This is a genomic window from Pseudomonas sp. CFBP 8758 (genome assembly GCF_014841725.1).
GTDB lineage: Bacteria > Pseudomonadota > Gammaproteobacteria > Pseudomonadales > Pseudomonadaceae > Aquipseudomonas > Aquipseudomonas baltica.
Window position 1 is genome coordinate 1 of sequence record NZ_JACYUK010000011.1, and the last position, 56,663, is coordinate 56,663.

51 protein-coding genes, 1 tRNA gene and 2 pseudogenes (1 of these 54 running past the window's edge) are annotated in these 56,663 nt (G+C 62.6%); 28 read left to right on the forward strand and 26 right to left on the reverse strand.

What is annotated here, in order from left to right; genetic code table 11:
* Nucleotides 1-183: 183 nt before the first annotated feature.
* Nucleotides 184-1,383: a tyrosine--tRNA ligase gene (gene tyrS / locus IFT75_RS19965; RefSeq protein WP_192056420.1), complete on the reverse strand. Its 1,200-nt coding sequence runs from the start codon at nucleotides 1,381-1,383 to the stop codon at nucleotides 184-186.
* 209 nt (nucleotides 1,384-1,592) lie between these two features.
* Here tyrS and IFT75_RS19970 point away from each other — a divergent pair, with 209 nt between their 5' ends.
* Nucleotides 1,593-3,056: a peptidoglycan DD-metalloendopeptidase family protein gene (locus IFT75_RS19970; protein ID WP_192056422.1), complete on the forward strand. Its 1,464-nt coding sequence runs from the start codon at nucleotides 1,593-1,595 to the stop codon at nucleotides 3,054-3,056.
* A gap of 3 nt (nucleotides 3,057-3,059) precedes the next feature.
* Nucleotides 3,060-4,151: an anhydro-N-acetylmuramic acid kinase gene (locus IFT75_RS19975; RefSeq protein ID WP_192056424.1), complete on the forward strand. Its 1,092-nt coding sequence runs from the start codon at nucleotides 3,060-3,062 to the stop codon at nucleotides 4,149-4,151.
* 59 nt (nucleotides 4,152-4,210) lie between these two features.
* Here the strand turns inward: IFT75_RS19975 and erpA are convergent, their stop codons facing one another.
* Nucleotides 4,211-4,561 carry an iron-sulfur cluster insertion protein ErpA gene (gene erpA, locus IFT75_RS19980; protein ID WP_122477191.1) on the reverse strand — a complete coding sequence of 117 codons (351 nt, stop codon included), beginning with the start codon at nucleotides 4,559-4,561 and terminating at the stop codon, nucleotides 4,211-4,213.
* A 140-nt stretch (nucleotides 4,562-4,701) separates the two neighbouring features.
* A complete protein-coding gene (gene argC / locus IFT75_RS19985; RefSeq protein WP_192056426.1) occupies nucleotides 4,702-5,736 on the reverse strand; it encodes an N-acetyl-gamma-glutamyl-phosphate reductase in 1,035 nt (344 codons plus the stop codon).
* A 135-nt stretch (nucleotides 5,737-5,871) separates the two neighbouring features.
* Between argC and hemJ the strand changes: the two genes are divergently transcribed.
* From hemJ to coq7, 4 genes are all read left to right on the forward strand, one after another.
* Nucleotides 5,872-6,297 carry a protoporphyrinogen oxidase HemJ gene (gene hemJ / locus IFT75_RS19990; RefSeq protein ID WP_122477187.1) on the forward strand — a complete coding sequence of 142 codons (426 nt, stop codon included), beginning with the start codon at nucleotides 5,872-5,874 and terminating at the stop codon, nucleotides 6,295-6,297.
* Nucleotides 6,298-6,392: 95 nt separating this feature from the next.
* Complete coding sequence (locus tag IFT75_RS19995) at nucleotides 6,393-7,166, forward strand: SDR family NAD(P)-dependent oxidoreductase (RefSeq protein ID WP_192056428.1); 774 nt, start codon at nucleotides 6,393-6,395, stop codon at nucleotides 7,164-7,166.
* A 69-nt stretch (nucleotides 7,167-7,235) separates the two neighbouring features.
* Nucleotides 7,236-7,574 (forward strand): histidine triad nucleotide-binding protein, encoded by a 339-nt coding sequence (locus IFT75_RS20000; protein ID WP_043192498.1) that lies wholly within the window; start codon nucleotides 7,236-7,238, stop codon nucleotides 7,572-7,574.
* Nucleotides 7,575-7,652: 78 nt separating this feature from the next.
* A complete protein-coding gene (coq7, locus tag IFT75_RS20005; protein WP_122714957.1) occupies nucleotides 7,653-8,300 on the forward strand; it encodes a 2-polyprenyl-3-methyl-6-methoxy-1,4-benzoquinone monooxygenase in 648 nt (215 codons plus the stop codon).
* 49 nt (nucleotides 8,301-8,349) lie between these two features.
* Here coq7 and IFT75_RS20010 read toward each other — a convergent pair whose 3' ends face one another.
* On the reverse strand, nucleotides 8,350-8,772 hold the full coding sequence (locus tag IFT75_RS20010; RefSeq protein WP_122477181.1) for an OsmC family protein: 423 nt from the start codon (nucleotides 8,770-8,772) through the stop codon (nucleotides 8,350-8,352).
* Nucleotides 8,773-8,972: 200 nt separating this feature from the next.
* Between IFT75_RS20010 and crp the strand changes: the two genes are divergently transcribed.
* Nucleotides 8,973-9,611 carry a cAMP-activated global transcriptional regulator CRP gene (crp, locus tag IFT75_RS20015; RefSeq protein ID WP_122714955.1) on the forward strand — a complete coding sequence of 213 codons (639 nt, stop codon included), beginning with the start codon at nucleotides 8,973-8,975 and terminating at the stop codon, nucleotides 9,609-9,611.
* 31 nt (nucleotides 9,612-9,642) lie between these two features.
* Here crp and IFT75_RS20020 read toward each other — a convergent pair whose 3' ends face one another.
* The 13 genes from IFT75_RS20020 to IFT75_RS20080 form a co-directional block, all read right to left on the reverse strand.
* Nucleotides 9,643-10,332, reverse strand: coding sequence for a lipoate--protein ligase family protein (locus IFT75_RS20020; protein ID WP_192056430.1), 690 nt, complete (start codon nucleotides 10,330-10,332; stop codon nucleotides 9,643-9,645).
* Between the two features lie 41 nt (nucleotides 10,333-10,373).
* The gene (gene trpC / locus IFT75_RS20025; RefSeq protein ID WP_192056432.1) at nucleotides 10,374-11,174 is read right to left on the reverse strand and encodes an indole-3-glycerol phosphate synthase TrpC; all 801 of its coding nucleotides are present in this window, start codon (nucleotides 11,172-11,174) and stop codon (nucleotides 10,374-10,376) included.
* Entirely contained in the window at nucleotides 11,171-12,220 is a 1,050-nt protein-coding gene (trpD, locus tag IFT75_RS20030; RefSeq protein WP_192056434.1) for an anthranilate phosphoribosyltransferase, read from the reverse strand. Before trpD ends, trpC begins: the two co-directional genes overlap by 4 nt.
* A gap of 9 nt (nucleotides 12,221-12,229) precedes the next feature.
* Nucleotides 12,230-12,829: an aminodeoxychorismate/anthranilate synthase component II gene (locus tag IFT75_RS20035; RefSeq protein ID WP_122477174.1), complete on the reverse strand. Its 600-nt coding sequence runs from the start codon at nucleotides 12,827-12,829 to the stop codon at nucleotides 12,230-12,232.
* Between the two features lie 77 nt (nucleotides 12,830-12,906).
* Nucleotides 12,907-14,385: an anthranilate synthase component I gene (trpE, locus tag IFT75_RS20040; RefSeq protein ID WP_122477173.1), complete on the reverse strand. Its 1,479-nt coding sequence runs from the start codon at nucleotides 14,383-14,385 to the stop codon at nucleotides 12,907-12,909.
* 59 nt (nucleotides 14,386-14,444) lie between these two features.
* On the reverse strand, nucleotides 14,445-15,263 hold the full coding sequence (locus tag IFT75_RS20045) for a phosphoglycolate phosphatase (protein WP_185795321.1): 819 nt from the start codon (nucleotides 15,261-15,263) through the stop codon (nucleotides 14,445-14,447).
* Nucleotides 15,260-15,934: a ribulose-phosphate 3-epimerase gene (gene rpe, locus IFT75_RS20050; protein WP_122477170.1), complete on the reverse strand. Its 675-nt coding sequence runs from the start codon at nucleotides 15,932-15,934 to the stop codon at nucleotides 15,260-15,262. Before rpe ends, IFT75_RS20045 begins: the two co-directional genes overlap by 4 nt.
* A 312-nt stretch (nucleotides 15,935-16,246) precedes the next feature.
* The gene (locus IFT75_RS20055; RefSeq protein ID WP_122795540.1) at nucleotides 16,247-17,074 is read right to left on the reverse strand and encodes an ABC transporter permease; all 828 of its coding nucleotides are present in this window, start codon (nucleotides 17,072-17,074) and stop codon (nucleotides 16,247-16,249) included.
* 11 nt (nucleotides 17,075-17,085) lie between these two features.
* The gene (locus IFT75_RS20060; protein ID WP_192056436.1) at nucleotides 17,086-18,333 is read right to left on the reverse strand and encodes an ABC transporter permease; all 1,248 of its coding nucleotides are present in this window, start codon (nucleotides 18,331-18,333) and stop codon (nucleotides 17,086-17,088) included.
* Between the two features lie 78 nt (nucleotides 18,334-18,411).
* On the reverse strand, nucleotides 18,412-19,446 hold the full coding sequence (locus IFT75_RS20065; RefSeq protein WP_192056438.1) for an ABC transporter substrate-binding protein: 1,035 nt from the start codon (nucleotides 19,444-19,446) through the stop codon (nucleotides 18,412-18,414).
* A 96-nt stretch (nucleotides 19,447-19,542) separates the two neighbouring features.
* Nucleotides 19,543-20,658, reverse strand: coding sequence for an ABC transporter ATP-binding protein (locus IFT75_RS20070; RefSeq protein ID WP_192056440.1), 1,116 nt, complete (start codon nucleotides 20,656-20,658; stop codon nucleotides 19,543-19,545).
* A 201-nt stretch (nucleotides 20,659-20,859) separates the two neighbouring features.
* Nucleotides 20,860-21,489, reverse strand: coding sequence for a response regulator (locus IFT75_RS20075; RefSeq protein WP_185795322.1), 630 nt, complete (start codon nucleotides 21,487-21,489; stop codon nucleotides 20,860-20,862).
* Between the two features lie 35 nt (nucleotides 21,490-21,524).
* Nucleotides 21,525-23,522: a sensor histidine kinase gene (locus IFT75_RS20080; protein ID WP_192056442.1), complete on the reverse strand. Its 1,998-nt coding sequence runs from the start codon at nucleotides 23,520-23,522 to the stop codon at nucleotides 21,525-21,527.
* A gap of 169 nt (nucleotides 23,523-23,691) precedes the next feature.
* Here IFT75_RS20080 and IFT75_RS20085 point away from each other — a divergent pair, with 169 nt between their 5' ends.
* Nucleotides 23,692-24,636 (forward strand): alpha/beta hydrolase family protein, encoded by a 945-nt coding sequence (locus IFT75_RS20085; protein WP_192056444.1) that lies wholly within the window; start codon nucleotides 23,692-23,694, stop codon nucleotides 24,634-24,636.
* A 31-nt stretch (nucleotides 24,637-24,667) separates the two neighbouring features.
* Here IFT75_RS20085 and IFT75_RS20090 read toward each other — a convergent pair whose 3' ends face one another.
* From IFT75_RS20090 to IFT75_RS20100, 3 genes are read right to left on the reverse strand one after another with little or no spacing between them, the layout of a single operon-like run.
* Nucleotides 24,668-25,435: a DnaJ domain-containing protein gene (locus IFT75_RS20090; protein WP_192056446.1), complete on the reverse strand. Its 768-nt coding sequence runs from the start codon at nucleotides 25,433-25,435 to the stop codon at nucleotides 24,668-24,670.
* 1 nt (nucleotide 25,436) lies between these two features.
* Nucleotides 25,437-26,096, reverse strand: coding sequence for an N-acetylmuramate alpha-1-phosphate uridylyltransferase MurU (gene murU, locus IFT75_RS20095; protein ID WP_185795325.1), 660 nt, complete (start codon nucleotides 26,094-26,096; stop codon nucleotides 25,437-25,439).
* On the reverse strand, nucleotides 26,093-27,106 hold the full coding sequence (locus IFT75_RS20100; protein WP_192056449.1) for an aminoglycoside phosphotransferase family protein: 1,014 nt from the start codon (nucleotides 27,104-27,106) through the stop codon (nucleotides 26,093-26,095). The genes murU and IFT75_RS20100 overlap by 4 nt, the downstream gene beginning before the upstream one ends.
* 130 nt (nucleotides 27,107-27,236) lie before the next feature.
* Here IFT75_RS20100 and IFT75_RS20105 point away from each other — a divergent pair, with 130 nt between their 5' ends.
* From IFT75_RS20105 to IFT75_RS20155, 11 genes are all read left to right on the forward strand, one after another.
* Entirely contained in the window at nucleotides 27,237-29,999 is a 2,763-nt protein-coding gene (locus IFT75_RS20105; protein WP_192056451.1) for an LPS-assembly protein LptD, read from the forward strand.
* A complete protein-coding gene (surA, locus tag IFT75_RS20110; protein ID WP_277305014.1) occupies nucleotides 29,974-31,296 on the forward strand; it encodes a peptidylprolyl isomerase SurA in 1,323 nt (440 codons plus the stop codon). Before IFT75_RS20105 ends, surA begins: the two co-directional genes overlap by 26 nt.
* A complete protein-coding gene (gene pdxA / locus IFT75_RS20115) occupies nucleotides 31,293-32,279 on the forward strand; it encodes a 4-hydroxythreonine-4-phosphate dehydrogenase PdxA (protein WP_192056453.1) in 987 nt (328 codons plus the stop codon). Before surA ends, pdxA begins: the two co-directional genes overlap by 4 nt.
* Nucleotides 32,279-33,085: a 16S rRNA (adenine(1518)-N(6)/adenine(1519)-N(6))-dimethyltransferase RsmA gene (rsmA, locus tag IFT75_RS20120; protein WP_192056455.1), complete on the forward strand. Its 807-nt coding sequence runs from the start codon at nucleotides 32,279-32,281 to the stop codon at nucleotides 33,083-33,085. Before pdxA ends, rsmA begins: the two co-directional genes overlap by 1 nt.
* 108 nt (nucleotides 33,086-33,193) lie before the next feature.
* Nucleotides 33,194-33,574: a Co2+/Mg2+ efflux protein ApaG gene (apaG, locus tag IFT75_RS20125; RefSeq protein WP_122477148.1), complete on the forward strand. Its 381-nt coding sequence runs from the start codon at nucleotides 33,194-33,196 to the stop codon at nucleotides 33,572-33,574.
* Complete coding sequence (locus IFT75_RS20130; RefSeq protein WP_185795330.1) at nucleotides 33,574-34,455, forward strand: symmetrical bis(5'-nucleosyl)-tetraphosphatase; 882 nt, start codon at nucleotides 33,574-33,576, stop codon at nucleotides 34,453-34,455. The genes apaG and IFT75_RS20130 overlap by 1 nt, the downstream gene beginning before the upstream one ends.
* Nucleotides 34,456-34,483: 28 nt before the next feature.
* The gene (gene glpE / locus IFT75_RS20135) at nucleotides 34,484-34,807 is read left to right on the forward strand and encodes a thiosulfate sulfurtransferase GlpE (RefSeq protein WP_122477145.1); all 324 of its coding nucleotides are present in this window, start codon (nucleotides 34,484-34,486) and stop codon (nucleotides 34,805-34,807) included.
* A gap of 307 nt (nucleotides 34,808-35,114) precedes the next feature.
* Nucleotides 35,115-37,037, forward strand: coding sequence for a PrkA family serine protein kinase (locus tag IFT75_RS20140; RefSeq protein ID WP_122477144.1), 1,923 nt, complete (start codon nucleotides 35,115-35,117; stop codon nucleotides 37,035-37,037).
* A 104-nt stretch (nucleotides 37,038-37,141) separates the two neighbouring features.
* A complete protein-coding gene (locus IFT75_RS20145; RefSeq protein ID WP_122477142.1) occupies nucleotides 37,142-38,413 on the forward strand; it encodes a YeaH/YhbH family protein in 1,272 nt (423 codons plus the stop codon).
* Complete coding sequence (locus IFT75_RS20150; RefSeq protein ID WP_122477140.1) at nucleotides 38,410-39,972, forward strand: SpoVR family protein; 1,563 nt, start codon at nucleotides 38,410-38,412, stop codon at nucleotides 39,970-39,972. Before IFT75_RS20145 ends, IFT75_RS20150 begins: the two co-directional genes overlap by 4 nt.
* 66 nt (nucleotides 39,973-40,038) lie before the next feature.
* Nucleotides 40,039-41,262, forward strand: a complete 1,224-nt coding sequence (locus tag IFT75_RS20155; RefSeq protein ID WP_185795332.1) for a multifunctional CCA addition/repair protein — start codon at nucleotides 40,039-40,041, stop codon at nucleotides 41,260-41,262.
* 82 nt (nucleotides 41,263-41,344) lie between these two features.
* On the opposite strand, the gene folK is transcribed toward IFT75_RS20155, so the two are convergent.
* Nucleotides 41,345-41,860 (reverse strand): 2-amino-4-hydroxy-6-hydroxymethyldihydropteridine diphosphokinase, encoded by a 516-nt coding sequence (folK, locus tag IFT75_RS20160; RefSeq protein WP_122477137.1) that lies wholly within the window; start codon nucleotides 41,858-41,860, stop codon nucleotides 41,345-41,347.
* A complete protein-coding gene (folB, locus tag IFT75_RS20165; protein WP_122477136.1) occupies nucleotides 41,851-42,204 on the reverse strand; it encodes a dihydroneopterin aldolase in 354 nt (117 codons plus the stop codon). Before folB ends, folK begins: the two co-directional genes overlap by 10 nt.
* A 76-nt stretch (nucleotides 42,205-42,280) precedes the next feature.
* Between folB and plsY the strand changes: the two genes are divergently transcribed.
* On the forward strand, nucleotides 42,281-42,850 hold the full coding sequence (plsY, locus tag IFT75_RS20170; RefSeq protein WP_122477134.1) for a glycerol-3-phosphate 1-O-acyltransferase PlsY: 570 nt from the start codon (nucleotides 42,281-42,283) through the stop codon (nucleotides 42,848-42,850).
* An 18-nt stretch (nucleotides 42,851-42,868) separates the two neighbouring features.
* Here the strand turns inward: plsY and tsaD are convergent, their stop codons facing one another.
* Nucleotides 42,869-43,894, reverse strand: a complete 1,026-nt coding sequence (tsaD, locus tag IFT75_RS20175; protein ID WP_192056457.1) for a tRNA (adenosine(37)-N6)-threonylcarbamoyltransferase complex transferase subunit TsaD — start codon at nucleotides 43,892-43,894, stop codon at nucleotides 42,869-42,871.
* 195 nt (nucleotides 43,895-44,089) lie between these two features.
* Here tsaD and rpsU point away from each other — a divergent pair, with 195 nt between their 5' ends.
* The 7 genes and pseudogenes from rpsU (at nucleotide 44,090) to IFT75_RS20210 (ending at nucleotide 52,992) form a co-directional block, all read left to right on the forward strand.
* Complete coding sequence (rpsU, locus tag IFT75_RS20180; protein ID WP_002551877.1) at nucleotides 44,090-44,305, forward strand: 30S ribosomal protein S21; 216 nt, start codon at nucleotides 44,090-44,092, stop codon at nucleotides 44,303-44,305.
* Between the two features lie 308 nt (nucleotides 44,306-44,613).
* Nucleotides 44,614-46,572, forward strand: a complete 1,959-nt coding sequence (gene dnaG, locus IFT75_RS20185; RefSeq protein WP_185795334.1) for a DNA primase — start codon at nucleotides 44,614-44,616, stop codon at nucleotides 46,570-46,572.
* 67 nt (nucleotides 46,573-46,639) lie between these two features.
* Nucleotides 46,640-48,484, forward strand: coding sequence for an RNA polymerase sigma factor RpoD (rpoD, locus tag IFT75_RS20190; protein WP_185795335.1), 1,845 nt, complete (start codon nucleotides 46,640-46,642; stop codon nucleotides 48,482-48,484).
* A gap of 374 nt (nucleotides 48,485-48,858) precedes the next feature.
* A pseudogene (locus tag IFT75_RS20195) lies at nucleotides 48,859-51,807 on the forward strand (sensor domain-containing protein); the annotation flags it as partial.
* A 14-nt stretch (nucleotides 51,808-51,821) separates the two neighbouring features.
* Nucleotides 51,822-51,898: transfer RNA gene (locus IFT75_RS20200), tRNA-Ile, on the forward strand.
* Between the two features lie 45 nt (nucleotides 51,899-51,943).
* A pseudogene (locus IFT75_RS20205) lies at nucleotides 51,944-52,180 on the forward strand (formate/nitrite transporter family protein); the annotation flags it as partial.
* A 41-nt stretch (nucleotides 52,181-52,221) separates the two neighbouring features.
* Nucleotides 52,222-52,992: a nuclease-related domain-containing protein gene (locus IFT75_RS20210; RefSeq protein ID WP_192056459.1), complete on the forward strand. Its 771-nt coding sequence runs from the start codon at nucleotides 52,222-52,224 to the stop codon at nucleotides 52,990-52,992.
* Nucleotides 52,993-53,029: 37 nt separating this feature from the next.
* Here the strand turns inward: IFT75_RS20210 and IFT75_RS20215 are convergent, their stop codons facing one another.
* The 3 genes from IFT75_RS20215 to IFT75_RS20225 all read right to left on the reverse strand — a co-directional run bounded on the left by IFT75_RS20215 (nucleotide 53,030) and on the right by IFT75_RS20225 (nucleotide 56,023).
* Nucleotides 53,030-54,226: a type II toxin-antitoxin system HipA family toxin gene (locus tag IFT75_RS20215; RefSeq protein WP_192056461.1), complete on the reverse strand. Its 1,197-nt coding sequence runs from the start codon at nucleotides 54,224-54,226 to the stop codon at nucleotides 53,030-53,032.
* Nucleotides 54,226-54,477 (reverse strand): helix-turn-helix transcriptional regulator, encoded by a 252-nt coding sequence (locus IFT75_RS20220; protein WP_122477203.1) that lies wholly within the window; start codon nucleotides 54,475-54,477, stop codon nucleotides 54,226-54,228. The genes IFT75_RS20215 and IFT75_RS20220 overlap by 1 nt, the downstream gene beginning before the upstream one ends.
* A gap of 109 nt (nucleotides 54,478-54,586) precedes the next feature.
* Nucleotides 54,587-56,023, reverse strand: coding sequence for a DUF2723 domain-containing protein (locus IFT75_RS20225; protein WP_192056463.1), 1,437 nt, complete (start codon nucleotides 56,021-56,023; stop codon nucleotides 54,587-54,589).
* 346 nt (nucleotides 56,024-56,369) lie between these two features.
* Between IFT75_RS20225 and IFT75_RS20230 the strand changes: the two genes are divergently transcribed.
* A protein-coding gene (locus IFT75_RS20230; RefSeq protein WP_192056465.1) for an Lrp/AsnC family transcriptional regulator crosses the window boundary here: on the forward strand, nucleotides 56,370-56,663 show its 5' portion. It continues 174 nt past the right edge of the window; 294 of the gene's 468 nt are visible here — the first part of the coding sequence; it begins with the start codon at nucleotides 56,370-56,372; its stop codon lies off the right edge, out of view.

A 56,663-nucleotide genomic window follows, 5' to 3' on the forward strand; every position in this document is an offset into this window, starting at 1 on the left:
CTACAGCGTTTCAAACCGCTGTCAACTGCCTTTTTCACCGCTTCCGACCTTGACGATCGAAACCCTTCCGAACCCTCTGAAACGGCCAACTCATTGATTAACAAGGAGTTTATCGTTTCCGCTGCGCCGGAAGTGGGGCGAATTATAGACACTTGAAGTTCGCCGTCAAGCCCTTGTTTCGGATTATTCGTTTTTTAGCGTAATGCGGGCAAAAGCCTTCTTCCCGGCCTGCACTATATGGGTCGCACCCAGTGTGAAGACGAATGCCCGATCTACCACGACGCCATCGACACGAACACTTCCGGCATTAAGTAGATCGCGAGCGCCCGCGGCGTTCTTGACCATCCCTGCTTTATTAAGGATAGCGGCAATGGGCATATCTTCAGCGCCTGCGATATCCATTTCCGGCAGATCCTCCGGCAACTCGCCCTCCTTCATGCGATTGCCCGCAGCCTTGTGCGCGCTTTGGGCGGCTTCCTCGCCATGGAATCGCGCGACGATTTCTTCGGCGAGCTTGATCTTGATGTCACGAGGATTGGCGCCGGCCTCCACGTCAGCCTTGAACGCTTCGATCTCGTCCATGCTGCGAAAGCTGAGCAGTTCGAAGTAACGCCACATCAACGCATCCGGGATGGAGACCAGCTTGCTGTACATGATGCCGGGCGCTTCCTGGATGCCGACGTAGTTACCCAGCGACTTGGACATCTTCTTCACGCCGTCCAAGCCTTCCAGCAACGGCAGGGTGACGATGCACTGAGCTTCCTGACCATAGGCGCGCTGCAACTCGCGCCCCATCAACAAGTTGAATTTCTGGTCGGTACCGCCCAGCTCGACGTCTGCGCGCAGGGCGACGGAGTCATAACCCTGAACCAGTGGATAGAGGAACTCGTGGATGGCGATCGGCTGGTTGCTGGTGTAGCGCTTGCTGAAGTCGTCACGCTCGAGCATGCGCGCCACGGTGTACTGCGAAGCCAGGCGAATGAAATCGGCCGGGCTGAGGACGTCCATCCAGGTGGAGTTGAACGCCACCTCGGTTTTGGCCGGGTCAAGGATCTTGAACACCTGGGCCTTGTAGGTTTCGGCATTCTCGAGCACCTGCTCACGGGTCAAGGGCGGGCGCGTGGCGCTCTTGCCACTGGGATCACCGATGGAGCCTGTGAAGTCACCTATAAGGAAGATGACCTGGTGACCCAGCTCCTGGAACTGCCGAAGCTTGTTGATCAGCACCGTGTGACCCAGGTGCAGATCCGGAGCGGTGGGGTCGAAGCCTGCCTTGATACGCAGCGGCTGACCGCGCTTGAGCTTCTCGACCAGTTCGGATTCGACCAGCACCTCTTCCGTGCCGCGCTTGATCAGCGCCAGCTGCTCTTCAACAGACTTCATATAGGTCCTACAACGCTCGGATTCAAAGGGCTCAACGATACAAGATCACGGGTCAAATACAAGGCGCGAGCGCAGATGTGACTCATTGGCGCCAAGCAAACGTCTGCGAGCTTGCTTTAGAGGGCTTTTGGTTATATTTTATACAGTTATTTCATCTTCATCATGTCATTCATCTCATCTTTCCATCTTCAAAAGTCAAAAAATCACCTATGACCAAGCAACCGCCTAAAGCGCCGCCGCTTTATCCGAAGAGCCACCTCGTGGCTGCCAGCGGCATAGCCGCCCTCCTCAGCCTTGCCTTGCTGGTGTTCCCCTCCAGCGACGTAGAAGCAAAACGCACCACCATGAGCCTGGAAATGCCGGCTCCCGCAGACCAACTCAGGGACGCCGAACAAGACACTCCGGTGGCTCCGATCGCAGAGCAAGCTGCTCCCGCCCCATTCGCCCAGATCGAGACCAGCGATTCGACAGACACCGAGCAGGCCGCACAGCCAGCCGCGCCGGTTACTCCTCAGGTAGCTGCGACCAAGGAAGCGACTGTCGCCAAGGATGTCGCGGCGGTCAAGAAAGAGCCTTCGCACCGTCAAGTCGTTGTGGCCAAGGGCGACACGCTCTCCACGCTGTTCGAAAAAGTTGGCCTGCCAGCCTCGACTGCCGCCCAAGTGGTAGGCAGTGACAAGAAGGCCAAGCAGTTCACCCAGCTCAAGCGTGGGCAACTGCTGGAGTTCGAGCTGTCGCCGGAAGGCGACCTGCTGGGCCTGCACAGCAAAGTCAGCGAGCTGGACACCATCCGCCTGACCAAGGCCGGCAACGGTTTCGCGTTCGAGCGTGAAACCAGCAAGCCGGTGACGCGCGAAGCCTATGCGCATGGGGTCATCAAGAACTCCCTGTCGCAGTCTGCGGCGCGCGCGGGCCTGTCCCACAGCCAGACCATGGACATGGCCAGCATCTTCGGCTACGACGTGGACTTCGCCCAGGATATTCGCCAGGGCGATGAGTTCGATATCGTCTACGAGCAGCGTGTGCTCAACGGCAAGGTGATCGGCACTGGCGGCATCCTGGCCGCGCGCTTTACCAACCGCGGCAAGACCTATACCGCAGTCCGGTACACCAACAAGCAAGGCAACAGCAATTACTACACTGCCGATGGCAACAGCATGCGCAAGGCGTTCATCCGTACACCGGTGGACTTTGCCCGCATCAGCTCGCGCTTCTCGATGGGCCGCAAGCATCCGATCCTGAACAAGATCCGCGCGCACAAGGGCGTGGACTACGCAGCGCCGCGGGGCACGCCAATCAAGGCTGCCGGCGACGGCAAGGTGACACTGGCCGGTCGTCGCGGTGGCTACGGCAATACCGTCATAATCCAGCACGGCAACAGCTACACCACGCTGTACGGGCACATGCAGGGCTTTGCCAAGGGCATCAAGACCGGCGGCAGCGTCAAGCAGGGCCAGGTGATTGGCTACATCGGCACCACCGGTTTGTCCACGGGCCCGCACCTGCACTACGAGTTCCAGGTCAATGGTGTCCATGTTGACCCACTGGGCCAGAAGCTGCCGATGGCCGACCCGATTGCCAAGGCCGAAAAACAGCGTTTCAACCAGCTGAGCCAGCCGTTGATGGCGAAGATGGACGCCGAGCGGACGACGCTGTTGGCGAGCAAGCGCTGAGTCATGACTTACTACCTGGGGGTAATGTCCGGCACCAGCCTGGACGGGCTGGACATTGCCCTGATCGAGCAGGACCGCTCGACCCAGCTGGTCGCGACACACTACGTGCCTATGCCCGAAGCACTGCGCCAGCAACTGCTGGAACTGTGCGCCAGCGGTCCGGATGAGATTGCCCGGGCCGCTCTGGCGGAAAACCAGTGGGTCGCGTTGGCGGCTGATGGCATATCGGCCTTGCTCACCGCACAGCAACTGGCCCCTGCAGACATCCGCGCCATCGGCAGCCACGGCCAGACCGTTCGCCACGAGCCTGCCCGTGGCTTCACCGTGCAGATTGGCAACCCTGCCCTGCTGGCAGAACTGACCCAGATCACCGTGGTGGGCGATTTTCGCCGCCGCGATGTCGCAGCCGGTGGTCAAGGTGCTCCTCTGGTGCCGGCCTTCCACGAGGCCCTGTTCGGCGCCGAAGGCGAGGCGCGTGCGGTGCTCAACGTGGGTGGTTTCAGCAACCTCAGCCTGATTGGCGGGAATACGCCGGTCAGCGGTTTCGATTGCGGACCTGGCAACGTGCTGATGGATGCCTGGATTCAGCTCAAGTGCGGCTTGGACTATGACCAGGGTGGCGCCTGGGCAGCAACCGGCACGCTACAGCCGCATTTGCTCGGCGCGCTGCTGGGCGACCCGTTCTTCGCTGGCAGCGGGCCGAAAAGCACGGGGCGTGAGGTGTTCAATCTGGGGTGGCTGCAGCGACACCTGGAGACGCTGCCCGCGCTCGCCGATGCCGACGTTCAGGCAACGCTTCTCGAGCTGACCGCGCAGAGCATCGTGCAGTCGCTGCGTGTCGCCCAGCCGACCACCCATGCGCTGCTGGTCTGTGGCGGCGGCGCGCACAACCAGACGCTGATGACGCGCCTGCAAGCCTTGGTGCCAGAAGCTCAGGTGGCCAGTACGGCGAAAGCCGGTGTCGACCCGGACTGGGTCGAGGCGATGGCGTTCGCCTGGCTGGCCGATTGCTGCCTGCAGGGCATAGCCGCCAATCGGCCGAGCGTGACTGGCGCACGCGGCCTGCGAGTACTGGGCGCTATATACCCGGCTTGAAGCCTGACGCCTGAAACGAAAACGCCGCGCAGATGCGCGGCGTTTTTGTTGGCGCTGGATCAGATCGAGAAGGACTGACCGCAACCGCAAGTGGTGCTGGCGTTCGGGTTGTTGATGACGAACCGCGAACCTTCCAGACCTTCCTGGTAATCCACCTGCGCGCCGGCCAGGTACTGGAAGCTCATGGGATCGACCACCAGGCTGACGCCTTCGCGCTCGACGATGGTGTCGTCTTCGGCAACGTCTTCATCGAAGGTGAAGCCATACTGGAAGCCCGAGCAGCCGCCACCGGTGACGAAGACGCGCAGCTTGAGGCGATCATTACCCTCTTCGTCGACCAGGTTCTTGACCTTGATGGCGGCCCCTTGGGTGAATTGCAAAGCCATGGGGGTAAAGGATTCGACGCTCATGTAGAAGTTCTCCCGGCGTACGCCGTCATAATGCTCAATGGCGGCATTATCCGCTTCTCCTACGAAAATGGTCAAGAATTAGCCAGTGGCAAACGCGAAGAGGCCCGCAAGCGGGCCTCTGGAAACCGCTGCGGCAAGCGTCAGGGCAGCATGCCGGCGTGAGACAGACCGAAGCGCTCGTCCAGGCCGAACAGGATGTTCATGTTCTGTACGGCCTGGCCCGACGCCCCCTTGACCAGGTTGTCGATGACCGAAAGCACGACGACCAGATCACCGTCCTGTGGGCGATGCACGGCGATCCGGCAGACATTGGCGCCGCGTACGCTGCGGGTCTCGGGGTGGCTGCCGGCCGGCATGACATCGACGAACGGCTCGTCGGCATAACGTGCTTCGTACAACGCCTGCAGGTCGACCGATCTGTCGACCACGGTGGCGTACAGCGTGGAGTGAATGCCACGGATCATGGGCGTGAGGTGGGGAACGAAGGTCAAACCCACTTCGCCGCCCGCCGCGCGCCGCAGGCCCTGGGTGATTTCAGGCAGGTGACGGTGCCCCTTGACCGCGTAGGCCTTCATGCTTTCACCCGCCTCGCAGAACAACGAGCCTACGCTGGCGCCACGACCCGCGCCGCTGACACCCGACTTGCAGTCGGCGATCAGACGCGTGTTGTCGGCCAGGCCGGCCTCGAGCAGCGGCAGGAAACCCAACTGGGTGGCCGTGGGATAGCAACCCGGCACGGCGATCAGACGCGCCTGGCGGATCTGCTCGCGGTTGACCTCGGGCAAGCCGTAGACAGCGTCGGCCAGCAGCTCGGGTGCACCATGGGGCTGGCCGTACCATTTGGCCCATTCATCGGCATCCTGCAGACGGAAGTCGGCGGACAGGTCGATGATCCTGGTTCCCGCCGCGAGCAACTCACCGGCCAGGGCATGGGCGACGCCATGGGGCGTGGCGAAGAACACCACGTCGCAAGCACCCAACGTCTTGATGTCAGGGACGCTGAACGCCAGGCCGTCGTAGTGGCCTCGCAGGTTGGGGTACAGGTCGGCAACGGGCAGGCCAGCCTCGGATCGGGAGGTAATGACCTCTACCTGCGCCTGCGGATGCTGCGCCAGCAGACGCAGTAGTTCGACTCCGGTATAACCCGTGCCGCCGACGATACCGACCTTGACCATAAACTGCCCTCTTCACGATGCGACTGGAAAGCCTTCGATGATAGGGGGCCTGCGTCTGTGTAACAACCGTTGAGATGACGTGGGCGCTGGCAGACTCTACTATCGACGCTACCGTGAACCTGGGAATAACTGGAAATGCTTTATCTATGGATCAAGGCCCTGCACATCGTCAGCGTTGTCTGCTGGTTTGCCGGGTTGTTCTACCTGCCGCGCCTGTTCGTCTACCACGCCCAGAGCGAGGACACCGTCAGCCGCGAACGCTTCGCCGTCATGGAGCGCAAGCTGTACCGCGGGATCATGACGCCGGCGATGATCGCCACGTTCATCTTCGGCATCTGGCTGATCGCGTTGTCGCCGGGCTGGATGAGCCAGGGGTGGATGCATGCCAAGCTGACCCTGGTCATCTTGTTGACCGGCTATCACCACGTATGCGGCGCGCAGATGAAGCGTTTCGCGCGGGGCGAAAACAAGCGCAGCCATGTGTTTTTCCGCTGGTTCAACGAAATTCCGGTGCTGGTGCTGCTGGCCGTGGTGATTCTGGTGGTGGTCAAGCCATTCTGATCCTGCGCACAAGCAACGCGCTCAAAGCCGGTGCGCCCTGTAGACTGTCCATATGAAATCGCGCCAGCTTGCCTGGCGCGGGTATGGAGAATTCGATGACCCGTTATGCCATGATCACAGGCGCGTCGGCAGGCCTGGGCCTGGCCATGGCCGAAGCCCTGGCCAGGCGCGGACGCAGCCTGCTGCTGGTGGCGCGCCACCGTGACCCGCTGGAAATCATTGCCGCTGAACTGACCCAGCGCTTTGGTGTGGAAGTACTGTTTCGTGCCTGTGACCTCGGCGAGCCATTGCGGCTATCCGGCTTCCTGCTGGAGCTCGAGGAAAGCGAACGTCAGATCGACCTGCTGGTGAACTGTGCCGCCGTGCGCTCCCATGGGCACTTTCTTGCCCAGGACTGGAGCCAGGAACAGGACCTGATCGAACTGAACATTCTGGCCCTGACCCGCCTCTGCCATGCCCTGGGCAACGCCATGGCCGTGCAGGGCGGTGGGCAGATTCTCAATGTAGCCTCGCTGGCCGCGTTTCAACCCGGCCCATGGATGAGCAGCTATGCGGCCAGCAAGGCCTATGTCCTGCATTTTTCCGAAGGGTTGCGCGAGGAACTCAAGCAGACCGGGGTGAGGGTCTCGGTGCTGTGTCCGGGCCCCGTGCGCGCAAGCCAACGGCGAATTCCGCGCCTGGCGGGCAGCTCGCTGGTGCTGGACGCCGAGCAGGTCGCCTTGCAGACCGTGCGCGCGCTCGCCCGCGATCGCGCGGTGATCGTACCCGGACGGCGCAATGGCTGGCTGGCAAGGGCTCCACGCCTGTTCCCGCGCTGGCTGACGCGGAGATTGGCCGGGTGGATCAACAAGGCCTATGCCCCGCATTGAAGCAGGCAACACTGGGCGCTGGACGCAAGCCTCAGTACACTGACCCTTCGACCGCCATGGAGATGCATTGTGGATACTCTGTTTACCAAGATCATCAACCGGGAGATTCCGGCCAGGATCATCTACGAGGACGACCAGGTGTTGGCCTTCCACGATATTGCGCCCCAGGCTCCGGTGCATTTCCTGGTCATCCCGAAAAAGGCCATTCGTACGCTCAACGACCTGACCGAAGACGACAAGGGCCTGGCAGGACACATTCTGTTCACCGCCCAGCGCCTGGCCAAGGAGCTGGGTTGCGAAGAAGGTTTCCGGGTGGTGATGAACTGCAACGAACTGGGCGGTCAGACCGTCTACCACATACACATGCATGTGCTGGGGCAGCGCCAGATGAACTGGCCGCCCGGCTGACCGGCATTCATTCGAGCCGCAGCCCAGTGCTGCGCGCTCGTGCGCCAACATGCAGGCAAGATTTCAACGGAGGTGCCCATGGCTACCCAGCGTCACTACTCGCCGATTGACCGATTGTTGCTGCAGGCCGACACGGCCATGCGCACCCTGCTGCCGTTCAGCGGCCATCCGTCGCGACCGTCGCCGGCCGTCGTCCAGCCCGAGGTGACGATGGACAAGCAACAGAGCCGGCACGTGGCCGGACTGATGCGCATCAATCACACCGGTGAGGTCTGCGCGCAGGCACTGTACCAAGGCCAAGCACTGACCGCGAAGCTGCCCCAGGTGCGCAAGGCCATGGAGCATGCAGCAGAAGAGGAAGTGGATCACCTGGCCTGGTGCGAGCAGCGCATTCGTCAATTGGGCAGCCATACCAGCGTGCTCAATCCGCTGTTCTATGGGATGTCGTTCGGTATCGGTGCAGCCGCAGGGATTATCAGTGACCGTGTGAGCCTGGGCTTCGTGGCAGCCACCGAGCACCAGGTGGTCAAGCACCTCGACGAGCATCTGCTGCAATTGCCTGCCGAGGACGTGAAATCGCGGGCGATCCTGGCGCAGATGCGCAGTGATGAGCAGGCCCACGCCGAATCGGCGCTCGACGCCGGCGGAGCCAGGTTTCCGGCACCGATACGCTTTGGCATGAGTTTGCTGGCCAAGGTCATGACCAAGAGCACCTATCGCATCTGAATGCGCATGGGGCATGCAGAAAGGGCGCTCGGTGAGCGCCCTTTTTCATTCATCCCAGCTCGACGATCTCGTAGTCATGGGTGATCTCGACGCCGGCGCGTCCCAGCATGATGGATGCCGAGCAGTACTTCTCTGCCGAGAGTTCCACCGCACGCTTGACCTGGGCCTCTTTCAAGCCGCGGCCCTTGACCACGAAATGCAGGTGGATCTTGGTGAAGACCTTGGGGTCTTCGCTGGCGCGTTCGGCTTCCAGAAAGGCCTCGCAGCTTTCGATGGGTTGCCGCGATTTCTTGAGGATGCTGACCACGTCATAGTTGCTGCAGCCCCCCAGGCCCAGCAGCAACATTTCCATGGGGCGCACGCCCAGGTTGCGACCGCCGCTTTCGGGAGGCCCGTCCATGACCACGACATGGCCGCTGCCTGACTCGCCCAGAAACATGGCCTCGCCGGCCCATTGAATACGCGCCTTCATCTTTCCGGACTCCCGTGTTCATAAAGCGGGTGAGCTTAACACAGCGCAGTTGTAACGATTGATGAGGCAGGATCGGCCGAAGCGCCTGCCCCGCCGTCTAAATGGCGTGTGACTCTGGAGTGTGTCTGATAAGCTGACGCCAATGTACTGGCGTATCGCCGTGATTCATGCAGATAGATTGCCCTTTCCGGAACCAAGTCATGACCGCTGCCGCGCACAAGATCAAGAACCTCGAGAAGCTGCTCGCACACGGTCAGCGATATCGGTTCGCCGCCAAGACCACCTTGATCGCCGCAGGTGCGCGTGACGACTCGCTTTCGTTGATTCTCAAAGGTTCGGCGACGGTGGTGATCGAGGCGGAGGAAGGTCGGGAGCTGGTGATTGCCTACCTCAACGTTGGCGATTTCTTCGGCGAGCTGGGCCTGTTTCAGACTGCAAGCGGCACACAGGCACACAACGCATGGGTACGCGCCAAGACCGAATGCGAAGTGGTGCAGATCAGCTATGCCGCGTTTCGCGAATTGGCCCAGCAGGAGCCGGAGATGCTCTACGCGGTGGGTGGACAGATGGCGCAACGTCTGCGCGACACTACGCGCAAGGTCGGCGACCTGGCGTTCTTCGATGTGACCGGACGGGTTGCCCGCTGCCTGCTCGACCTGTGCAAGCAGCCCGACGCCATGACCCATCCCGATGGCATGCAGATCAAGATTACCCGGCAGGAAATCGGGCGTATAGTGGGTTGTTCACGGGAGATGGTCGGTCGCGTGCTCAAGGATCTTGAAGAGCGCAGCGTGGTCCATGTCAAAGGCAAGACCATGGTGGTGTTCGGCACGCGTTGAGCGCAAGGCAGCCTCCACGCTCGGGCAGCGTTCAAGCCAACACCGACAGCATCCGCGTATAGACGGCGTGCAGCTCGTCGATCAGGTCAGGGGCGGGATGACGCTCATGCAGCGCGATATGGCTGTCGGCCTTGACCCGCTGTTCCAGACCACACTGCCGATTGAACAGATTGACCGCTGCTGCCATGGATTCACGCTCGTCATCCATCAGCATCGCCCCGTGCACCAACACCACCGGACGTGTGCCGCTCAAGCCCTGGCGCCAACGCTGCGCCGTGCCGACCCATTTGCGGCCGTCGAGATTGACGTTGAAACGGCCATCGCAAAAGGCCCCTTCTATTTCACCCAACGACGCACTGCCACCCAGCCGTTCAAGGGCATCGAGCAAAGGCTGGCACAGGCGGCGGTAAGCCGTCTCGATACGATGCTGGTCGCCCTCATGCTGCGGAGCCACATACACCAACGCGACGTTGATGGTGGATGGCGACTGCGGCACCGGTTCGCCGCCGGTTTCGCGCAGCAGCACCGGCCAGCCGCTGGCGGCCGAGGCGAGGCTGGCCTCTTGGAAGCCATCGAGGCGGCTCATGCGACGCGGCATTACCAGCGTGCGATCCGTCGGGCACCAGAACAGCAACCCCCAGGCTTGCTCGCCTTTGCAGACAGCGCCGAGCAGATCCTGCTCGGCGCGCAAACCCTGTTCCGTAGGCAAATGCACAAGCATTGACTGAGACTCATGAGGTGAAGGCCAAGGCGGCCATTGGATCAGGGGAAGAACAACCGCTGCAGCTCCAGGCCTGGATCTTCGGCGCGCATGAATGCTTCGCCGACCAGGAAGGAATAGACCCCGTTGATTTCCATCAACTGGACATCGGCGCGGTTGAAAATTCCGCTCTCGGTGATCACCAGGCGATCACGTGGAATGCGTGGAAGCAGATCCAGGGTGGTTTCCAGGCTGACGTCGAAGGTGTGCAGGTTGCGGTTGTTGACCCCGACCAGCGGCGTGTCCAGGGTGTTCAGCGCGCGCTCCAGCTCATCGCCGTCGTGCACTTCGACCAGTACGTCGAGGCCGAGCCCTTTGGCCACTGCGGCAAGTTCAGCCATTTGCGCATCCTGCAGTGCCGAGACGATCAGCAGGATACAGTCGGCGCCCAGTGCCCGTGCCTCGATCACCTGATAGGGGTCGATCATGAAGTCCTTGCGGATCACCGGCAGCTGGCAGGCGCCGCGTGCCTGTTGCAGGTACAGGTCGGCGCCCTGGAAAAAGTCGATGTCGGTCAGCACCGACAGGCAGGTAGCCCCGCCCTTCTCGTAGCTGCGGGCGATGTCGGCCGGAACGAAGTGTTCGCGGATGACGCCCTTGCTTGGCGAAGCTTTTTTGACCTCGGCGATCACGGCTGGCCGCTTCGAAGCAGCCTGGGTGATCAAGGCCTGGGCAAACCCGCGCGGCGCGTCGGCCGCGGTGGCAAGACGCTCAAGCTCGGCGAGGCTGACCCGCGCGCGCCGCTCGGCCACTTCCTGCGTCTTGCGCGCCAGTATGTTTTCCAGCACGGTGGGCACGCTCATGCTTCGTTCTCCTGCTTGAATACCGCGGTAAAGGCACCCAGTTCTTCGAGCTTTTCGCGGGCCAGCCCGGTGTGCAATGCATCGTGAGCCATGGCCACGCCCTCTTTCAGGCTGCTCGCTACATCGGCAGCGTACAGTGCGGCGCCGGCGTTGAGCACGATCATTTCGGCCGCTTTCTCGCCCTGCTCGGTCTTGCGCCGACCCAAGGCGTCGCGGATCAATTCGAGCGAGGCTGCCGGGCTGTCGACCACCAGGCCATGCAAGCTCTGGCTCTTGATGCCGAAGTCTTCGGGCTCGACCCAATATTCGCTGACCTCGCCATTCTTGAGCTCGGCAACGAAGGTCGGCGCGGCAAGGCTGAATTCGTCCAGGCCATCGCGCGAATGCACCACCAGTACATGCTTGCTGCCCAGGCGCGCGAGCACTTCGGCCAGCGGTCGGCACAAGGCCTGGGTGAACACACCCACCACCTGATGCTTGACGCCGGCCGGGTTGGTCAGCGGGCCGAGCATGTTGAACAGGGTCCGCAGGCCCAGGTCGCGGCGCGGGATGGCCGCGTGCTTCATGGCACTGTGATGGGCCTGGGCGAACATGAAGCCGATGCCGACGCTGTCGATGCAGCGGGCGACCTGCTGTGCGTCCAGGTTGAGGTAGACTCCGGCAGCTTCGAGCAGGTCGGCGCTGCCGCTCTTGCCGGACACCGCGCGGTTGCCATGCTTGGCCACCGTGCAGCCGGCTGCCGCGACGACCAATGCCGAGGCGGTGGACACGTTGAAGATGTTGGCGCCGTCGCCACCGGTGCCGACGATGTCGACCACTTTGTCCAGGGTTCGCAGTTCGACCTTGCTGGCGAGTTCGCGCATTGCCGTCACGGCGCCGACGATCTCGTCGATGGTCTCGCTTTTCATGCGCATGCCCATCATGAAGGCGCCGATCTGCGCTTCGCTGCACTGGCCGGTCATGATGTCGAGCATCACCGCGCGCATTTCCTCGGTGGTGAGGTCCAGCTGGCTGACGATACGGGTCAGCGCGCTCTTGATATCCATGGGTATTCCTTAGCCCTGGCGGCTGCCGCCGGTCTGCTTGAGAAAGTTGGCGAACAGCTCGTGGCCTTGCTCGGTCAGGATCGATTCGGGGTGGAACTGCACGCCTTCGACATTCAGAGTCTTGTGCCGCAGGCCCATGATTTCGTCCACCGTGCCGTCTTCGTGGGTCGTCCAGGCCGTGAGCTCCAGGCACTCGGGCAACGTCTGCGCCTTCACCACCAAAGAGTGGTAGCGGGTGACCGTCAGCGGATGGTTGAGACCTTCGAACACGCCCAGGTCGGTGTGGGTGATCGGGCTGGTCTTGCCGTGCATGACCTGACGGGCGCGGACCACGTCGCCGCCGAAAGCCTGGCCGATGGACTGGTGGCCCAGACAGACGCCGAGGATCGGCAGCTTGCCGGCAAAATGCCGGATCACGTCGAGGGAGACACCGGCTTCGTTGGGGGTGCAGGGACCGGGCGACACGACGATGCGCTCAGGTGCCAAGGCTTCGATCTGGGCGATGCTGAGTTCATCGTTGCGGATGACTTTGACGTCGGCGCCCAGTTCGCCCAGGTACTGCACGACGTTGTAGGTAAAGGAGTCGTAATTGTCGATCATGAGCAACATGGTGCTTAACCTCTCGAATCTGCTGACGGACCACCGGCTCGCTGGAACCGGTGGACACTGGCTTGCCGGGTCCGGAATCAGTCTGGCGACTGCTCGGCCAGGGCCACGGCCTTGAACATGGCGCGACGCTTGTTCAGCGTCTCTTCCCATTCCAGCGCAGGCACCGAGTCGGCGACGATGCCGCCGCCGGCCTGCACGTGCAGCTCACCGTTCTTGATGACCGCGGTACGAATGGCGATCGCGGTGTCCATGTTGCCGTTCCAGGCGAAGTAGCCGACCGCGCCGCCGTAGACACCGCGCTTGACCGGCTCCAGCTCGTCGATGATTTCCATGGCGCGGATCTTCGGCGCGCCGGACAAGGTGCCGGCCGGCAGAATGGCGCGCAGGGCGTCCATCGCGGTCAGGCCCTGCTTGAGGTGGCCGGTCACGTTGGACACGATGTGCATCACGTTGGAGTAACGCTCGATGACCATCTTCTCGGTCAGCTTCACCGAGCCGACTTCCGATACCCGGCCCACGTCGTTGCGGCCCAGGTCGATCAACATCAAGTGCTCGGCGATCTCCTTGTCGTCGGACAGCAGGTCGACTTCAAGCGCATGGTCGGCTTCTTCGGTAGCACCGCGTGGGCGCGTTCCGGCAATCGGGCGTACGGTGATCAGGTCGTCCTCGACGCGCACCAGTACTTCGGGTGAGCTGCCGACCACATGGAAGTCGCCGAAATTGAAGAAGTACATGTAGGGCGTTGGGTTGAAGCAGCGCAGTGCGCGGTACAGGTCGATCGGCGCGGCCTTGAAGTCGATGGACATGCGCTGCGACGGCACCACCTGCATGACGTCGCCCGCCAGGATGTACTCCTTGATGGTGTCGACGGCGCCTTCGTAGTCGGACTGGGTAAAGCTTGAACGAAACACCGGGTCACTGGCCTGCGGGCGGTTGAAATCCAGACCGCGGCGCGGAGCGATGGGCTGGCGCAGTCGCTCCATCAAGGTTTCCAGCTGGCTGCGCGCCTGTTCGTAGGCGTCGGACTGGGCCGGATCGGCGAGGACGATGGCGTGCATCTTGCCCGCCAGGTTGTCGAACACCACCACCGCGTCGGACACCATCAGCAGGATGTCCGGAACCCCCAGCGGATCGGGGTTGGGGCACGGGCCCAGGCGTTTTTCAACGTAGCGCACGCAGTCGTAGCCGAAGTAACCGACCAGGCCACCGTTGAAGCGTGGCAGACCGGCAATGCTCGGCACGTTGTAGCGTGCCTTGAAAGCTTCGACGAAGGCCAACGGGTCTTCGACTTCGCACGCTTCGATCTCGACGCCGTCGCAGGTCACGCTGGCGTGGTAGCCATGGACGCGCAGGACGGTGCGGCACGGCAGGCCGATGATCGAGTAACGGCCCCACTTCTCGCCGCCCTGCACCGATTCCAGCAGGTAGGAATTGGGCTGGTCGGCCAGCTTCAGGTAGATGGACAGGGGTGTGTCGAAGTCGGCCAGGGTTTCGTGGGCCATCGGAATGCGGTTGTAGCCTTCGGCAGCCAGGCGCAGGAAGTCTTCGCGGGTCATGATTCAGCCTCGTGATGGAGGGGTCGAACGGTCTGTGGGCAAACGTTGGAACGGAAAAGTCAGGCGCGCCAACGCCAGCGGGCCAGGGCCTTGATGACTTTCATCCAGAGTTTGCGAGTGACCACCACGATGGAATCTCTATGAGCGGGGGAGTTGCCGTTGGCCAACGTTATCCCAGTGGCCGGATCGAAGCAACCAGGCATCAGCGCGCGCAGATCGTCGATCACCAGCGCCGGTGATTCCTCGGCGATCGGACGCCCGTGATTGTAGCCGTAGCTGAGCGCAATACAGGTCACGCCGGCAGCCTTGGCCGCCTGCACGTCGCTGCGTGAATCGCCGACGAACAAGGAATGCTGCGCCTTGACCTTGGCCATTTTCATGACGAAAAACAGGGCAGCCGGATCGGGCTTCTGCTGGGGCAGCGTGTCGCCGCCAATGATCCACTTGAAATAGCGGCCCAGGCCCATCTGGTCCAGCAAGGGGGCGACGAAGCGCTCCGGCTTGTTGGTGATCAGCGCCATCTTCACGCGTTTCTTGTGCAGCCATTTCAGTGTTTCGTGCACGCCTGGGTAGACCTGGGTCAAGGCATGGCTGGACGCATAGGCCGCCGAAAAAAGCTCGAGGGCGTGCGCGGTTTCCGCCTCGCCCACGTGCTGGTGCTCGAGGCCACCCGCGAGCGCCCGGCGAACCAGCACGCGGGCACCGTTGCCAACCCATTCGCGGACAGCTTCGAGCCCCGCCGGCGCGCGCCCCAGCTGGGCCAGCATGGTGTCGACGGCGGCGGCCAGATCGGGTACGGAGTCCACCAGCGTGCCGTCCAGGTCGAACATCACCAGCCGTGGCAGGCCGCCGGGAAACAGCCGCTCCATGGCACTCATGAACGGGCCAGCGTCAATTCCGTGCGCATTTGCTCGATCACATGGCGGTAGTCCGGCGCGTTGAAGATGGCCGAGCCGGCAACGAAAGTGTCGGCCCCGGCGGCGGCGATCTCGCGGATGTTGGCGACGTTGACGCCACCGTCGATCTCCAGGCGGATATCGCGGCCGCTGGCGTCGATCAGGGCGCGGGCTTCGCGCAGCTTGTTCAGCGTACCGGGAATGAACTTCTGGCCGCCGAAGCCGGGGTTGACGCTCATCAGGAGGATCATGTCGACCTTGTCCATGACGTATTCGAGCAGGTTCAGCGGTGTGGCCGGGTTGAATACCAGACCAGCCTTGCAGCCGCCCTCGCGGATCAATTGCAGCGAGCGGTCGATGTGCTGGGTCGCCTCGGGGTGGAAGGTGATGTAGCTGGCACCTGCCTCGATGAAGTCGCCGATGATGCGGTCGACCGGGCTGACCATCAGGTGCACATCGATGGGCGCGCTGACGCCGTATTTGCGCAGCGCCGCACACACCATCGGGCCGATGGTGAGGTTGGGGACATAGTGGTTGTCCATCACGTCGAAGTGGACGATATCGGCGCCAGCGGCGAGTACGTTATCGACTTCTTCGCCCAGGCGGGCGAAGTCCGCGGAGAGGATGGACGGGGCAATTGCGAAGGGCTGCATGGCGCACCTATTCAGGCTGGAATCACGGTGGCGCGCATTGTAGCTCAGGCGGCATGAGCGGGCGAATTGCGCTGGAGCAGATCAGGATTCGCTGTGGTTTGTCAGGGACACCAGGGTGAGCCTTTCGCGGCCGATGACCGCTCCTACGGAGGCCTTTACCGGGCTGGACGACATCGCATGGTCTTTGTCCGGTTGTCGTAGGAGCGGTCTGTGGCCGCGAAAAGGACGACGCGGTTTGCCTGGGACAACGGGGTGGGCCTTTCGCGGCCGATGACCGCTCCTACGGGATGTGAGGAGTGCTCATCGGGTGCGTTAATGGACGGCGGCGGTGCGCAGCTTTTCGCCGCGGCCGCGCAGCCATTCCAGTACCAGCAGCAGCAACACCGAGAAGACGATCAGCAGGGTGGCCGCGGCGGCGATGGTCGGGCTGAGGTTCTCGCGGATGCCGCTGAACATCTGCCGAGGCAAGGTGGCCTGCTCCGGCCCGGCCAGGAACAGGGTCACCACCACTTCATCGAACGAGGTGGCGAAGGCGAACAGCGCGCCGGAAATCACCCCCGGTGCAATCAGCGGCAGGGTCACCCGACGGAACGTGGTCAGCGGCGAAGCGCCAAGGCTGGCCGCCGCCCGTACCAGGTTGTGGTTGAAACCCTGCAACGTCGCCGACACCGTGATGATCACGAACGGTACACCCAGCACCGCGTGCACCACGATCAGCGAGAGAAAGCTGTTGCCCATCCCCAGCGGCGCGAAGAACAGATAACTGGCCACGCCGATGATCACCACCGGTACCACCATCGGCGAAATGACCAAGGCCATCACCAGGGACTTGCCAGGGAAGTCGCCGCGGGTCAGACCGATTGCTGCCAGGGTACCGAAGATCATCGCGACGACCGTGGCGGCCGGGGCGATGATCACGCTGTTGCGCAGCGCGCGCATCCACTCTGCCGAACCGAAGAAATCCTGGTACCAGTGCAGCGAAAAGCCCTGCAGGGGATACACCAGAAAGCTGCCGGAGTTGAACGACAGCGGAATGATCACCAGTACCGGCAGGATCAGGAACAGCAGAATCAAACCGCACAGGATGCGCAGGGTGTAGAACCACAGGCGTTCGATGGGCGACAGGTAAGGGCTCGTCATGTCAGTGTTCCTCAGCTCAGGCGCAGGCGGCTGGCGCCGACCAGCCAGCTATAGATCAGGTACAACACCACGGTGGCCAGAAGCAGCAGGCCGCCCAGCGCGGTCGCCATTCCCCAGTTGATGCTGGTGTTGGTGTAGAAGGCCACGAAGTAGCTGACCATCTGGTCGTTGGGGCTGCCCAGCAGCGCCGGAGTGATGTAATAGCCGATGGCCAGGATGAACACCAGCAGGCAGCCGGCGCCAACCCCGGCGTAGGTCTGCGGGAAGTACACCCGCCAGAAGCTGGCGAACGGATGGCAACCCAGGGAAATGGCCGCACGCATGTAAGTGGGCGAGATGCCTTTCATCACGCTGTAGATGGGCAGGATCATGAACGGCAGCAGGATGTGCACCATGGAGATGTAGACCCCGGCGCGGTTGAACACCAGCTCCAGCGGTTTATCGATGATGCCCATGGCCATCAGTGCGCTGTTGATCAGACCGCCCGATTGCAGCAGCACGATCCAGGCGGCGACGCGCACCAGGATGGACGTCCAGAACGGCAGCAGCACCAGGATCATCAGCAGATTGCTCTGCCGGGTCGGCAGGTTGGCCAGCAGATAGGCCAAGGGATAGGCCAGCGCCAGGCAGATGGCGGTGATCACCAGCCCCATCCAGAACGTGCGGGCGAAGATGTCCAGGTAGATGGCCTGGTCCGGCGTGGCAGGCGCCACCTCGCCGAGGTCGTCGATGCGGTGATCGACCGCCGCCAGCAGGTAGAACGGCGTGAGGGTACTGGTGTTGCGGCGGATCGCCTGCCAGTAGGCCGGGTCACCCCAGCGCTCGTCGAGTGCCTGCAGCGCCTCTTTGTAGGAGGCCGGTTCGGTCTTGAACGGCAGGGCACGAGCGGTTTTCGCCAGCAGGCTGCGGTAGCCGGCCAGCTCCATGTTCAGACGCTTGGACAGATCGCCCAGGCTTTGATTCTTGCGCGATTCGGCGAGGTCCTCGGCCAGTGACCGGTACACCGGTTCGTCGGGCAGGCCCTTGCCGTCCCACCCGGTCACAGCCGCCACGGTGCGCGGCATGCCTTCGACCACTTCGGGGTTGCCGACGCTTTTGTACAAGAGCGCGGCGATGGGCACCAGAAACACCAGCAGCAGGAACAGCACCAGCGGCGCAATCAACGCCTGGGCTTTCCAGCGGTTGCGCCGTTCGGCCCGTGACAGCCGCTGTTTCAAGGTGAGGCTGGCGTCCTGTTTGAGAGGCACTGCGACGGCCATGGTCAACTCCGCGAATCATTCAGGTCTAAAATGGCGCGCCAGGCAGGCGCGCCCATGACAGCGTTGCCGCGACGCGTGTTATTTGGCCGCCCAGGCATTGAAGCGCTGTTCCAGTTGCTCGCCGTTGTCGGCCCAGAAGCTCACGTCGATCTGCACCTGATTGACGATGTTTTCCGGCGTGGTCGGCATGTCCCTGAGAATGTCCTTGTTCAGCAGCGGCACGGCTTGGGTATTGGCTGGTCCGTAGGCGATGTTTTCCGAGTAGGTTTTCTGCTGCTGCGGCGCGACCGACCAGGCGATGAATTTCTTGGCGGCTTCGACATTCTTCGCCCCCTTGGGAATGGCCCAGGCATCGAAGTCGTAGATGCCGCCGTTCCAGACCACTTTCAGGTTGCTCTCTTTCTGCACGGCAGCGATGCGCCCGTTGTAGGCCGAGCTCATGACCACGTCGCCGGAGGCCAGGTACTGCGGCGGCTGGGCACCGGCTTCCCACCACTGGATGCTGGGCTTGAGTTCATCGAGTTTCTTGAAGGCGCGGTCCTGGCCGGCTTTGGTGGCGAGCACTGAATACACGTCTTTGGGCGCTACGCCGTCGGCCATCAGGGCGAATTCCAGGGTGTACTTGGCACCCTTGCGCAAGCCACGCTTGCCCGGGAATTCCTTGGTGTTCCAGAAGTCGGTCCAACCGGCGGGCGCCGTCTTGAGTTTGTCGGCGTTGTAGGCCAGCACTGTGGACCAGACGAAGAAACCTACACCGCAGGGCTGGATGGCACCCTTGACGAAGTCTTCCTGCTTGCCGAACAGCGCCGGATCAAGCTCTTCGAACATGCCCTCGTCGCAGCCGCGGGACAGCTCGGGCGATTCCACCTCCACCAGGTCCCAGGACACGCTTTTGGTATCGACCATGGCCTTGACCTTGGCCATCTCGCCGTTGTACTCACCGGCGACGATCTTGCCGGAGCCGGCCTTTTCCCACGGTTCGTAGAACGCCTTGACCTGCGCGGCCTTGTTGGCCCCGCCGAAAGACACCACGGTCAGGTCGGTAGCGGCCAACGCCTGGCCGGCCCAGAACAGGCCGAGCGTCAGCCCGGTCAATTTCAAGTGCTTGAGCATTTAATCGTCTCTCCAAGTGCAGGTGGGTCAAGCGCGGGGCGATGGTTCGCCTCTGATCGTTTTGGTACGGTTGCAGCGACTTCAGCGGTGAAGCCCTCACTGATCCAACAGCGGGTCCAGCGCGCGGGCGTGTTCCAGGGGCCAGCCCAAGGGCACCACGTCGCCCACGGCCAATGCGGGGTCGAGCTGGGCGATGGGCTGCTTGACGAAGAAATCGGTCTTGCCGCACACCTCCAGGCGCACCCGTACGTGATCGCCCAGGTAGATGAATTCGGCGACTCGCCCCGAGAAGCGGTTGATGCACTCGCCGCTGTGGCCGTTCAGGCGAACCCGTTCGGGCCGAATCGACAGGGTCACCGGTGCGCCTATCTGGCCGACATTGATCGCCAGCGCCGCGATTTTTTCACCCCGCGGCAGTTCGACGATGCAGCGCTCGCCCTCGCGGCTGAGCAGACGTCCGTTGATGCGGTTGTTTTCGCCGATGAAGTTGGCGACGAAGGTGTTCTTTGGCTCCTCGTAGAGGGCACGGGGTGGAGCGATCTGCTGGATCTCGCCCTGATGGAACACGGCCACGCGGTCGGACATGGTCAGCGCCTCGCCCTGATCGTGGGTCACGTACACCACGGTGACGCCCAGGCGCTGGTGCAGGTGCTTGATCTCCATCTGCATGTGCTCGCGCAGCTGTTTGTCCAGGGCACCCAGCGGTTCGTCCATGAGCACCAGTTGCGGCTCGAAAACCAAGGCGCGGGCCAGGGCCACACGCTGTTGCTGCCCGCCGGACAGCTGCGCCGGATAGCGGTGGGCAAAGGCATCGAGCTGGACCATGCCGAGCACCCGCTTGACCCGCTCGCTGATGTCGGTCTTGCTCAGGCCGCGCACGGACAGGGGGAAGGCCAGGTTTTCCGCCACGGTCATGTGCGGAAACAGGGCGTAGTTCTGGAACACCATGCCGATGTCACGCTTGTGCGGCGGCACGTGGTTGATCGAGCGTCCGGACAGCTGGATTTCCCCCGCCGTGGGGGTTTCGAAGCCTGCCAGCATCATCAGGCTGGTGGTCTTGCCGGAGCCGGAGGGGCCGAGGAGCGTAAGGAACTCGCCCTTGCGGATGTCCAGATTGAGGTCCTTGACGATGAGGTTTTCACCGTCATAGCTTTTCTGCACGCCACGGAAGCTGACCAGTATCTCGTCCGTACTTGCGCTTGCCTCGCTCATACCCACACCTTTGTTGAATGACTGCCGTGGGGTCAAGCCTAGAGAAGGCCGCAACCCTTGCAAATCGGGGGCTGGGAGAGATTGCCATGGGGTAGTTGGAAGATTCGGGGTAGGGATTGCCCTACAGGCATGTCGCCCCTGAGCATGGGCGAGAAGTGCCAGAGCGGCTGCGTGGCAGAACCCCGGGTGCCACTGTCGTTTTCAGACCAGCTTGTGCTCCATCGCGTACTTCACCAGGTCGGCCAGCGACGCCACATTGAGCTTGTGCATCAGGCGCGCCTTGTGGGTGCTGATGGTTTTGCTGCTCAGGGCCAACTGCTGGGCAATGTCGTTGACGTTGGCGCCGCGAGCCAGGCGTTCGAACACCGAGAACTCGCGCTCCGACAGCAGGGCATGCCGCGGCCGGGCATCGGTGAGCCCGACCTCGAAGACCATGCGGTCGGCCAGGGCCGGGTCGATGTAGCGCCCGCCCGCGGCGACTCGACGGATAGCGGTCAGCAGCAGCGCCGGGTCGCTGTCCTTGGTGGCATAACCGGCCGCGCCGACTTTCAATGCACGCGCGGCCATCTGCGCCTCGTCGTGCATGGACAACACCAGAATGGCCGGCGGATGGGGCAGCGCGCGGATCCGTGGAATGGCCTCCAGGCCATTGACGCCCGGCATGGAGATGTCCAGCAGGACCACGTCGCAAGGGGTGACGCGCAAGATCTCGAGCAACTGCTCGCCATTGCCGGCCTCCCCTGCCACCACCAGGTCCTTGGCCAGGGCGATCAATTGCTTGATGCCTTCACGCACGATGGTGTGGTCTTCGGCCACCAGCACTCGGATCAACGGGTCACCCTCCAGCAATCAATTCAACGGTGCGCTCAGTTCAACGGCACGGTGACGGTCAGGGCAGTGCCCTCCCCCAGCTGGCTGCTCAGTTCGAGCCGGCCACCGAGCATCAGTACGCGCTCGCGCATGCCTACCAGGCCGAACGACAGCGAGCTCACTTCGGCAGGTTCGAAGCCGCAGCCATCGTCGGTGATCGACAGGCGCAGGTCATTGCCTTCCTGGCTGAGCTCGATTTGCACAGTATGCGCCTGGGCGTGGCGAATGACATTGGTCAGCGCCTCTTGCAGAAGGCGAAAGAGGCCCACGGCCTTGGCGTCGTCCAGGGGCGGCAACTGTTCCGGAACGCTGACCAGGCAGGGAATCTGCGTGCGCTCCTCGAAGCGATGCGCCTGCCACTCGATTGCCGAGGCAATACCGGCATCCAGTATCGGCGGGCGCAAGGCGGTGGCCACGTCGCGCACCTGCTGGAACAGCTGGGCAATCAAGCGCTTCATGCTGTTGAGGCGTTCCTGAAGCCCGCTATCGAGGTCGGCGTAGGCCAGTTCGCACATCGAGGTTTCCAGTTTCAGTACCGTGAGGATCTGCCCCAGTTCGTCGTGCACTTCTCGGGCAATGCGCGCCTTTTCTTCCTCGCGCACGGTTTCCAGGTGCGCCGACAGCTCGCGCAGTTGCGCCTCGCTGTGCTGCAGGGCAGCCAGCGCCCGACGCCGCTCGGTCACATCGGTGAGGTAGACCACCAGGTACTCGGCTTCGCGAAAGCGCAGGAAGCTCAGCGAGACATCGGTGGGCAGGACGCTGCCGTCGGCGCGTACGCAGTGGGTTTCGAAGGTTTGCGCTGTGTGTTCGCTGGCCCGGGCCAGCCGCCACAGGTTCAGCCAGCGGTCCATGCTCAGGCCTGGTTCGAAGTCGGCCAGGGGTTTGTCCACCACCGCGCCGGTGTCGTAGCCGAGCATGCGCTCGGCAGCGCGGTTGGCGTAGCGCACATGGCTGTCCCAGTTCACCCAGAGTATGCCGACCGTGCTCTGTTCGATGGAGAACTGGTTGACCCGCAGGGCTTCCTCGCTCGCCGCGCGCAGGGCAATGTCTTCCCGAGCCGTCAGTAGTTGCCGTTCCAGCGCATGGACCTGGCGGCGCTGCCAGACCAGCAGTGCGATGATGGCCACGGCGATCAGCACCAGCAGCAGGCACAGGTTCTGCCAGAACCCTCGAGATTCGCTCAGGCGCGGGTACTGTGGCTGCAACCACCGCTCGTGCAGCCGCTCCAGGTCCCTGGCGGGCAGGGACTCCAAGGCCACGGTGACGATGTGCGCCAACTGCGGCCAGTCGCGCCGCGTCGCCACCCGCAGCAACTGTGGATAACCTATGTCGCCGACCACCACCAGCTCGTCGAACTCGGCCTCGCGCGACAGCCGGCCCAACTGCGCCTCGTCCACCACTGCATAGCGTGCCTGCTGGCTGAGCAGCAATTGCAGGGCCTGCCGTTCCAGCGGTACACCTTGCAGATTGAGGTGGCTGTAGGTGTTGCGCAAATAGTCGGCCACTGCGCCCGGCATGCGCACGGCGACGCGGTCGCTGGGGGAAAGCTTTTCGAGATCGATGGCGACTTCGCCATTGCGCTCGCCCACCAGCAACTGCGGCACGCGCAGGTAGGGATCGGAGAACTGCCACAGTTTCAACCCGGCAGGGGTTTGCGCAAGACCGGGCGCCAGGTCCACCTCGCCTGCTCGCAGGCCCTGCTCCAAGGCCGGCTGGTCGGTGTAATTGCGCCAGATCAGCTCCACCTGCATGGCCTTGGCCAGCCAGTTCATCAGGTCGACGTTGACCCCGGACAACTGGCCCAGGCGACGGTCCAGTTGCGCATAGGGCTGCTGCAGTACCAGCCCGACACGCAAGGTGCGATGCTCATCCAGCCACTGGTTCTGCGCAGCGTCCAGCGGCAGCTTCTGGGCGGGCACGGCGGCGGCGCCATGGACGAGTATCGGCAGGCACAACCCGCCCAGCAGTGAAAGGCGACGCAGCAGTGGGTACATATCGGTATGAACGACCTTTGCGTGGATGGCACTAAGCTATAGGCTTTGAATATCGACCGGTGTCGGGATTATCCGCGAGAAAAGGATCGCCTGTCAGGTTGCATCGATGGCAGCGTGCACTCGGCCCGGTATCGAACAAGCGAGTCATTCATTTGGGCGGGAAGTACCGATGAAAGTTGTTCAGTTGAGAGCCGTTTGCCTGGCATTGCTGGTGCCCCTGCACGGTGTTGCAGCGGCCGAAGAGGCCGCGCCAGCCAAGCAGACGGCCGAAGTCCGCCAGCCTCTGGCGGAGCGCAGCGTCGAGGATGCCCAGGCACTGGAACGTCAGTTGCCCGCCAGCGAGCAGCAACAATTGCAGGCCGGCAGCGACGAGTTCCTGTCGTTGTGGCGTCCGGCCAATACCGCCGATGCGCAGGGTACAGTGATCATCGTGCCAGGGGCCGGGGAAACGGCGGACTGGCCTCAGGGCGTGGGGCCGTTGCGGCGCAAGTTGCCGGATGCGGCGTTCAACACCCTGAGCCTGAGCCTGCCGGACCTGGTCAGCCAGATGCCTTCGGCCAGGCCAAACGAGAAACCGCCATTGCCGGTGACCACCGACACCCAGGCGACGCCACCGGACGCTGGCGCCGGGGTGGAAAAAGCCACGGCTCAGGACGCCGATACGGCCAGCACCGAGGTGCAGCTGCAAGACCCGATGCAGGTGGATGCCGAGCGGATCTTTGCCCGCATCGAAGCCGGCATCGCTTTCGCCCAGCAACACAACTCACGCAGGATCGTGCTGTTAGGGCATGGCAGCGGCGCTTACTGGGCGACCCGCTACATGGCCGAACGGCAGCCGGCGCACGTGCAGAAGCTGGTGTTGGTGGATACCCGCACACCGGACAATGCGCCGCAGCAGATCGACGAACTGGCCGCGCTGCTCAAGGTGCCCACCACGGACGTCTTCTACAGCGATCGTCAAGCAGCGGCTGACGCCGCGCAACGGCGTTTGCAGGCCAGCAAGCGGCAGAAAGGTGCGGTGTACTCGCAGGTTTCGCTCACATCGCTGCCGGACAAGGCCGCGCAGGCCGAGCAGCTGTTCCGGCGGGTCAAGGGTGCCTTGAATGCGCAGTAAGCCACTGCGCGGTCGATGCCGGGCCTGCGCATCAGCGCAGGTCCAGGCGCTCGCGGATCAGGCTGTAGGCGTTGTGCAGCTCGCGCGTGCGGTCGGTGGCCTCGCGAATCTGCGCCGGTGTGGCACCACTACCCACCAGCTTGTCGGGATGGTGGCGGCTGAGCAGACGCCGATACGCACGCTTGATCTGGTCGGGCTCGGTGGTCGAGGAAACCCCCAACAGCCGCAGCGCTTCTTCGAAGGCCCCGCCTCGCTTGGTCACCGGCCTGTGACGCGGCTCGTAATCCTGACCCAGCCCCTGCACCCGTGCCGAGGACCAGCCCAGCCATTTGCCCCAGCTGACTACCAGTTCGCGCTCGGCGGTACCGGCCTGGCCATCGGCCCAAACCATCCGCCAACAGGCACGCAGCATGCCTTCGGCGGAGTTGGGTTGATGCTTGAGGCGCAGCAGGTGACTGCGCAGCTGATCGCCTCCCGCCTTGCCGCGATTGAACGCAACGATGGCCCGTTTTCGCGCCTGCTCGTTGAGGTTCAACGAGCGCATTTCCCGCCGCGCCTGCTGGATATGCACCGCCAGCACCTGGCCTTCGGCCTTGGCCACCCGGCCCAGCAGGACGAACAGCAGTTGCTCGTCACGCAGTACCGATTTGCCCTTGAGCCTATCTACCAATTCACTCCAGGTCTGCAACCTGAGGTGTCGATCCAGCGCCTGACCGAGCACTATGCCCAGCAGCGCCCCTGGAATGCTGGCGAGGGCATAACCTGCCGCCGCGCCGACTACCGTTCCGGGCCACAACATATCAACCTCGCTCGGCCAGCAGGCGGTCGAGTTCGGTCAGGCGTTGCGCAGTGCCGACGTCGATCCACTGGCCCTGATAGTGCTCGCCGGTGACCTGCCCAACGTCCATTGCGCGGCGCAACAGCGGTGCGAGCTTGAAGGCTGGCTCGCCATGGCCGTCGAACAGATCGGGATGGAGCACGGCAATACCGCTGTAGGTCAGGCCGGGCTGGTCGCGCACCTGGCCTTCGACCAGGCTGAAGTCGCCTTCGGGGTGATGAGCCGGGTTGTCGACCAGCACCAGATGCGCGTGGCCCGCCAACGGACCGCGCAACCGACTGAAATCGTAGTCGGTCCAGATGTCGCCGTTGACCACCACGAACGGTGCATCGCCGAGCAATGGCAACGCGTGGCGAATGCCACCGCCGGTTTCCAGTGGCTCGGTTTCGCGGGAATACTCGATGGCTACCCCGTAGCGAGCGCCGTCGCCCAGGTAGTCTTCGATCTGCTGGCCCAGCCAGGCATGATTGATCACGACCTCGGCAAAGCCGGCCCGGGACAGGGCCAGCAGGTGATACTCGATCAACCGCTTGCCGCCGGCGGCCAGCAACGGCTTGGGCGTGGTCAGCGTCAGCGGGCGCATGCGCTCGCCTTTGCCTGCCGCCAGGATCATGGCTTTCATGAGGACACTCCAAGGCTCTTGAACAGTTCACCCAGTTCAGCCAGCTCGGGGCGCCGCGCCAGTACCGTCTCTATATAAGAGAAGAAACGCGGCGCGTCGGCCAGGTAACGGGGTTTGCCATCACGATGGCAGATACGGGCAAAAATGCCGATCACTTTCAGATGACGCTGCACGCCCATCAGATCACTGGCACGGCAGAACTCGGCGAAGTCCAGCTGCACCGGCACGCCCTGCTCGCCCGCCTGTTCCCAGTAGCGCTGCAACCAGGTCTTCACACGCGCTTCGGGCCAGCTGAGGAAGGCGTCCTTGAACAGGCAGGTGATGTCGTAGGTGACCGGGCCGTAGACCGCATCCTGAAAGTCCAGCACACCCGGGTTAGGCTCGCTGCGCATGAGGTTGCGCGGCATGTAGTCGCGATGCACCAGCACCTTGGGCTGCGCCAGGGCGCTGTCGATCAGGCGCGTGCACACCCGTTGCCAGGCTGCCGATTGCTCGGCGTCGAGCTGCTTGCCCAAAGCCTTGCCGACATACCATTGCGGAAACAGCTCGAGCTCGCGCTGTAACAGCGCAACGTCGTAGCTGGGCAGGTCACCGCTGGCCGGCAGTTTCTGCAGTGCCAGCAGCGCGTCGATGGCATCGGCAAACAGCGCGTCGGCGTTGTCCGCATCGATCACGTCCAGGTAGGTCTGGTGGCCCAGATCGCTCAACAACAGGAAGCCGCGCTCGAGGTCCTGGGCATGAATCTGCGGCACATTGAGGCCGGCGCTCGCCAGCAGTTCGTCGATTTTCACGAACGGCGCGCAGTTTTCCTGGGGCGGCGGCGCATCCATGACGATAAAACTGCGACCCTGGCCCTGCCAGCGAAAGTATCGGCGAAAACTTGCATCGCTACTGGCCGCGGTCAACGTGGCCGGGGGTACGGCGCCCCATTGGCGAGCCTGGAAGAGCTTCTCCAGCTGCTCGTCGAGCCATGTTTTGAGGTGTTGCAGGCGTACATCTTGATCAGGCATTGCAAGGGTCTCCGACGGCGCTAGCCGTCAAGCGGGTCATGCTTTATTATCCAGCATCTTTTTCAGACCATCGAGAGGCGTGCGGCCCCCCCGCGGGCAAGATGGCACGCAGGAAGCCCGGACTAATAAGATGGCATTGAAATCCCCCGCGTTTCGTAAAAAATTTCCGTTGCTGGTCACTGGCGGTTTGCTGGTGATGCAACCCATGGCCACCCCGTTCGTTTTTGCTGCAGAGCAATTCGACTGCCAAGTCTCCGCTGCTGGTGCCTGGGACTGCAACCCCAAGGCCAACGCCGCGCAGTTGCCGCCGCGCCCCGTGCACGACGGCGCGGCAGTGGCGAGCGGCGGCAGCGGTGCCTCTTCACGCGAAGAGAAAACCGTCGGGCCGGTTGCGGTCACGCAGAGCAAGGGCCGTGGCCTGAGCTCGCGCAGCCCCGACTACAGCCATCTCGACTGGGTGCCGCGCAGCAAGCTGACCGCCGCCCAACTGGCCGAGACCGGGCCGTACTGCTCCGGTGCGTACATCGAGCCGGTGCGTCCGGGCATGAACGACGACACCCCGAAGAGCGAGGCGCCGACCTTCATCGGCGCCAAGGCTTCGCGCTACCAGACCGAGGAGCAGATCGCCTCGCTGGCCGGTGACGTCGTGATGCGCCAGGGCAGCATGCAGATCGAGGCCGACGAGGCCAGCCTGCACCAGGCCGAGAACCGCGGCGAGCTCAACGGCAACGTCAAGCTGCGCGACAACGGTGCGCTGGTCGTGGGCGACCACGCCCAGATCCAGCTCGACACCGGTGAGGCCCAGGTCGACAACGCCGAATACGTGCTGCACAAGTCGCGCATCCGCGGCAATGCGCTGTACGCCAAGCGCGCCGAGAACGCGATCATCCGCCTCAAGGACGGTACCTATACCACCTGCGAGCCGGACAGCAACGCCTGGCAGCTCAAGGGCAACAACATCACGCTGAACCCGGCCACCGGTTTCGGCACGGCGACCAACGTCACCCTTCGCGTGAAGGATATTCCGGTGCTGTACACGCCGTATATCTACTTCCCGATCGACGACCGTCGCCAGTCCGGCTTCCTGCCGCCGTCCTTCGCCAGCGACAGCGACAGCGGCTTCACCCTGGTTGCCCCGTACTACTTCAACCTGGCGCCGAACTACGACGCCACGTTGTACCCGCGCTACATGGCCAAGCGTGGCTTGATGATGGAAGGCGAATTCCGCTACCTGACCAAGACCAGCGAAGGGCAGTTCGGCGGCGCGTACCTGAACGACGAAAACGACGATCGCAGCCAGCAGTCCGACTACGACAAGACCCGCTGGATGGTCAACTGGCAGCACAAGGGCGGCCTGGATTCGCGCCTGACCACTGAAGTCGACTACACCGACATCAGCGATCCGTACTACTTCCAGGACCTGCAGTCGGACCAGATCGGCGTCGAGCGCACTGACTGGATCAACCAGCAGGGTGCCCTGACCTATCGCGGTGACAACTACACCGCACGCTTGAACGCCCAGGCGTACAAGCTGGCGACCGTGGCCGACATCACCCCGTACAATCGCATGCCGCAGATCACCTTCAACGGTGCGCTGCCTTACCATCCGGGCGGTCTGGACTTCACCTACAACAGCGAGATCGTGCGTTTCGAGCGTGATCTGCGCACTGGCACCTTCATCAACGAAGACGGTTTCGGCGAGCGCCGCATCGACAACAACGTGACAGGCCTGGCGCGTGCCAACGGCAACCGCCTGAACCTGGAGCCGGGCGTGTCCCTGCCGCTGAACTGGAACTGGGGCTTCGTGCGTCCGTCGCTCAAGTACATGTACACCCAGTACGATCTGGATCTGGACAGCCAGGGCAAGAACAGCCTGCTGGCCGACGAGCGTTTCAGCAGCTCGCAGAACCGCGGCGTACCGATCGCCAGCATCGACAGCGGCCTGTACTTCGACCGCGACACCCAGATGTTCGGCACCAACTTCCGCCAGACCCTGGAACCGCGCCTGTTCTACCTCTATGTTCCCGAGGAAGACCAGACCGACATTCCAGTGTTCGACACGTCGGAAACCACCTTCAGCTATGGCTCGCTGTTCCGCGAAAACCGCTTCACCGGTTCCGACCGCGTGGGTGACGAGAACAAGCTGTCGCTGGGCGTGACCAGCCGCTGGATCGAGGAGAACGGTTTCGAGCGTCAGCGCGTGGCCGTCGGCCAGGCCGTGTACTTCAAGGATCGTGAAGTGCAGCTGCCGGGCGTCGATTTCAAGACGCGCGACGATGCCCAGGCCAACGTTTCGCCGTACGCCCTGGAATACGAATATCGCTTCAACCGCGACTGGCGCTTCAGCTCGGACTTCAACTGGGATCCGGACAGCCGCAGCACCCGTTCGGGCAGCGCGATGTTCCACTACCAGCCTGAAGACAACCCGAACAAGGTGGTCAACCTGGGCTACCGCTACCGCGACGACACCGTGCACTACGATTCGGCGACCGGTCGCTGGACCTTCGGTGGCGACTACGGTCAGCCGGGTGATCCGAACTACGTGAAGGACTACTACAAGATCCAGCAGCATGACTTCTCGGTCATGTGGCCGATCGTGCCGCAGTGGAGCGTCATCAGCCGCTGGCAGTTCGACTACAACCGCAATCGCACGCTGGAAGCCTTTGGTGGTTTCGAATACGACAACTGCTGCTGGAAGATGCGTCTGATCAACCGTTACTGGGTTGACTACGACGAGTACAGCCAGGCCGCCCCGCAGAACGAAAAAGGCGACCACGGCATCTTCCTGCAAATCGTGCTGAAGGGCCTCGGTGGCGTGGTAGGCAATAAGGTCGAGGGTTTCCTCGACAAGGGCATTCAAGGTTATCGTGAACGTGAAGACCAAGCTATGTGATCTGCTGCGCCCAGTCGTGCTGGGCGCCATGCTGCTGGGCACCACGGCGCACGCCGCGGTGCAACAGCTGGACCGCGTCGTGGCCATCGTCGACAACGACGTGGTCATGCAAAGCCAGCTCGACCAGCGCGTCAAGGAAGTGCAGCAAACCATCGCCAAGCGTGGCGGTGGCGTACCTGCGGCGAGCGTCCTGCAACAGCAGGTGCTGGAACGCCTGATCGTCGAGAATCTGCAGCTGCAGATCGGCGAACGTTCCGGCATTCGCATTACCGACGAAGAACTCAACGGCGCCATCGCCACCATTGCCCAGCGCAACAACATGTCGACCGAGCAGTTCCGTGCCGCACTGGCGCATGACGGCCTGTCGTATGACGATGCGCGCGAGCAGGTGAAGCGCGAGATGATCATCAGCCGCGTACGCCAGCGTCGCGTGGCCGAGCGCATCCAGGTATCCGAGCAGGAAGTGAAGAACTTCCTCGCCTCGGACCTGGGCAAGATGCAGCTGTCCGAAGAACTGCACCTGGCCAACATCCAGATCCAGGTCCCGGAAAGCGCCAGCTCGGCGGCTATCCAGGCAGCGGCGAGCAAGGCCGAGGACATCTATCGCCAGCTCAAGCAGGGTGCCGACTTCAACAAGTTGGCGATTGCCAGCTCGTCGAGCGAGAACGCCCTGGAAGGCGGCGACATGGGCTGGCGCAAGCCTGCTCAGCTGCCGGCACCGTTCGATCGCATGCTCAGCAGCATGCCGGTCGGCGATGTCACCCAGCCAGTGCGTACGCCCGTAGGCTTCATCATCCTCAAGGTGCTGGACAAGCGCGGTGGCGCCACCCAGACCGTTGACGAAGTGCACGTACGTCACATTCTGCTCAAGCCGAGCGAGATTCGCAGCCCGGCCCAGACCGAAGAACTGGCACGCAAGCTGTACGAGCGCATCGAAAACGGCGAGGACTTCGCTACTTTGGCGAAGAATTTCTCGGAAGATCCAGGTTCGGCGCTCAACGGCGGCGATCTGAACTGGGTCAACCCTCAGTCGCTGGTGCCCGAGTTCCGCGAAACCATGGCGTCGACGCCGGTGGAAACGGTTTCGCGTCCGTTCCAGACCCAGTTCGGCTGGCATGTGCTGCAGGTGCTGGGGCGCCGTGCGACCGACAACACCGAGCAGGCCCGCGACCAGCAGGCAATGACCGTGTTGCGCAACCGCAAGTATGACGAAGAGCTGCAGACCTGGATGCGCCAGATCCGTGACGAAGCCTACGTCGAAATCAAGCTGCCTGGCGCCGACCAGGCTGCGCAGTGACCCCCAAGCGTTTCGCGTTGACGCCCGGTGAGCCGGCGGGCATAGGTCCAGACCTGTGCCTGCTGCTGGCCGCGCAACCCCAGCCTCACCCCTTGATCGCCATCACCAGCCGTGACCTGCTCGCCGAGCGGGCCGCGCAGCTGAGGCTGGCCGTCAGTCTGCTGGAAGTCGATGCCGACGCCCTCCCCGACCAGCCTGCGCCAGCGGGCAGCCTGTACGTCTGGGACACGCCTCTGGGCGCGCCGGTACTCACCGGCCAGCTGAATACCGCCAACGCCGCGTTCGTGCTGCACACCCTGACGCGTGCAGCGCAGGGCTGCCTCGACGGGCTGTTCGCGGGCATGATCACCGCGCCGGTGCACAAGGGTGTCATCAACGACGGTGGCATTGCGTTCTCCGGACACACTGAATTCCTCGCCGACCTCACCGCTACCGAACAGGTGGTGATGATGCTTGCAACCGGCGATCTGCGCGTGGCACTGGTAACCACTCACCTGCCCCTGCGCGAGGTGGCCGATGCGATCACCGTCGAGCGCCTGGAGCGGGTCACGCGCATTCTGCACGCCGACCTGCAGGGCAAGTTCGGCCTGGCCCGGCCGCGCATCCTGGTCTGCGGTCTGAACCCCCATGCCGGCGAGAGCGGCCACCTGGGCCGCGAGGAAATCGACATCATCGAGCCTACCCTGGAGCGTCTGCGCGCCGAAGGCATGGATCTGCGCGGGCCGCTGCCCGCCGATACGCTCTTCACTCCCAAATACCTGCAGCATTGCGATGCGGTGCTGGCGATGTATCACGACCAGGGCCTGCCCGTACTCAAGTACAAAGGCTTTGGCGCCGCGGTCAACGTGACCCTGGGGTTGCCGATCATCCGCACCTCCGTGGACCACGGCACCGCCCTGGACCTGGCCGGAACCGGCAAGGTCGATACTGGCAGCCTGCGCGTCGCCCTCGACACCGCCTATCGAATGGCCGAGACATTTTAATGACCGAGCACTACCAACACCGGGCGCGCAAGCGCTTTGGCCAGAACTTTCTCCACGATGCCGGCGTGATCGACCGTATCCTGCGCTCCATCCACGCCAAGCCCGGTGAACACCTGCTGGAAATCGGCCCGGGCCAGGGCGCCCTTACCGAAGGCCTGCTGGGCAGCGGTGCGCAACTGGACGTGGTGGAACTGGACAAGGACCTGGTGCCGATCCTCAATCAGCAATTCGCCGGCAAGGGCAATTTCCGCCTGCACCAGGGCGATGCATTGAAGTTCGACTTCACCAGCCTGGGCGCCGAGGCTGGCAGCCTGCGCGTGGTCGGCAACCTGCCGTACAACATCTCCACCCCACTGATCTTCCACCTGCTGCACAACGCCCACCTGATCCGCGACATGCATTTCATGCTGCAGAAGGAAGTGGTCGAGCGCATGGCAGCAGGCCCTGGCGGCGGCGACTGGGGACGGCTGTCGATCATGGTTCAGTACCACTGCCGTGTCGAGCACCTGTTCAACGTCGGGCCGGGCGCGTTCAATCCGCCGCCCAAGGTCGATTCGGCCATCGTGCGCCTGGTACCTCACACCACCCTGCCCCACCCGGCCAAGGATCACCGCCTGCTCGAGCGAGTGGTGCGCGAAGCCTTCAACCAGCGGCGCAAGACGTTGCGCAACACGCTCAAGGCGCTGCTGCCCGTCGAGGCGATCGAAGCGGCCGGCGTCGACGGCAGCCTGCGGCCCGAACAGCTCGACCTGGCGGCTTTCGTGCGCCTGGCTGATCAACTCGCCGAACGAAGCGACCCGCTCTGACCTCTAACCTGGACCAAGCGATTGGTCCACAGGCCACCGCGTTGCCCCGGACTGACCCTGAACCGGCCAACGCCGGCTACATTAGCTCTCGTTTTCAAGGCCCTTTGCATGTCCGATCCCCGTTATCAGATCGACGTCAGCGTCGTGACCCGTTTCCTGGCAGAACAATCACAGCCCGAGCAGCAGCGTTTTGCCTTTGCCTATACCGTTACCGTGAGCAACAACGGACAGATACCGGCTCGCCTGCTGTCTCGCCACTGGGTGATCACCGATGGCGATGGCAAGGTCGAGGAAGTCCGGGGCGCCGGTGTCATTGGCCAGCAACCGCTGATCGCCGCCGGTGAAAGCCACACCTATTCCAGCGGCACGGTGATGGCCACCACGGTGGGCAACATGCAGGGCAGTTATCAGATGCAGGCCGAAGACGGCAAGCAGTTCGAAGCCGTCATCGCCCCGTTTCGCCTCGCCGTACCAGGCGCCCTGCACTGATGGCAGTGTACGCAGTCGGTGACTTGCAAGGCTGCCTGCAGCCACTCAAGTGCCTGCTGCAACAGGTCGCCTTCGACCCTGCCAAGGACACGCTGTGGCTGGTGGGCGACCTGGTCAACCGCGGGCCGAGTTCGCTGGAAACCCTGCGCTACCTGTATGGCATGCGTGACGCGCTGGTGTGTGTGCTGGGCAATCACGACCTGCACCTGCTGGCGGTGGCCAACGACGCCGAGCGGCTCAAGCGCGGCGATACCTTGCGCGAAATCCTCGACGCACCCGACGGCCCGCAGTTGCTCGACTGGCTGCGCCGGCAGAAGCTGCTGCACCATGACGAACAGCGCAATGCCGTGCTGGTGCATGCCGGGATTCCACCACAATGGTCGCTGCGCAAGGCCTTGCGCCTGGCCGCCGAGGTCGAGACCGCGCTGCGTGATGACCAGCTGTTCAAGCCTTTTCTGGACGGCATGTACGGCAACGAGCCGAACAAGTGGGACAAGGCGTTGCAGGGCGTTGCCCGCTTGCGTGTGATCACCAACTACTTCACCCGCATGCGTTTCTGCACCGCGGACGGCAAGCTCGACCTCAAGGGCAAGGAAGGCGCCGACACCGCGCTGCCCGGCTACGCGCCCTGGTTCGCCCACAAGGAGCGCAAGACGCGCGACCTGAAGATCATCTTCGGCCATTGGGCGGCGCTGGAAGGGCGTTGCGAGGCGCCGGGCGTGTTCGCGCTCGATACCGGATGCGTGTGGGGCGGTGCGATGACGCTGCTCGACGTCGACAGCGGTGAGCGCCTGTCCTGCAAATGCACCGATGAGGGCGATGTGCACTTGCCTGCAGCGACCCCCGCGGCGGATTTCCCTCCCCCATGCGACAAACGCTAGAATGGGCGACCAGCCCAGGAGCCTGTCCATGACCGAATTCAAACGCATCCCTCCGCAAGACGTCCAGAGCCTGCGCGAACAGGGCGCCGTGGTGGTGGATATCCGCGACCCGCAAACCTTCGCGGCTGGCCATATCACCGATTCCACGCACCTGGACAACCACTCGCTGCACGGTTTCATCACTGCGGCCGATCTGGACAAGCCGCTGGTCGTGGTCTGCTACCACGGCAATTCCAGCCAGAGCGCCGCTGCCTACCTGGTGAGCCAGGGCTTTTCCGATGTGTACAGCATGGACGGCGGCTTCGAGCTGTGGCGCAGCACCTTTCCGGGCGAAACCAGCCAGGCTGAATAATCCTTCGCAAGCCCCGCGCGACGAAATTTTTTTCGTCGCCGACGCCGCGCCCCACGGGCCTTCGCAGCATTGTCGCCAGGCCCTGGCGGCAGTTAATTGCGCATCCGCGCTTGAAGTCTTCGATAACCAACTATCCTTAAGCTCAGGCCATCCATAACAGGGGAGAGCCGGTACACCGGCGCGCGGGTCAATCGGTCAAGGCTACAAGGGTGTTCTGGGGGGTATACGGCCACCACGGGGTTTGGGTGACCGCCAGCATCAACTGAGTGATCCGACGTCGGCTCCACGTATCGAGCGAGGTGACGTCATGAGTATCTTTAGCCACTTCCAACAACGCTTCGAATCCACACGCCAGGAAGAGCTCTCGTTACAGGAGTACCTCGAGCTGTGCAAAACCGACCGCAGGACCTACGCGTCTGCTGCCGAGCGGATCCTGATGGCGATAGGGGAGCCCGAATTGCTCGACACGTCGGCCAATTCCCGGCTGTCGCGCATCTTCTCCAACAAGGTGATTCGTCGCTACCCAGCGTTCGAAGACTTCCACGGCATGGAGGAATGCATCGACCAGATCGTGTCGTACTTCCGCCATGCGGCGCAGGGCCTGGAAGAGAAGAAACAGATCCTGTACCTGTTGGGCCCGGTAGGCGGCGGCAAGTCTTCGCTGGCCGAGAAGCTCAAGCAGCTGATCGAGAAGGTGCCGTTCTACGCGATCAAGGGTTCGCCGGTGTTCGAGTCGCCCCTGGGGCTGTTCAATGCCACCGAGGACGGCGCGATCCTTGAAGAAGACTTCGGCATTCCGCAACGCTACCTGAGCACCATCATGTCGCCCTGGGCCACCAAGCGCCTGGCCGAATTCGGCGGTGACATCAGCCAGTTCCGCGTGGTCAAGCTCTACCCTTCCATTCTCAACCAGATCGCCGTGGCCAAGACCGAGCCGGGCGACGAGAACAACCAGGACATTTCCGCGCTGGTGGGCAAGGTCGACATCCGCAAGCTGGAGGAATACCCGCAGAACGACGCCGATGCCTACAGCTACTCGGGTGCCCTGTGCCGGGCCAACCAGGGCCTGATGGAATTCGTCGAGATGTTCAAGGCGCCGATCAAGGTGCTCCATCCGCTGCTGACCGCCACCCAGGAGGGTAACTACAACAGTACCGAGGGCCTGGGCGCGATTCCCTATTCGGGCATCCTGCTGGCGCACTCCAACGAATCGGAGTGGCACAGCTTTCGCAACAACAAGAACAACGAGGCGTTCATCGACCGGATCTACATCGTCAAGGTGCCGTACTGCCTGCGTGTCAGCGACGAGATCAAGATCTACGACAAGCTGCTGTTCAACAGCTCGCTGTCCAAGGCTCATTGCGCGCCCGACACCCTGAAGATGCTGGCGCAGTTCACCGTGCTGTCGCGGCTCAAGGAGCCGGACAACTCCAACATCTATTCGAAGATGCGCGTGTACGACGGCGAGAACCTCAAGGACACCGATCCCAAGGCCAAGTCGATCCAGGAATACCGCGACACCGCGGGCGTGGATGAAGGCATGAATGGCCTGTCGACGCGCTTCGCCTTCAAGATTCTCTCCAAGGTGTTCAACTTCGACCCCCACGAGATCGCCGCCAACCCGGTGCACCTGCTTTATGTACTGGAGCAGCAGATCGAACAGGAGCAATTCCCTGCCGAGGTGCGCGAGCGGTACCTGCGCTTCCTCAAGGAATACCTGGCACCGCGCTACATCGAGTTCATCGGCAAGGAGATCCAGACCGCGTACCTGGAGTCGTACAGCGAGTACGGGCAGAACATCTTCGACCGCTACGTGCTGTACGCCGATTTCTGGATTCAGGATCAGGAGTACCGCGACCCGGAAACCGGCGAGATTCTCAACCGCGTGGCCCTCAACGAAGAGCTGGAAAAGATCGAGAAACCAGCCGGCATCAGCAATCCGAAGGATTTCCGCAACGAGATCGTCAACTTCGTGCTGCGCGCCCGCGCCAACAACAACGGCAAGAATCCGACCTGGCTCAGCTACGAGAAGCTGCGCGTGGTGATCGAGAAGAAAATGTTCTCCAACACCGAGGACTTGTTGCCGGTCATCAGTTTCAACGCCAAGGCCAGCAAGGAGGACCAGCAGAAGCACAACGACTTCGTCACTCGCATGGTCGAGCGCGGCTATACCGACAAGCAGGTCCGTCTGCTGTCCGAGTGGTATCTGCGGGTCAGGAAGTCGCAGTGATCGCGCGGTAGGTTTCAGGCTGCGACAGGCCCAGGCAGGCATCGATGCCCGGGCTTTTCGCTGCTCTCGACTTGTGGCTTGCAGCCCGGCTGCCCGGAGGCCTAATGAGCTATGTGATCGACCGACGCCTCAATGGCAAGAACAAGAGTACCGTGAACCGCCAGCGTTTCCTGCGGCGTTACCGTGACCACATCAAGAAGGCCGTGGAAGATGCCGTCGGCCGTCGTTCCATCACCGACATGGAACATGGCGAGCAGATCAGCATTCCCGGCCGCGATATCGACGAGCCGGTGTTGCAGCACGGCCGCGGCGGCAAGCAGACCGTGGTGCACCCCGGCAACAAGGAGTTCACCGCCGGCGAACACATCGCCCGCCCCCAGGGCGGAGGCGGCGGCAAGGGACCTGGCAAGGCGGGCAACTCCGGCGAGGGCATGGACGAGTTCGTGTTCCAGATCACCCAGGAGGAATTTCTCGAATTCATGTTCGAGGACCTGGAACTGCCCAACCTGGTGAAGCGCAACCTCAGTGGTACCGACACCTACAAGACGGTGCGTGCCGGTATCAGCAACGAGGGCAACCCTTCGCGCATCAACATCATCCGCACCCTGCGCTCGGCCCATGCGCGGCGCATAGCGCTTTCAGGCAGCAGCCGCGCCAAGCTCAAGGCGGCCAAGCTTGAGCTCGAGCGTTTGAAGATCGAGGAACCGGACAATTTCGGTGACATTCAGGCATTGATCGGCGAAATCGAAAAGCTCAGCGCCCGCATCCATCGCGTGCCCTTTCTGGACACCTTCGACCTCAAGTACAACCTGCTGGTCAAGCATCCCAACCCCAGTTCCAAGGCGGTGATGTTCTGCCTGATGGACGTGTCCGGTTCCATGACCCAAGCCACCAAGGACATAGCCAAGCGCTTCTTCATCTTGCTGTATCTGTTTCTCAAGCGTAACTACGACAAGATCGAAGTGGTGTTCATCCGCCATCACACCAGCGCCCGCGAAGTCGACGAGGAAGAGTTCTTCTATTCGCGCGAGACCGGCGGCACCATCGTTTCCAGCGCCCTGAAACTGATGCAGGAGATCATGGCCGCGCGGTACCCAACCAACGAATGGAACATCTATGCCGCCCAGGCCTCGGACGGCGATAACTGGAACGACGACTCACCGATTTGCCGGGAAATCCTCACCCAGCAGATCATGCCGTTCGTGCAGTACTACACCTATGTGGAAATCACGCCGCGCGAACATCAGGCCCTGTGGTACGAATACGAGCGCATCAGCGAGTCGTTCGCCGATACGTTCGCCCAGCAGCAGCTGGTGTCGGCCGGTGATATCTATCCGGTCTTCCGTGAACTCTTCCAGCGCAGGTTAGCGACATGACCGCCAGAGAGCAGAAGCGCCAACCCATCTCCACGGGCTCGGAATGGACGTTCGAGCTCATCCAGACCTACGACCGGGAAATCAGTCGCATCGCCGAGCGCTATGCGCTGGACACCTACCCCAACCAGATCGAGGTGATCACTGCCGAGCAGATGATGGATGCGTACGCCTCGGTGGGGATGCCCCTGGGCTATCACCATTGGTCCTACGGCAAGCATTTTCTCAGCACCGAGAAGTCCTACACCCGCGGCCAGATGGGCCTGGCCTACGAGATCGTCATCAACTCCGATCCGTGCATCGCCTACCTGATGGAAGAGAACACCATCTGCATGCAGGCGCTGGTGGTGGCCCATGCCTGCTATGGGCACAACAGCTTCTTCAAGGGCAACTACCTGTTCCGCACCTGGACCGACGCCAGTTCGATCATCGATTACCTGGTGTTCGCCAAGTCCTACATCATGAAGTGCGAGGAACGTCATGGCATCGATGCCGTGGAGGATCTGCTCGATTCCTGCCACGCCCTGATGAACTACGGCGTCGACCGCTACAAGCGTCCCTACCCCATTTCCGCGGAAGAAGAGCGTCGCCGCCAGGCCGATCGCGAAGAGCACCTGCAGCGGCAGATCAATGATCTGTGGCGCACCATTCCCAAGGGCGCCGACAAGAACCGCGAGGAAGACAACGCCCGGTTCCCGGCCGAGCCGCAGGAGAACATCCTGTATTTCATCGAAAAGCATGCGCCGCTGCTCGAGCCCTGGCAGCGCGAGATCGTACGAATCGTGCGCAAGATCGCCCAGTACTTCTACCCGCAACGCCAGACCCAGGTGATGAACGAGGGCTGGGCAACGTTCTGGCACTACACCCTGATGAACGACCTCTACGACGAAGGCCTGGTGACCGACGGCTTCATGATGGAGTTTCTGCAGTCGCACACCAGCGTGGTGTTCCAGCCCGGTTTCGACAGCCCCTACTACAATGGCATCAACCCCTATGCCCTGGGCTTTGCCATGTACCGCGACATACGCCGCATGTGCGAGCACCCGGACGATGAAGATCGTCACTGGTTTCCCGACATTGCCGGCAGTGACTGGCTGTCGACCATCAAGTTCGCCATGAGCAGCTTCAAGGACGAGAGCTTCATCCTGCAGTACCTGTCGCCCAAGGTCATTCGCGACCTGAAGCTGTTCAGCATCATGGATGACGATCAGCGGGACGAGTTACTGGTGCCAGCCATCCACGATGAAAACGGCTATCGCACCATTCGCGAAACCCTGGCGGCGCAGTACAACCTGGGGAACCGCGAGCCCAATGTACAGATCTGGAGCATCGATCGACGCGGTGACCGCTCGCTGACCCTGCGTCATCAGCAACATGACCGCAAGCCACTGGGAGAATCCACCGACGAGGTGCTCAAGCACCTGCACCGCCTGTGGGGGTTCGATATCCACCTGGATACGCTGCAGGGCGATCAGTTGGTCAAGACCCATCACGTGCCACCGCGCAGCGAGCATGCGGACGGCAGCCATGGGCGGATGGACCTCAACGTCGTCCACCTCTGAGGCAGGTGCGTGCACAAAACCGCCGATGGCTTGGTGTTATCCTTCCGGGCCATCGGAGGTGTTGCAATGAAGATCTATGAAGTGGGTGGAGCGGTGCGCGACCGCTTGCTGGGTATACCGGTCGTGGACATCGATCGCGTGGTGGTCGGTGCCGACGCCGAACGCATGCTCGCTGACGGCTATCGCCCCGTGGGCAGTGATTTCCCGGTGTTCCTGCATCCGCAGACCGGCGAGGAATATGCCCTGGCACGTACCGAGCGCAAGAGCGGACGTGGCTATGGCGGGTTCGTCTTCCACGCCAGCCCGGACGTGACCCTGGAGCAGGACCTGTCGCGGCGCGACCTGACCATCAATGCCATGGCCGAGGACGACGACGGCCGCATCATCGATCCGTACGGCGGTCAGCAGGACCTGAACGAGCGCCTGCTCAGGCACGTGTCCCCAGCGTTCATCGAAGACCCCTTGCGCGTGCTGCGGGTCGCACGTTTCGCCGCGCGCTATGCCGGACTGGGTTTTCGCGTGGCCGAACCGACCCTGCAGCTCATGCGTCAGTTGAGCGAGTCGGGCGAGCTGCAGGCCTTGACCGCCGAACGCAGCTGGAAGGAGATTTCCCGAGCATTGATGGAGGCTCATCCCCAGGTGTTCATTCAAGTGCTGCGCGATTGCAGGGCGCTGGAGCACCTGCTGCCTGAGGTCGACGCGTTGTTTGGCGTGCCGCAGCCGCCGGCCCATCATCCAGAGATCGACACCGGCGTGCATACCCTGAGCGTGCTTGAACAGGCGGCGCGCCATGGCCAGCCACTGAGCGTGCGCTGGGCGTGCCTGCTGCACGACCTGGGCAAGGGCACCACGCGCCCCAGCGAGTGGCCGCGGCATATCGCCCACGAGCAGCGGGGCGTGAAACTGATCAAGGCGGTCAACGAACGCTTCAAGGTGCCCAGGGATTGTCAGGAGCTGGCGGTGTTGGTGGGTGAATATCACACGCACGGCCATCGAGCCCTGGAGCTCAAGCCGTCGACGCTGCTGGAGTTGCTGCAGAGCTTCGATGTGTACCGTCGCCCCGGGCGCTTCGAGGATTTCATCATGGCGTGCGAGATGGACGCGCGTGGACGCTTGGGGTTCGAGGCCCGGGAATATCCGCAGGCGGATTATCTAAGGGGTGCGGCTGCAGCGGCGCGGGGTGTGGCGGTTCAGCCGCTGGTTGCCCAGGGGTTCAAGGGCCAGGCATTGGGGGAGGCGTTGAAGCGGGCGCGGTTGGAGGCACTCAAGGCGTATAAGGCGGGGGTTTGAGGGTGGCCTTGGGGGCCTCTTCGCGGGCAGAGACCCGCTCCCACAGGTGGGGAGCTGTGCTTGTGAAGAAGACGGTGATGATTCAAAGCGTGACGGGAGTCAATTGCTGCCCGCGCCATTCGAATGGAACGGGGGCCAACACCTGATCGATGTTCGACTCGCGCCAAAGCTGGTCAAGACTCACCCCTGCGCCTGGATGCACCAACTCTGGCGCGATCAATGCCAATGGCCACAGTACAAACGCATTTTTCAGAATTTCGGCACGGGGCAGCACCAGTCCGTCGAAGTTACCGACCAGGTCGCCGTACAGCAATACATCGATATCCAACGGCAGACCTTTGCGCTCCGGGGCGTAGCGGCCATTGTCGGCTTCGATGAACTTCAACCGACGATCCAGTGCGGTCAACGGCAAGTCGGTCAGCCCGGTTACCACCAGATTGAAGAACGGGCCGCTCTTGATGCCCACCGGCTGGCTTTCGAATACCGCTGAACAGCGCATGTCCACGAGCAAGGGCGCCAACGCATCGAGCCCCGCACACAGATGACGTTCACGGTCGGTGTTGCTGCCCAGGCCCAGGTAGATTCTATTCAGCGACATCCGCGCTCGATCTCCACACCGACACCTTGCGCCGCCGCGACGGCACCCGGCTTGGTGACCTTGAGCCGCAGCCAGGGAATGCCGAACTCGCTCATCAACAGCTGGGCCAGACGTTCGGCGAACGTCTCGACCAGTTCGAAGCGAGCCTGCGCGGCAAATGCCTGGACGCGCTGCGACACCGTCGCATAGTCGAGGGCCAGGGTAAGGTCGTCGCCAGCCGCAGCCGGGCGGTTGTCCCAGGCGAACACCAGGTCCAGACGCAGGCACTGACGAATGTCACGCTCCCAGTCGTAGGCGCCGATCACCGTGTCGACTTCCAGACCTTCGATAAACACTCTGTCCAAGCACTTCACTCCGCAGCACGACAAGGGCGCCAGGCGCCGTTAGAATCAAGGGTTTCCAGACCCGGAAATAGTAAGCATGTTCTGGTTGCTGGCGCTTGGCGCCTACCTGCTCGGCTCGCTGTCCTTCGCTATCGTGCTCAGTCGCGCGACGGGCACTCCCGACCCGCGAATGAGCGGTTCGGGCAACGCCGGGGCAACCAACATGCTGCGCCTGGCCGGTAAAAAGCTCGCCATCCTCACTCTGCTGGGCGACTTGTGCAAGGGTTTGCTGCCGGTGCTGGCCGCCGCCTGGGCCGGGATGACCCTCGGGCAGCAAGCCTGGATCGGGCTCTGCGCGGTAATCGGCCACCTGTTCCCGCTGTATTTCCGCTTCAAGGGCGGCAAGGGCGTGGCCACCTCCGCTGGCCTGCTGATGGGGCTGTACCCACCCGCTGCACTGCTGGCAATGCTGGCCTGGGCGCTGACCTTTCGGCTCAGCCGCACCAGTTCGCTGGCGGCCCTGATCGCCACGCCCCTGACCCTACCGTTACTGGCCTGGCAGCGCCCTGAGGCGCTGCTACCCATGAGCGTGCTGACGGTGCTGGTGATCTGGCGTCACCGCGGCAACCTGCGCGATCTGTTCGCCGGCCGCGAGCGTCACTTCTGAGCGGGCTGGCCAGCACGTTCAAAGCGGTGGCAACTGCTCCATTGGCCAACGTGCCTGGACACTGATCGCCAGGGTTTCCTGCTGCCCGGCCAACAGCCGCTGACAACCAGCATAGGCGATCATTGCGCCGTTATCCGTACAGAACTGCGGACGGGCGTAATAGACATTGCCACCCAGTTCACCCAGCATTTTTTCCAGGCCCTGGCGCAGCGACTGGTTGGCACTCACCCCGCCGGCGATCACCAGACGCTTGAGACCGGTCTGCTTCAAGGCGCGGCGGCATTTGTAGGTCAGGGTATCGACCACCGCCTGCTCGAAGGCCAGGGAGATGTCGCAGCGGGTCTGATCGCCGTCGTCTCCGGCGCTGCGGCACTGCTGCCAGGTGTTGAGGGCAAAGGTCTTCAAGCCGCTGAAGCTGAAATCCAGGCCAGGGCGGTCGCACATCGGTCGGGGGAAGGTAAAGCGCCCCGCCACACCCTGCTTGGCCAAGCGAGCGATCTCCGGGCCACCCGGGTAATTCAGGCCGATCAGCTTGGCGGTCTTGTCGAAGGCTTCCCCCGCGGCATCGTCCAGGGTCTCGCCCAGCAACGCATACTGGCCGATGCCGTCGACCTGCACCAATTGCGTATGGCCGCCGGACACCAGCAGAGCGACGAACGGAAACTGTGGCGGCTGCTCTTCCAGCATGGGCGCCAACAAGTGGCCTTCCATGTGATGAACGCCCAGAGCCGGTATGTCCCAGGCGAACGCCAGCGCCTGCGCACAGGAGGCACCTACCAGCAGCGCCCCGACCAGGCCGGGGCCGGCCGTGTAGGCGATGGCGTCGATCTCGGTTGCCGCGCAGTCGGCTTCGGCCAAGACCTGGCGGATCAACGGCAGCATGCGTTTGACGTGATCGCGCGAGGCAAGCTCGGGCACGACCCCGCCATAGGCGCGATGCAGGTCGATCTGGCTGAACAGCGCGTCGGCCAGCAGGCCGCGTTCGCTGTCGTATAATGCGACACCGGTTTCGTCGCAGGACGTTTCCAATCCCAGTACTAGCATGGCCAGGCCTTGTGGAGCTCTATTCGAAGGCGCGCATGATAGTCGTCGAACAAGGCACCGACCAGCGGTTTTCGATCAGAGGCTTTGCATTCCTGTCGGGTAAGGGTTAACATCCGCAACCCTTAAAAACCGACGTACTTATGCGCGATTTTGCCATGAGATGTCGACCCCGGTAATGAATGAAGGTAGCTCTGGATGCCAGCCGTCAAAGTTAAAGAGAACGAACCCTTCGACGTAGCTCTGCGTCGTTTCAAGCGCTCCTGCGAAAAAGCCGGTGTACTGGCTGAAGTTCGTAGCCGCGAATTTTACGAGAAGCCGACTTCGGAGCGTAAGCGCAAGGCAGCAGCCGCTGTCAAACGCCACGCCAAGAAAGTCCAGCGCGAACAGCGCCGCGCCGTTCGTCTGTACTAATACACAGACGTTCGTTGCAAGCTTCTGCCTTGCCCGGCCCACAGCCGGGCTGCCGGCAGTTGCAGCAGTACCCCGCCTCAACCGTCAGAACTGGTTTCATCGCCAGATCGTGCGCGTCATTCTGACGAGCCTTGCAAGGCTGCAGACGAGCACACTTATTCCTTTGGCAACGCCCTGCTTCGACTGCTGCCCCCGGGCTCCGTTGAACGTACAGACGTTTCCGATACAGAAATCTGCGCTGCAACACCTGCCAGACCGATTTCCAATGGGTACACTTCCGCTCCTGGGCTGCTGATAAAGAGAACGCCATGGCCGGGCTGATTCCCCAAGGCTTCATCGACGACCTGCTCAACCGCACCGATATCGTCGATGTCGTGCAGTCTCGCCTGCAAATGAAGAAAGCCGGCAAGAACTACACCGCCTGCTGCCCGTTCCACAAGGAAAAGACTCCCTCGTTCAGCGTCAGCCCCGACAAGCAGTTCTATTACTGTTTTGGCTGCGGCGCGGGCGGCAATGCCCTTGGCTTCATCATGGACCACGACAACCTGGACTTCCCCCAGGCCGTCGAGGAACTGGCCAAGGCCGCCGGCATGGAAGTGCCGCGCGAAGACAGCGGGCGCAACAGCAAGCCTCGCCAGCCCACCGACTCACCGTTGTACACCTTGCTTGAAGCTGCCGCGCAGTTCTACCGCATGGCGCTCAAGGGGCATGCGCAACGTCGCGCGGCAGTCGACTACCTCAAGGGTCGGGGCCTGTCCGGCGAGATCGCCCGCGATTTCGGCCTGGGCTTCGCCCCGCCCGGCTGGGACAACCTGTTCAAGCACCTGAGCAGCGACAGCCTGCAACAGAAAGCCATGATCGACGCCGGCCTGCTGGTGGAGAACGCCGACTCCGGCAAGCGCTACGACCGTTTTCGCGACCGCGTGATGTTCCCCATCCGCGACAGCCGCGGACGGGTCATCGCCTTCGGTGGCCGCGTGCTCGGTGACGACAAGCCCAAGTACCTGAACTCGCCGGAAACCCCGGTGTTCCACAAGGGCCAGGAGCTGTACGGCCTGTACGAGGCACGCAAGCACAACCGCAACCTCGACGAGATCATCGTCGTGGAAGGCTACATGGACGTCATTGCCCTGGCCCAGCAAGGCCTGCGCAATGCCGTCGCGACCCTGGGCACGGCCACCAGCGAGGAACATCTCAAGCGCCTGTTCCGCGTGGTGCCCAGCGTGTTGTTCTGCTTCGACGGCGACCAGGCCGGCCGCAATGCCGCCTGGCGCGCACTGGAAGCTGCACTGCCGAGCCTGCAGGATGGGCGCAAGGCGCGCTTCCTGTTTCTGCCCGAAGGCGAAGACCCGGATACCCTGGTGCGCTCTGAAGGAACAGACGCCTTCCGCGCCCGCATCAACCAGCACGCACAGCCGCTGGCCGACTATTTTTTCCAGCAGTTGACCGAAGAAGCCGATCCGCGCTCGCTCGAAGGCAAGGCGCACATGGCGACACTGGCTGCGCCGCTGATCGACAAGGTGCCCGGCGCCAATCTGCGCACGTTGATGCGCAACCGCCTGAGCCAGATCACCGGCTTGAGCGGCGAGGCTGTTAGCCAGCTGGTGCAAAGCGCACCTGCCACACCGATGCCCAGCCATGATCCGCTGGCCGATTACGATTCGATGCCGGGTTATTCGCCCGACTTCAGTGACTTTCATGCGCCGCCGGCCTTCGAACCACAGCAACAATGGACATCGGCCAAGCCAGGCGGGAAGAAATGGGAAGGCAAGCCCTGGAAGGGCAAAGGCAAGCGTGATTTCGAGCCGCGCCCGCAGCCGCGCACGCCGGTGACCGTCGAGCCGCCTACCTTGAGCGCGCTGCGAACCTTGCTGCACTACCCGCAACTGGCGGAAAAGGTCGAGGACGTCAGCCATTTTGCCGATGAAGAACAGGTACACGCGCAGTTGCTGGTGGCATTGCTCGAAGCCCTGCAGAAGAATCCTAAGCTACGCTCTCTGCAGTTGATCGCGCGCTGGCACGGCACCGAACAGGGCAAGCTGCTGCGAGCACTGGCCGAGAAAGAATGGCTGATCGATGCCGATAACCTTGAACAACAGTTTTTCGACACTATAACTAGCTTGTCCGCTCGCCAACGCGAGCGTTGTCTCGAGCATTTGCTCAGAAAATCAAGACAGAGTGAACTGAGCGCAGAGGAAAAGAATCAACTGCGCGAGCTACTCAGCCGCAATGTTCACGCACAAACCCCGACCTCAACTGGCGCGTGAGGTCCTAGCTCGGGTATAATCCTCGGCTTGTTTTTTGCCCGCCAAGACCTTCAGTGGATAGGGTGTTATGTCCGGAAAAGCGCAACAGCAGTCTCGTATCAAAGAGTTGATCACCCGTGGTCGTGAGCAGGGTTACCTGACTTACGCCGAGGTCAACGATCACCTGCCCGAGGATATTTCAGATCCGGAGCAGGTGGAAGACATCATCCGCATGATCAACGACATGGGGATCAACGTATTCGAGAGTGCTCCGGATGCGGATGCCCTTTTGTTGGCCGAAGCCGATACCGACGAAGCGGCGGCCGAAGAGGCCGCTGCCGCGTTGGCAGCGGTCGAGACCGACATCGGTCGCACGACCGACCCGGTGCGCATGTACATGCGCGAAATGGGTACGGTCGAGCTGCTCACGCGTGAAGGCGAAATCGAAATCGCCAAACGTATCGAAGAGGGCATCCGTGAAGTGATGGGTGCAATTGCGCACTTCCCCGGCACGGTCGAGCACATCCTCAGCGAATACGATCGTGTGACCACCGAGGGCGGCCGCCTGTCCGACGTGCTCAGCGGCTACATCGACCCGGACGAAGGCATTGCGCCGCCGGCCGAAGTACCGCCGCCGGTCGAGAAATCGGCCGACAAGGCCGATGGCAAGGACGACGACGAAGAGGAAGCCGACAGCGACGACGAGGACGAAGTCGAAAGCGGTCCGGATCCCGTCATCGCCCAGCAGCGCTTCGGCGCCGTGTCCGACCAGCTCGCCGTCACTTTGAAGGCTCTGAAGAAGCATGGCCGTCACAGCAAGCAAGGCATTGCCGAGATGCTGCTGCTGGCCGAGCTGTTCATGCCGATCAAGCTGGTGCCCAAGCAGTTCGAAGGCCTGGTGGAGCGTGTTCGTGGTGCTCTGGAGCGTCTGCGTCAGCAGGAACGCGCCATCATGCAGCTGTGCGTGCGTGATGCACGCATGCCGCGTGCCGACTTCCTGCGCCAGTTCCCCGGCAACGAAGTCGACCAGACCTGGAGCGATGCCCTGGCCAACGGCAAGGCGAAGTACGCTGAAGCCATCGGTCGCCTGCAGGCCGACATCCAGCGCTGCCAGCAGAAGCTGAGCGCGCTGGAAGCGGAAACCGGCCTGACCATCGCCGAGATCAAGGACATCAACCGTCGCATGTCGATCGGCGAAGCCAAGGCGCGTCGGGCGAAGAAAGAGATGGTCGAGGCCAACCTGCGTCTGGTGATCTCGATTGCCAAGAAGTACACCAACCGTGGCCTGCAATTCCTTGACCTGATCCAGGAAGGCAACATCGGCTTGATGAAGGCGGTGGACAAGTTCGAATACCGTCGCGGCTACAAGTTCTCGACGTACGCCACCTGGTGGATTCGTCAGGCCATCACTCGCTCGATCGCCGACCAGGCACGCACCATCCGTATTCCGGTGCACATGATCGAGACCATCAACAAGCTCAACCGCATTTCGCGGCAGATGCTGCAGGAGATGGGTCGCGAGCCTACGCCTGAAGAGCTGGGCGAGCGCATGGAGATGCCCGAGGACAAGATCCGCAAGGTCTTGAAGATCGCCAAGGAGCCTATCTCCATGGAGACGCCGATTGGTGACGACGAAGACTCCCATCTGGGTGACTTCATCGAAGACTCCACCATGCAGTCGCCGATCGACGTGGCCACCGTGGAGAGCCTCAAGGAAGCCACGCGCGAAGTGCTGGGCGGCCTTACGGCACGGGAAGCCAAGGTGCTGCGCATGCGTTTCGGCATCGACATGAACACCGACCACACCCTCGAGGAAGTCGGCAAGCAGTTCGATGTTACCCGCGAGCGTATCCGCCAGATCGAAGCCAAGGCGCTGCGCAAGCTGCGTCACCCGACCAGAAGCGAGCACCTGCGCTCGTTCCTCGACGAATAAGCTTCTGCGACGAGCACCACCAGAACCCCCGGCCCTGTCGGGGGTTTTGCATCATGGACCGATGGCCTTCAAGTTTGTTATCACCCCCTCTTCCCGCTGGCCGCCGCGCCCGACTACACTGGCCTTTTCTGCGCTGGTCCAACGAGGCTGCCATGCATCGACTGCCGGCACTTGTGCTGCTGACTTCGCTCGCCGGGCCAGCCATCGCCGACACCCCTCCTCCCGCTGGCTACCCGCCAGGGCAACTTGAACGTGCGTCGTTGCACACCGACGGCGCAAACGCGCGCCCTGTGTTCGCAGCGCTGGCAAGCGACCGCGCGCCGTCGCTGGACGAGGAGACTGTGGCCGATGCCGCGCCCGCGCGCGACTGGTACAACACCCTGATCTACGGTCTGCCAGGGCTGGTCATGTTGGTGATTGCGCTGGGCGTGGTGATCCGCATCAACCGTCGCCTGACCTCGGAGATCAGCCAGCGCATTGCCCTGGAGCATGAGCTGCGCAGCAGCGAATACCATTACCGCGGCTTGGTCGAGAGCCTTTCGGCCATCGCCTGGGAAGCCGACACCACCGACTACACCTACAGTTACGTCTCACCCCATGCCGAGGCCCTGCTGGGCTACCCTCTGCAGAGCTGGCTGGAGCCGGGCTTCTGGCAGCGCATCCTGCACCCCGAGGACGCCCGCCGAGCGCGCGCCTACTGCTCGGAACAGACCGCCGCAGGCGTCGGGCATGCCCTTGAATACCGGGTGATCACCGCCGACGGACGCAGCCTGTGGGTGCGTGACATCGTCAGCCTGATCAAGCATGACCTGCGCCCGGTGATGCGCGGCCTGATGATCGACATCAGCGAAACCAAGAAGATCGAAGAGGCCCAGCGCCTGTCCGAGCAGAAATTCGCCTCGGTGTTCCGCCAGTGCCCCGACATCCTGGTCATCGCGCGGCTCAGCGACGGCTGCCTGTTGGAGGTCAACGAGGCCTTCGAAGAGCAGATCGGCCTCAAGGCGCCGCAGGTGGTCGGGCGCCGCGCCGCAGAACTGGACATCTGGGGCGTGGACGGCGTGGCACCGCGCCTGCTCAAGCGCCTGCAGGGCGGCAGCGTGCGCAACCTGGAGATGACCTTTCGCCGCGACAACGGCCAGCGCTTCACCGGCCTGCTCTCGGCCGAGCCGTTCGAACTGGAAACCACCGCTGCCCTGGTCGTGGTGGTGCGCGACATCAGCGAGCTGAAGCAGACCCAGCAACGCCTGCAGATTTCCGAAGAGAAATTCGCCAAGGCGTTCCACGCCTCGCCCGACGGCATGCTGCTGACCCGGCAGAGCGACGGGCTGCTGATCGAGGTCAATGAAGGCTTCAGCATCATGACCGGGCACAAGAGCAAGACCTCGCTGGATCGCTCGACCCTGGAGCTGGGCATCTGGGCCGACCCCAACGAGCGCAAGCGGTTGCTGGAGAAGCTGCAGCGACAAGGCTTCGTCCGCGACTTCGCCTGCCGCATTCGGCGCATCGATGGCCAGGTGCGACTCTGTGAGGTGTCGGTGCGCCCGCTGCCGATCGGTGGCGACGCCTGCATGCTGACGATTGCCCGCGACATCACCGAGCGCCACCAGATGCAGCACAAGCTGGCGCTGGCGGCGACCGTGTTCGAAAGCACCGCCGAGGGCGTGCTGATCACCGACACCCAGCAGCGCATCAGCATGGTCAACCGCGCCTTCACCGAGATTACCGGCTTCAGCGAACAGGAGGTGCTGGGCCAGACCCCTCGCCTGCTCGCCTCGGGCCAGCACGACAGCGCGTTCTACATCGCCATGTGGCATCGGCTGGCGGCCGAAGGGCACTGGCAGGGCGAGATCTGTAACCGGCGCAAGAACGGCGAGCTGTACCCCAGCTGGCTGACCATCAGCTCGGTGCGCAACGGCGACGAAGCGATCACCCATTTCGTGGCGGTGTTCGCCGACATTTCCAGCCTCAAGCACGCCCAGGCGCGGCTGGACTATCAGGCCCATCACGACCCCCTGACCGGCCTGCCCAACCGCACCCTGTTCGAAAGCCGGTTGGCCGCCGCCCTGGCCAGCCAGACCGAAGCCGGCGGCCAGGGCGCGGTGCTGTTCCTCGATCTCGACCGTTTCAAACACATCAACGACAGCCTTGGCCACCCGGTGGGCGACCTGCTGCTCAAGGGCATCGCCCTGCGCCTCAAGGAGCAGGTGCGCGACATCGACACCGTGGCGCGCCTGGGCGGCGACGAGTTCATCATCCTGCTGCCAGGGCTGGCCCACGCCAGCGACGCCGAGCATATCGCCGCCAAGGTCCTGGCCTGCTTTACTGCGCCGTTCCAGGCCGGCGACCACGAGTTCTTCACCAGCGCCAGCATCGGCACCAGCCTGTATCCGCAGGACGGCAGCGACGTCGCCACCTTGGTCAAGAACGCCGATGCCGCCATGTACCGCTCCAAGGCCAAGGGTCGCAACCGGGTGGAGAGCTACACCCGCGACCTCACCACCCAGGCCACCACCCGCATCGCGCTGGAGCACGAGCTGCGCCGCGCCATCGAGCGCGACGAGCTGAGCCTGAGCTATCAGCCCAAGTTCAGCATCGACACCCACAGCCTGGTGGGCGCCGAAGCGCTGATCCGCTGGAAGCACCCCAACTTCGGCGACGTGCCGCCCGAGCAATTCATTTCGCTGGCCGAAGAGAACGGGATGATCCTGCAGCTCGGCGATTGGGTGCTGGAACAGGCCTGCCGACAGATGTGCGAGTGGAAACGGCTATACCACGAGTTCGGTCCGCTGTCGGTCAACCTCGCCGGCGCCCAGCTGCGCCAACCCAACCTGCTCAAGCGCATCGAAGGCCTGCTGGCCGACAGCGGCCTGCGCCCACAGTCGCTGCAGCTGGAGATCACCGAAAACTTCATCATGAGCCAGGCCGAAGAAGCCCTGGTGGTGCTGCATCAACTCAAACGCCTGGGCGTACAGCTGGCCATCGACGACTTCGGCACCGGCTACTCCTCGCTGAGCTACCTCAAACGCCTGCCGCTGGACATCCTCAAGATCGACCAGTCGTTCGTCCGCGGCCTGCCCGACGACCCCCACGATGCCGCCATCGTACGAGCTATCATCGCCCTGGGCCGAAGCATGCAACTGACCGTCATCGCCGAAGGCGTGGAAACCCCCGCACAGCAGGCATTCCTCGCCCGCGAAGGCTGCGAGCAGATCCAAGGCTATCTCGTCAGCCTGCCCCTGCCCCCCGAGCGCTTCGCCGCGACCTTTCTTCGTATGCGCCTTTCGGATTTTTCGGATAGCACTCCCTTCAATCCATCGCTATAATCGGCGGCCTTCTGGGGCCTATAGCTCAGTTGGTTAGAGCAGGGGACTCATAATCCCTTGGTCGTAGGTTCGAGTCCTACTGGGCCCACCAAGATTTGAGAGCCGCGCTTTGCGCGGCTTTTTTTGTTTTGGAAAGGCCTTTGTCGCGATCGGCTTCCAGCACGTGGTCGCCAATATGTTCGTCATACCGGCGGCCATCTTTGCCGGGGCCTTGAGCTGGGCGCAGTTCGCGGATAACTTCGTTCCGGTATTCTTGGGTAACGCCGTGGGAGGCGCGGTCTTCGTTGGGCTGGCCTATCATGTGGCGTACTTCAAGACGGCAACCGGTTCCGAGGCGTCAGCCACGGTCAGTGGTACGCGAACGCAGAAATAATCCAGCTATGCTGGCGTCAGTACTGTCATCAAGGTTGAGAAATGGACTTCACACCTGTCATCGCCCAGCTCTGGGGCATGCTGAGCTGGGCGCTCCCGCTCCTGTTGCTAATCACGTTGTTCAAGTCGCCGTGGGCCAAGGGTCATATCGGTGAGTTGCTGGTACGCTTGTTTGCACACTGGCAACTGGACCAACACACCTATCGCCGCCTGCACAACGTCACCCTGAATACGCCTGACGGCACCACGCAGATCGATCACGTGTTTCTCTCGGTCCATGGCATTTTTGTGCTGGAAACGAAGAACATGAGCGGCTGGATTTTCGGTACTGAACACCAGGCGCAGTGGACGCAGAAGTTTCCCAGGCGCAGCTTCAAATTCCAGAACCCTCTTCGGCAGAACTACAAACACCTGAAGGCGCTGGAAGCCACTTTAGGGGTGAGCCCTGCCCACCTGCATTCGGTGATCACGTTCGTTGGGGGCAGTACGTTCAAGACCGAGATGCCGGCCAATGTGACTCGGGGCATCGGGTTCATCCGCTATATCAAGTCGTTTCGGCAGGTGGTGTTCAGCGAGGCGGAAGTCGATGACATGTTGCAAGCACTGAAGGCCGGGCGTCTGGCACCGAGCATTGCAACTCATCGCGAACACGTGCAACACCTCAAGCGTCGCAGTGATCCAAGCGCTGAACGTTGTTGCCCGAAGTGCGGCAGTGCGCTGGTCATTCGCACGCGGAAAACGGGAGCCAATGCCGGGCAGCAGTTTTGGGGATGTTCGGCTTTCCCCAAGTGTAGAGTCATGCAAAGTCTCTAAGGTGCTGCGCTCCATCAGGCTGTTGATTGAAGGCAAACTACCCAAATGTTTGCCTGAACGGATCGGCACTTTTCTGTATTGCGGCGACCACGTGCTGCGCTTGCTCCGTCATCTCACCCGAGCTCGCCAGCACCTGCTCCAACGCCTGCAATTGCCTGCGGATCACTTCTTGTGGCTGCTCTACAGCACAGAGCTGGGCGAAATCCAGCAAGCCCTGTCGCGAGGCGAACATTGATTTGTTACCGATCAAGTCCAGGGCAAGTACGTCGTCAGGGATATAGGCCGTGGTGTTGACGATGTCGTAGGCGGGTGCAAGCCGTGCATCGCCTTGGGCGGGATTGGCGTAGAGCAGTCCGAAGTTTTTCAGATGAGCATCGCCGTTGCCGACGATGCAGCTGAGAGTCACGATGGCGAATAGCTGAGACAGTGAATGCTCTATCCGGTCCGGGGCGCAGAACATACGGATGGCTCTGGCAATGGACGAGTAGCTCTTGCTGTACTTCTGTTCGGCAGCCAGGCCCATGAGGGCTGTCATGTCCTCGAAGCCAATGGGGTTGAGCTGCTCGTCCCGATCGAAGCGGCGCATGACGAATAGTTTGGTGTTATCGGACAGGTAGAATTCCGGCACGACGATTCCAGAAGCCTTGGCCACGGACATGCAGAGAAACTCGTTGATCGCCAGGCCAGGAAATTCATCTCGGCCGCTCTTGATGATCAGTTCGGACGTTTTCGAGGTGAATCGCTGCGGCGCGTGGTTTTGATGCTCAGGTACCAGCACCTTGGGTTGCACCCCTGAGATGCCGGCACGCAGGATGTAGCGATCGACCAGGCTGGCGAAGATGTCCTCGGCACCATCCCAGGCGAGGATCTCATCCAGCCTTTCTCCGGGGAACTGTTGGCGTTGCAACAGCGCATCGACTTCCGGCGAGTTGACTGCGACTCGCCCGATGGGCGAACTGCTGCCTGAAAGAGCCAGGAGTAGCATTGGATCGACGTTTGTCAGCTTGGCCAGGCGATTACGCAGCTGCTCCAGCACGTAACCCTCAGGCAGATTCATCTGGAAGATGGGATGAAGTTCACGATGGCGATACTCATCCATTCGCGGGGGCATGAGCAAACTGATCGCCCTGTGGGCACTAGCGTCATCGCGATAGCGGAAGATGTAGTCATCTTCGCTGCGCATCACTCTTCCGCTCTCTCCTTCCGGGGTTGAAACCTGCAGTAGGGTCGGCATCAGTCGAATATCCCGTGAATTTCATCCAGCGTGGGCAGCACGGCAGGTATGACCGTGAGTTCGCAATTCAGCGCAGCGAGCACGCGTGCATAGGCGGTCATGCCGACCGAGAGATCGCCCTTCTCGATCGCAATGACCTTCTGCCGTGTGACAAAAGCTAATGCGGCAAGCCGGGCTTGAGTCATGCCACGATTGAGGCGGCGTTGCCGGATTTGCGCGCCCAGACGGGTGGCAATGAGCTCGTAATCCATGTTCTGTATACGTGACAAAGTGAGGTCAATGTAACGTATACCCAACCCTAACGAAAATAAAGCGTCGGCTGACACAAAGTGCAGCCTTTAGGCTCCTCTCTGGAAACCCTCACTTCGCCTGCAAACGAAACCCCAGCAAATTCTCCTGCAACCGGTACTGCTCCCCGATGTTTCCGCAAAAGCTGGTACGCGGCAGAAAGGCGCCGGCGCCGTTCAGGTAGGGCGGGATGTTGGTGCTCTGTTCGCAGCCTTGCAGGATGCGGCCGCGCAGCGCGCCGTTGGCTTGGGCGGAGCGCAGGGCGCCCAGTGGGGTGGTGTCGGCGACGACCAGGGCGCCGGGCGGCACCAGGGTTTCGTAGGTGCGGGCGAACTGGTGCGCGGAGCGGTCTTGCAGGTAGGGCACCAGGTAGTAGCGGATGTCGTTGCGAAACGGCAGGGCTTCGGTGTGGGTCGGCAGCTTGACCCAGCCGTTGGCGTACAGCCCCCACATCGACAGCATGGCCACCGGCCCCGCCAATACCGACAGGTAGACGACGGCAGTGCCGATCCGGCCGCCAGGCAGGTATCTGGCCAGGTGGACCACGCCGAGGATGCTGGCCAGGGCGATGCCCGGCAGGAACAGGGTAAAGCGGTCGAATACGCCGTAGGACACGGCGAACAGGAAGTTGAGCAGCAGCGCTGTCCAGAGCACCTGCAGCGCGCGGGTTTTCGGCCACAGGATGAGGCCAAGAATCTGCGGGCCGATCAGCGATAACGCCAGCAGCACCACGGCGTTTTTCTCGTGCCACAGGTCGTCGAAACGCCAGAGCGTGTCATTGCGGCCGCCGGCGATGATCGCCAGTTGGTCGGGGCCTGCCAGGTAACGGCGGGTGATGTCGAACAGGCTCATGCCAGTACCCAGGTCGCTGATCACGGCAGGCCAGGCCGGCGCAAAACCCAGGGCGATGCCGGGCAGCACCAGTAGCAGGCGCAGCCTGTGTTGCACGGCCAACTGCACATACAACGGCAGCAGCACCACCAGTGTCAGGGGGTGAATCGCCAGGGCAAGGCCGCTGAGCGCACCGATGGCCAGCAGGCGCCCGGTGGCACCGAGTCGCGCCGGTGCGGCGAAACACAGCCAGTAGGCGCCGATGATCAGCACGGCATGCAGCACGTAGGGTTCGGCCTTGGTGGAGGCCCAGAACACGGCGTGGGCCAGCACGGTAGCGGTTGCCGCCAGCAACGCCAGGTGGCGTGAGGTGCCGACACTGACCGCCAGGCCGTGGACGACCACGGCCAGTGGCAGCAAGAGGACGGCGTTGAGCAGGCTGAGCAGGTGCATGCCCAGCAGCGCGTGGATGACGCGAGCGATGAGCGCGTAGAACGGATGGCTGACCGGCCCCAGGGAGGAGCTGAGGAACGGGCCCTGGGCGGCGTCGGCCAGCATCAGGCCATTGTCCATCCATTGCACCGGACCGCTGGCGGCCAGGAAGCTGGCGATCACGGCGCACGCCAGCATCAGGCCGGCCACGACGGTCGGCAGGTGCGTGCCACGGGTTGAACTCATGTTCCTTGTTCTCCTGTTCCTTGCTCTGTAGGGACCGCGAGCAGCGGGTTGTTCAGTAAAGGTCTGAATGCAAACAGCAGCGGTGGGTGAACTATCGCGTGGCGAACTATAGAGGGATTGATAGTTTTGCCACTTCAATTTAATCAATCCATTGCACTCAGACTGCCGCTCGCCTGACGCCAGAAACAGCAAGTTCGACTGCACTTTCGACAAGTCGCGTCAAACTTTCCGTTCAACTGCAGGGTGCTGAACAAAAGGTTCTGCGTGATTTGAAAAAGCGTGACTGGCAACATTGCTTTGAGCACGGCGCCGATCAATGGCCTAATCGACGCTTGCCCACTCGCTGATGGAGCCTGTTTTGTCCGACCGCCACTCGTTTGCCCTCGATGCCATAGACCGCCAACTGATCGCCGCCCTGCAGATCAATGCCCGCGAAAGCGTGGCGATGCTCGCGCGCGGCCTGGGCATCGCACGTACCACGGTCACCGCACGGCTGGCGCGACTGGAAAGCTGCGGGGTCATCAGCGGCTACGGGGTACGGCTGGGCCAGTACGCACTGGATGGCGGCTTGCAGGCTTACGTCGGCATCACCGTGCAGCCGCGTTCCGGCAAGGACGTGGTACGGCGCCTGAGTGGCATG

Coding starts and splice junctions, on each gene's coding strand:
- tyrS (WP_192056420.1), bottom strand. CDS start 1,383: ATGAAGTCTGTTGAAGAGCAGCTGGCGCTGATCAAGCGCGGCACGGAA.
- IFT75_RS19970 (WP_192056422.1), top strand. CDS start 1,593: ATGACCAAGCAACCGCCTAAAGCGCCGCCGCTTTATCCGAAGAGCCAC.
- IFT75_RS19975 (WP_192056424.1), top strand. CDS start 3,060: ATGACTTACTACCTGGGGGTAATGTCCGGCACCAGCCTGGACGGGCTG.
- erpA (WP_122477191.1), bottom strand. CDS start 4,561: ATGAGCGTCGAATCCTTTACCCCCATGGCTTTGCAATTCACCCAAGGG.
- argC (WP_192056426.1), bottom strand. CDS start 5,736: ATGGTCAAGGTCGGTATCGTCGGCGGCACGGGTTATACCGGAGTCGAA.
- hemJ (WP_122477187.1), top strand. CDS start 5,872: ATGCTTTATCTATGGATCAAGGCCCTGCACATCGTCAGCGTTGTCTGC.
- IFT75_RS19995 (WP_192056428.1), top strand. CDS start 6,393: ATGACCCGTTATGCCATGATCACAGGCGCGTCGGCAGGCCTGGGCCTG.
- coq7 (WP_122714957.1), top strand. CDS start 7,653: ATGGCTACCCAGCGTCACTACTCGCCGATTGACCGATTGTTGCTGCAG.
- IFT75_RS20010 (WP_122477181.1), bottom strand. CDS start 8,772: ATGAAGGCGCGTATTCAATGGGCCGGCGAGGCCATGTTTCTGGGCGAG.
- crp (WP_122714955.1), top strand. CDS start 8,973: ATGACCGCTGCCGCGCACAAGATCAAGAACCTCGAGAAGCTGCTCGCA.
- IFT75_RS20020 (WP_192056430.1), bottom strand. CDS start 10,332: ATGCTTGTGCATTTGCCTACGGAACAGGGTTTGCGCGCCGAGCAGGAT.
- trpC (WP_192056432.1), bottom strand. CDS start 11,174: ATGAGCGTGCCCACCGTGCTGGAAAACATACTGGCGCGCAAGACGCAG.
- trpD (WP_192056434.1), bottom strand. CDS start 12,220: ATGGATATCAAGAGCGCGCTGACCCGTATCGTCAGCCAGCTGGACCTC.
- IFT75_RS20035 (WP_122477174.1), bottom strand. CDS start 12,829: ATGTTGCTCATGATCGACAATTACGACTCCTTTACCTACAACGTCGTG.
- trpE (WP_122477173.1), bottom strand. CDS start 14,385: ATGACCCGCGAAGACTTCCTGCGCCTGGCTGCCGAAGGCTACAACCGC.
- IFT75_RS20045 (WP_185795321.1), bottom strand. CDS start 15,263: ATGAGTGCCATGGAGCGGCTGTTTCCCGGCGGCCTGCCACGGCTGGTG.
- rpe (WP_122477170.1), bottom strand. CDS start 15,934: ATGCAGCCCTTCGCAATTGCCCCGTCCATCCTCTCCGCGGACTTCGCC.
- IFT75_RS20055 (WP_122795540.1), bottom strand. CDS start 17,074: ATGACGAGCCCTTACCTGTCGCCCATCGAACGCCTGTGGTTCTACACC.
- IFT75_RS20060 (WP_192056436.1), bottom strand. CDS start 18,333: ATGGCCGTCGCAGTGCCTCTCAAACAGGACGCCAGCCTCACCTTGAAA.
- IFT75_RS20065 (WP_192056438.1), bottom strand. CDS start 19,446: ATGCTCAAGCACTTGAAATTGACCGGGCTGACGCTCGGCCTGTTCTGG.
- IFT75_RS20070 (WP_192056440.1), bottom strand. CDS start 20,658: ATGAGCGAGGCAAGCGCAAGTACGGACGAGATACTGGTCAGCTTCCGT.
- IFT75_RS20080 (WP_192056442.1), bottom strand. CDS start 23,522: ATGTACCCACTGCTGCGTCGCCTTTCACTGCTGGGCGGGTTGTGCCTG.
- IFT75_RS20085 (WP_192056444.1), top strand. CDS start 23,692: ATGAAAGTTGTTCAGTTGAGAGCCGTTTGCCTGGCATTGCTGGTGCCC.
- IFT75_RS20090 (WP_192056446.1), bottom strand. CDS start 25,435: ATGTTGTGGCCCGGAACGGTAGTCGGCGCGGCGGCAGGTTATGCCCTC.
- murU (WP_185795325.1), bottom strand. CDS start 26,096: ATGAAAGCCATGATCCTGGCGGCAGGCAAAGGCGAGCGCATGCGCCCG.
- IFT75_RS20100 (WP_192056449.1), bottom strand. CDS start 27,106: ATGCCTGATCAAGATGTACGCCTGCAACACCTCAAAACATGGCTCGAC.
- IFT75_RS20105 (WP_192056451.1), top strand. CDS start 27,237: ATGGCATTGAAATCCCCCGCGTTTCGTAAAAAATTTCCGTTGCTGGTC.
- rsmA (WP_192056455.1), top strand. CDS start 32,279: ATGACCGAGCACTACCAACACCGGGCGCGCAAGCGCTTTGGCCAGAAC.
- apaG (WP_122477148.1), top strand. CDS start 33,194: ATGTCCGATCCCCGTTATCAGATCGACGTCAGCGTCGTGACCCGTTTC.
- IFT75_RS20130 (WP_185795330.1), top strand. CDS start 33,574: ATGGCAGTGTACGCAGTCGGTGACTTGCAAGGCTGCCTGCAGCCACTC.
- glpE (WP_122477145.1), top strand. CDS start 34,484: ATGACCGAATTCAAACGCATCCCTCCGCAAGACGTCCAGAGCCTGCGC.
- IFT75_RS20140 (WP_122477144.1), top strand. CDS start 35,115: ATGAGTATCTTTAGCCACTTCCAACAACGCTTCGAATCCACACGCCAG.
- IFT75_RS20145 (WP_122477142.1), top strand. CDS start 37,142: ATGAGCTATGTGATCGACCGACGCCTCAATGGCAAGAACAAGAGTACC.
- IFT75_RS20150 (WP_122477140.1), top strand. CDS start 38,410: ATGACCGCCAGAGAGCAGAAGCGCCAACCCATCTCCACGGGCTCGGAA.
- IFT75_RS20155 (WP_185795332.1), top strand. CDS start 40,039: ATGAAGATCTATGAAGTGGGTGGAGCGGTGCGCGACCGCTTGCTGGGT.
- folK (WP_122477137.1), bottom strand. CDS start 41,860: ATGTCGCTGAATAGAATCTACCTGGGCCTGGGCAGCAACACCGACCGT.
- plsY (WP_122477134.1), top strand. CDS start 42,281: ATGTTCTGGTTGCTGGCGCTTGGCGCCTACCTGCTCGGCTCGCTGTCC.
- tsaD (WP_192056457.1), bottom strand. CDS start 43,894: ATGCTAGTACTGGGATTGGAAACGTCCTGCGACGAAACCGGTGTCGCA.
- rpsU (WP_002551877.1), top strand. CDS start 44,090: ATGCCAGCCGTCAAAGTTAAAGAGAACGAACCCTTCGACGTAGCTCTG.
- dnaG (WP_185795334.1), top strand. CDS start 44,614: ATGGCCGGGCTGATTCCCCAAGGCTTCATCGACGACCTGCTCAACCGC.
- rpoD (WP_185795335.1), top strand. CDS start 46,640: ATGTCCGGAAAAGCGCAACAGCAGTCTCGTATCAAAGAGTTGATCACC.
- IFT75_RS20210 (WP_192056459.1), top strand. CDS start 52,222: ATGGACTTCACACCTGTCATCGCCCAGCTCTGGGGCATGCTGAGCTGG.
- IFT75_RS20215 (WP_192056461.1), bottom strand. CDS start 54,226: ATGCCGACCCTACTGCAGGTTTCAACCCCGGAAGGAGAGAGCGGAAGA.
- IFT75_RS20220 (WP_122477203.1), bottom strand. CDS start 54,477: ATGGATTACGAGCTCATTGCCACCCGTCTGGGCGCGCAAATCCGGCAA.
- IFT75_RS20225 (WP_192056463.1), bottom strand. CDS start 56,023: ATGAGTTCAACCCGTGGCACGCACCTGCCGACCGTCGTGGCCGGCCTG.